The sequence below is a fragment of the Enterococcus sp. 4G2_DIV0659 genome, from assembly GCF_002140715.2.
GTDB lineage: Bacteria > Bacillota > Bacilli > Lactobacillales > Enterococcaceae > Enterococcus_L > Enterococcus_L mansonii.
This window is the reverse complement of sequence record NZ_NGLE02000001.1, coordinates 2260001-2317671: the sequence shown is the minus strand read 5'-3', so window position 1 is coordinate 2317671 and position 57671 is coordinate 2260001. Positions and strand designations below refer to the sequence as shown.

At 35.9% G+C, this 57671-nt stretch carries 51 protein-coding genes, 7 tRNA genes, 1 riboswitch and 1 other annotated feature (2 of these 60 running past the window's edge); of the genes, 12 read left to right on the top strand and 46 right to left on the bottom strand.

Going from position 1 to position 57671, the window contains the following annotated elements; translation table 11 throughout:
- From A5880_RS10765 to A5880_RS10755, 3 genes are all read left to right on the top strand, one after another.
- A protein-coding gene (locus A5880_RS10765) for an amino acid ABC transporter permease (protein ID WP_086329041.1) crosses the window boundary here: on the top strand, positions 1-178 show its 3' end. It extends 464 nt beyond the left edge of the window; 178 of the gene's 642 nt are visible here — the last part of the coding sequence; its start codon lies off the left edge, out of view; it ends in the stop codon at positions 176-178.
- Between the two features lie 307 nt (positions 179-485).
- Complete coding sequence (locus tag A5880_RS10760; RefSeq protein WP_086329040.1) at positions 486-1121, top strand: amino acid ABC transporter ATP-binding protein; 636 nt, start codon at positions 486-488, stop codon at positions 1119-1121.
- Positions 1122-1134: 13 nt separating this feature from the next.
- Entirely contained in the window at positions 1135-1953 is an 819-nt protein-coding gene (locus A5880_RS10755; RefSeq protein ID WP_086329039.1) for an amino acid ABC transporter substrate-binding protein, read from the top strand.
- A 107-nt stretch (positions 1954-2060) separates the two neighbouring features.
- Here the strand turns inward: A5880_RS10755 and wrbA are convergent, their stop codons facing one another.
- From wrbA to A5880_RS10685, 14 genes are all read right to left on the bottom strand, one after another.
- A complete protein-coding gene (gene wrbA, locus A5880_RS10750; protein ID WP_086329038.1) occupies positions 2061-2666 on the bottom strand; it encodes an NAD(P)H:quinone oxidoreductase type IV in 606 nt (201 codons plus the stop codon).
- 209 nt (positions 2667-2875) lie between these two features.
- A complete protein-coding gene (locus tag A5880_RS10745) occupies positions 2876-3187 on the bottom strand; it encodes a rhodanese-like domain-containing protein (protein WP_086329037.1) in 312 nt (103 codons plus the stop codon).
- 182 nt (positions 3188-3369) lie between these two features.
- Positions 3370-4839 carry a glycoside hydrolase family 1 protein gene (locus tag A5880_RS10740; RefSeq protein ID WP_086329036.1) on the bottom strand — a complete coding sequence of 490 codons (1470 nt, stop codon included), beginning with the start codon at positions 4837-4839 and terminating at the stop codon, positions 3370-3372.
- A 3-nt stretch (positions 4840-4842) separates the two neighbouring features.
- Positions 4843-5565, bottom strand: a complete 723-nt coding sequence (locus A5880_RS10735) for a glucosamine-6-phosphate deaminase (RefSeq protein WP_086329035.1) — start codon at positions 5563-5565, stop codon at positions 4843-4845.
- A 47-nt stretch (positions 5566-5612) separates the two neighbouring features.
- The gene (locus tag A5880_RS10730; RefSeq protein WP_086329034.1) at positions 5613-7517 is read right to left on the bottom strand and encodes a beta-glucoside-specific PTS transporter subunit IIABC; all 1905 of its coding nucleotides are present in this window, start codon (positions 7515-7517) and stop codon (positions 5613-5615) included.
- 40 nt (positions 7518-7557) lie between these two features.
- Positions 7558-8391 (bottom strand): PRD domain-containing protein, encoded by an 834-nt coding sequence (locus tag A5880_RS10725; protein WP_179190320.1) that lies wholly within the window; start codon positions 8389-8391, stop codon positions 7558-7560.
- 368 nt (positions 8392-8759) lie between these two features.
- Positions 8760-9080 carry a hypothetical protein gene (locus A5880_RS10720; protein WP_086329032.1) on the bottom strand — a complete coding sequence of 107 codons (321 nt, stop codon included), beginning with the start codon at positions 9078-9080 and terminating at the stop codon, positions 8760-8762.
- A gap of 24 nt (positions 9081-9104) precedes the next feature.
- Positions 9105-9761 (bottom strand): hypothetical protein, encoded by a 657-nt coding sequence (locus A5880_RS10715; RefSeq protein WP_086329031.1) that lies wholly within the window; start codon positions 9759-9761, stop codon positions 9105-9107.
- 62 nt (positions 9762-9823) lie between these two features.
- A complete protein-coding gene (locus tag A5880_RS10710; protein WP_086329030.1) occupies positions 9824-10363 on the bottom strand; it encodes a hypothetical protein in 540 nt (179 codons plus the stop codon).
- A 10-nt stretch (positions 10364-10373) separates the two neighbouring features.
- Positions 10374-13025 (bottom strand): fibronectin type III domain-containing protein, encoded by a 2652-nt coding sequence (locus A5880_RS10705; RefSeq protein ID WP_086329029.1) that lies wholly within the window; start codon positions 13023-13025, stop codon positions 10374-10376.
- Between the two features lie 632 nt (positions 13026-13657).
- Positions 13658-15265 (bottom strand): ribosomal protection-like ABC-F family protein, encoded by a 1608-nt coding sequence (abc-f, locus tag A5880_RS10700; protein WP_256924763.1) that lies wholly within the window; start codon positions 15263-15265, stop codon positions 13658-13660.
- Between the two features lie 422 nt (positions 15266-15687).
- Positions 15688-16110 (bottom strand): FosX/FosE/FosI family fosfomycin resistance hydrolase, encoded by a 423-nt coding sequence (gene fosX, locus A5880_RS10695; RefSeq protein WP_086329027.1) that lies wholly within the window; start codon positions 16108-16110, stop codon positions 15688-15690.
- Positions 16111-16178: 68 nt separating this feature from the next.
- On the bottom strand, positions 16179-18692 hold the full coding sequence (gene leuS / locus A5880_RS10690) for a leucine--tRNA ligase (RefSeq protein WP_086329026.1): 2514 nt from the start codon (positions 18690-18692) through the stop codon (positions 16179-16181).
- Between the two features lie 81 nt (positions 18693-18773).
- Positions 18774-19017: a binding site (T-box leader), on the bottom strand.
- A 49-nt stretch (positions 19018-19066) separates the two neighbouring features.
- Complete coding sequence (locus A5880_RS10685; protein WP_086329025.1) at positions 19067-21169, bottom strand: LysM peptidoglycan-binding domain-containing protein; 2103 nt, start codon at positions 21167-21169, stop codon at positions 19067-19069.
- Between the two features lie 310 nt (positions 21170-21479).
- On the opposite strand from A5880_RS10685, the gene A5880_RS10680 reads away from it, so the two are divergent.
- The 5 genes from A5880_RS10680 to mnmM all read left to right on the top strand — a co-directional run bounded on the left by A5880_RS10680 (position 21480) and on the right by mnmM (position 25495).
- A complete protein-coding gene (locus A5880_RS10680; RefSeq protein WP_086329024.1) occupies positions 21480-22136 on the top strand; it encodes a DUF1700 domain-containing protein in 657 nt (218 codons plus the stop codon).
- 1 nt (position 22137) lies between these two features.
- The gene (locus A5880_RS10675; RefSeq protein WP_086329023.1) at positions 22138-23160 is read left to right on the top strand and encodes a DUF4097 family beta strand repeat-containing protein; all 1023 of its coding nucleotides are present in this window, start codon (positions 22138-22140) and stop codon (positions 23158-23160) included.
- A 144-nt stretch (positions 23161-23304) separates the two neighbouring features.
- On the top strand, positions 23305-23955 hold the full coding sequence (locus A5880_RS10670) for a phosphatase PAP2 family protein (RefSeq protein ID WP_086329022.1): 651 nt from the start codon (positions 23305-23307) through the stop codon (positions 23953-23955).
- Between the two features lie 14 nt (positions 23956-23969).
- Positions 23970-24932, top strand: a complete 963-nt coding sequence (gene mnmL / locus A5880_RS10665) for a tRNA modification radical SAM protein MnmL/YtqA (protein ID WP_086329021.1) — start codon at positions 23970-23972, stop codon at positions 24930-24932.
- Positions 24932-25495 (top strand): tRNA 5-(aminomethyl)-2-thiouridylate-methyltransferase MnmM, encoded by a 564-nt coding sequence (mnmM, locus tag A5880_RS10660; RefSeq protein WP_086329020.1) that lies wholly within the window; start codon positions 24932-24934, stop codon positions 25493-25495. The genes mnmL and mnmM overlap by 1 nt, the downstream gene beginning before the upstream one ends.
- 36 nt (positions 25496-25531) lie before the next feature.
- On the opposite strand, the gene A5880_RS10655 is transcribed toward mnmM, so the two are convergent.
- Positions 25532-27301, bottom strand: coding sequence for an ABC transporter ATP-binding protein (locus tag A5880_RS10655; protein ID WP_086329019.1), 1770 nt, complete (start codon positions 27299-27301; stop codon positions 25532-25534).
- A complete protein-coding gene (locus A5880_RS10650) occupies positions 27294-29003 on the bottom strand; it encodes an ABC transporter ATP-binding protein (RefSeq protein ID WP_419469612.1) in 1710 nt (569 codons plus the stop codon). Before A5880_RS10650 ends, A5880_RS10655 begins: the two co-directional genes overlap by 8 nt.
- 235 nt (positions 29004-29238) lie before the next feature.
- Between A5880_RS10650 and A5880_RS10645 the strand changes: the two genes are divergently transcribed.
- Positions 29239-29886 carry a TetR/AcrR family transcriptional regulator C-terminal domain-containing protein gene (locus tag A5880_RS10645; RefSeq protein WP_086330283.1) on the top strand — a complete coding sequence of 216 codons (648 nt, stop codon included), beginning with the start codon at positions 29239-29241 and terminating at the stop codon, positions 29884-29886.
- A 64-nt stretch (positions 29887-29950) separates the two neighbouring features.
- Here the strand turns inward: A5880_RS10645 and A5880_RS10640 are convergent, their stop codons facing one another.
- The 11 genes from A5880_RS10640 to A5880_RS10590 all read right to left on the bottom strand — a co-directional run bounded on the left by A5880_RS10640 (position 29951) and on the right by A5880_RS10590 (position 43373).
- Positions 29951-30733: an alpha/beta hydrolase gene (locus tag A5880_RS10640; RefSeq protein WP_086329017.1), complete on the bottom strand. Its 783-nt coding sequence runs from the start codon at positions 30731-30733 to the stop codon at positions 29951-29953.
- A gap of 235 nt (positions 30734-30968) precedes the next feature.
- Entirely contained in the window at positions 30969-32426 is a 1458-nt protein-coding gene (locus A5880_RS10635) for an MDR family MFS transporter (protein ID WP_086329016.1), read from the bottom strand.
- A gap of 460 nt (positions 32427-32886) precedes the next feature.
- Entirely contained in the window at positions 32887-34074 is a 1188-nt protein-coding gene (gene metK / locus A5880_RS10630) for a methionine adenosyltransferase (RefSeq protein ID WP_086329015.1), read from the bottom strand.
- Positions 34072-34169: riboswitch (SMK box riboswitch) on the bottom strand. Its footprint overlaps the gene before it by 3 nt.
- Positions 34170-34306: 137 nt before the next feature.
- Entirely contained in the window at positions 34307-34984 is a 678-nt protein-coding gene (gene lepB / locus A5880_RS10625) for a signal peptidase I (protein WP_086329014.1), read from the bottom strand.
- A 19-nt stretch (positions 34985-35003) separates the two neighbouring features.
- A complete protein-coding gene (locus A5880_RS10620; RefSeq protein WP_086329013.1) occupies positions 35004-35672 on the bottom strand; it encodes a hypothetical protein in 669 nt (222 codons plus the stop codon).
- A gap of 28 nt (positions 35673-35700) precedes the next feature.
- On the bottom strand, positions 35701-36786 hold the full coding sequence (locus A5880_RS10615; protein ID WP_086329012.1) for a WxLIP family cell surface protein: 1086 nt from the start codon (positions 36784-36786) through the stop codon (positions 35701-35703).
- Positions 36787-36888: 102 nt separating this feature from the next.
- On the bottom strand, positions 36889-37707 hold the full coding sequence (locus tag A5880_RS10610) for a WxL domain-containing protein (protein WP_086329011.1): 819 nt from the start codon (positions 37705-37707) through the stop codon (positions 36889-36891).
- Positions 37708-37745: 38 nt separating this feature from the next.
- Positions 37746-38552 carry a WxL domain-containing protein gene (locus A5880_RS10605; RefSeq protein ID WP_086329010.1) on the bottom strand — a complete coding sequence of 269 codons (807 nt, stop codon included), beginning with the start codon at positions 38550-38552 and terminating at the stop codon, positions 37746-37748.
- Positions 38549-38908 carry an LPXTG cell wall anchor domain-containing protein gene (locus tag A5880_RS10600; RefSeq protein WP_086329009.1) on the bottom strand — a complete coding sequence of 120 codons (360 nt, stop codon included), beginning with the start codon at positions 38906-38908 and terminating at the stop codon, positions 38549-38551. Before A5880_RS10600 ends, A5880_RS10605 begins: the two co-directional genes overlap by 4 nt.
- A gap of 18 nt (positions 38909-38926) precedes the next feature.
- On the bottom strand, positions 38927-42343 hold the full coding sequence (locus A5880_RS10595; protein WP_086329008.1) for an isopeptide-forming domain-containing fimbrial protein: 3417 nt from the start codon (positions 42341-42343) through the stop codon (positions 38927-38929).
- A gap of 331 nt (positions 42344-42674) precedes the next feature.
- Complete coding sequence (locus tag A5880_RS10590) at positions 42675-43373, bottom strand: winged helix-turn-helix domain-containing protein (RefSeq protein ID WP_086329007.1); 699 nt, start codon at positions 43371-43373, stop codon at positions 42675-42677.
- 364 nt (positions 43374-43737) lie between these two features.
- On the opposite strand from A5880_RS10590, the gene A5880_RS10585 reads away from it, so the two are divergent.
- Complete coding sequence (locus A5880_RS10585; RefSeq protein ID WP_086329006.1) at positions 43738-44076, top strand: hypothetical protein; 339 nt, start codon at positions 43738-43740, stop codon at positions 44074-44076.
- A gap of 151 nt (positions 44077-44227) precedes the next feature.
- Here the strand turns inward: A5880_RS10585 and A5880_RS10580 are convergent, their stop codons facing one another.
- On the bottom strand, positions 44228-44659 hold the full coding sequence (locus A5880_RS10580) for a hypothetical protein (protein WP_086329005.1): 432 nt from the start codon (positions 44657-44659) through the stop codon (positions 44228-44230).
- Positions 44660-44989: 330 nt separating this feature from the next.
- Between A5880_RS10580 and A5880_RS10575 the strand changes: the two genes are divergently transcribed.
- Positions 44990-45430 carry a MerR family transcriptional regulator gene (locus A5880_RS10575; RefSeq protein ID WP_086329004.1) on the top strand — a complete coding sequence of 147 codons (441 nt, stop codon included), beginning with the start codon at positions 44990-44992 and terminating at the stop codon, positions 45428-45430.
- Between the two features lie 23 nt (positions 45431-45453).
- A complete protein-coding gene (locus tag A5880_RS10570) occupies positions 45454-46029 on the top strand; it encodes an NAD(P)H-dependent oxidoreductase (protein ID WP_086329003.1) in 576 nt (191 codons plus the stop codon).
- Positions 46030-46125: 96 nt separating this feature from the next.
- Here the strand turns inward: A5880_RS10570 and A5880_RS10565 are convergent, their stop codons facing one another.
- From A5880_RS10565 to A5880_RS10480, 18 genes are all read right to left on the bottom strand, one after another.
- Positions 46126-46551 (bottom strand): GNAT family N-acetyltransferase, encoded by a 426-nt coding sequence (locus A5880_RS10565; RefSeq protein ID WP_086329002.1) that lies wholly within the window; start codon positions 46549-46551, stop codon positions 46126-46128.
- Complete coding sequence (locus A5880_RS10560; protein ID WP_086329001.1) at positions 46548-47069, bottom strand: GrpB family protein; 522 nt, start codon at positions 47067-47069, stop codon at positions 46548-46550. Before A5880_RS10560 ends, A5880_RS10565 begins: the two co-directional genes overlap by 4 nt.
- A gap of 7 nt (positions 47070-47076) precedes the next feature.
- On the bottom strand, positions 47077-47766 hold the full coding sequence (locus A5880_RS10555; protein ID WP_086329000.1) for a DUF1003 domain-containing protein: 690 nt from the start codon (positions 47764-47766) through the stop codon (positions 47077-47079).
- Positions 47767-47877: 111 nt separating this feature from the next.
- Entirely contained in the window at positions 47878-49515 is a 1638-nt protein-coding gene (locus A5880_RS10550) for a peptide ABC transporter substrate-binding protein (protein ID WP_086328999.1), read from the bottom strand.
- 17 nt (positions 49516-49532) lie between these two features.
- Complete coding sequence (locus A5880_RS10545; RefSeq protein WP_086328998.1) at positions 49533-49856, bottom strand: cupin domain-containing protein; 324 nt, start codon at positions 49854-49856, stop codon at positions 49533-49535.
- Positions 49857-50039: 183 nt separating this feature from the next.
- On the bottom strand, positions 50040-50525 hold the full coding sequence (locus tag A5880_RS10540) for a nucleoside deaminase (protein WP_086328997.1): 486 nt from the start codon (positions 50523-50525) through the stop codon (positions 50040-50042).
- Positions 50526-50550: 25 nt separating this feature from the next.
- Positions 50551-51315 carry a tyrosine-protein phosphatase gene (locus A5880_RS10535; protein WP_086328996.1) on the bottom strand — a complete coding sequence of 255 codons (765 nt, stop codon included), beginning with the start codon at positions 51313-51315 and terminating at the stop codon, positions 50551-50553.
- Between the two features lie 138 nt (positions 51316-51453).
- Complete coding sequence (locus A5880_RS10530; protein WP_086328995.1) at positions 51454-52272, bottom strand: histidine phosphatase family protein; 819 nt, start codon at positions 52270-52272, stop codon at positions 51454-51456.
- 19 nt (positions 52273-52291) lie between these two features.
- Entirely contained in the window at positions 52292-53725 is a 1434-nt protein-coding gene (locus A5880_RS10525; protein ID WP_086328994.1) for a 6-phospho-beta-glucosidase, read from the bottom strand.
- Positions 53726-53803: 78 nt separating this feature from the next.
- Entirely contained in the window at positions 53804-55705 is a 1902-nt protein-coding gene (locus tag A5880_RS10520; protein WP_086328993.1) for a beta-glucoside-specific PTS transporter subunit IIABC, read from the bottom strand.
- A gap of 144 nt (positions 55706-55849) precedes the next feature.
- Positions 55850-56689, bottom strand: coding sequence for a BglG family transcription antiterminator LicT (gene licT, locus A5880_RS10515; protein WP_086328992.1), 840 nt, complete (start codon positions 56687-56689; stop codon positions 55850-55852).
- A gap of 255 nt (positions 56690-56944) precedes the next feature.
- A tRNA-Glu gene (locus A5880_RS10510) sits at positions 56945-57016 on the bottom strand.
- A gap of 12 nt (positions 57017-57028) precedes the next feature.
- Positions 57029-57102: transfer RNA gene (locus A5880_RS10505), tRNA-Ile, on the bottom strand.
- A gap of 12 nt (positions 57103-57114) precedes the next feature.
- A tRNA-Gly gene (locus tag A5880_RS10500) sits at positions 57115-57185 on the bottom strand.
- Between the two features lie 17 nt (positions 57186-57202).
- Positions 57203-57275 (bottom strand) — tRNA-Phe (locus tag A5880_RS10495).
- Between the two features lie 15 nt (positions 57276-57290).
- Positions 57291-57364 (bottom strand) — tRNA-Asp (locus A5880_RS10490).
- A gap of 47 nt (positions 57365-57411) precedes the next feature.
- A tRNA-Met gene (locus A5880_RS10485) sits at positions 57412-57485 on the bottom strand.
- A 145-nt stretch (positions 57486-57630) separates the two neighbouring features.
- A tRNA-Ser gene (locus tag A5880_RS10480) sits at positions 57631-57671 on the bottom strand (it continues 49 nt past the right edge of the window).

The window sequence follows — 57671 nt, the reverse complement described above, 5'->3', positions numbered from 1 at the left end:
CACTTCATTGATCTACGTGCTTGGCCTCGGTGATTTATTACGTGCAGGAAAAATCGCCATGAGCCGAGATGTTAGTTTACTTCCGCTCGTTTTAGTTGGAATAATCTATCTACTACTAACAGCCATTTTAACTTTAGCTTCAAAGAAATTAGAAAAACACTATCAATATTACAAATAGAATCTGTTATACACCTAATGAAGCTGAACAAACCCGTTTAGCTATTACGTTACATAGCTTCACGAGCTTGGCTCTCGGAAAAAAGATAAAATATGTACGAGGCATGAAACTCCTCTCCCATATTTTCCTATTTTTCTATCGTGCCAGAATGAGCTCGCTACGCTTTTCTATTATCTAGCTTCACGAGCTTGGCTCTCGGAAAAAAGATAAAATATGTACGAGGCATGAAACCCCTCTCCCATATTTTCCTATTTTTCTATCGTGCCAGAATGAGCTCGCTACGCTTTTAAATTTAGGAGGAATAGTCATGTTAGTTATTAAAGAGTTAATGAAAAGTTTTGATGGTCGACGAATTATTGATCAATTGAATTTAGAGATAAAAGATGGGGAAATTTTAACAATCGTTGGACCTTCTGGTGGTGGGAAAACGACTTTATTACGTTGTTTGGCTGGTTTAGAAACAATTGATTCTGGTGAATTAACGATGGATGGTGTCTCTTTCAATCCTGTTGAAATGGACAATGCCGATCAAGTGGTCGGAATTGTTTTTCAGGATTTTCAATTATTTCCTCATTTATCTGTATTAGACAATGTAACATTAGCACCGATTCTTGCCTTGAAACAAACTAAAACAGAAAGTGAAGCAGAAGCGATTGATTTGCTGACGAAATTTGGTCTTGGCGGTAAGGAATATCTGTATCCCTACCAATTATCTGGTGGTCAAAAACAACGAGTGGCTCTAGCTAGAGCTCTTGCAATGAAACCCAAAATTTTAGGGTACGATGAACCTACGAGTGCCCTTGATCCTGAACTTCGTCAACAAGTTGAAGAAGTCATTTTAACACTCAAGGCGCAAGGGATGACACAAATCGTTGTCACCCATGACATGAATTTTGCTGAAAATATTGCTGATAACATACTGAAAGTAACACCTGTTCAGTAGAAAGGATTCCTTTATGAAGAAAAAAAACTACCTAATACTAACGTTTACCACTCTATTTATTTTCCTTTCAATCGCAGGTTGCGGCAGAAAAAAAAGTGATACAGATCAATGGTCTCGTATCGCTTCTGAAAAACGAGTGATTGTCGGTCTTGATGACTCATTTGTACCGATGGGCTTTCAAAACAAAGCAGGTGAGATCATTGGATTTGATGTTGATTTGGCTCGAGCTGTTTTTTCTTTATATGATATCCAAGTGGATTTTCAACCGATTGATTGGTCAATGAAAGAAAATGAGTTACAAAACCAAACGATTGATTTAATTTGGAACGGTTACTCTAAAAGCTCTGAACGTGAAGAAAAAGTCTTATTCAGTGATGAATACATGAAAAATGAACAAGTGATTGTCTCTTTGAAAAAAAATAAAATCAGTAATTTTGCTGATATGAATGGCAAAATTTTAGGTGCTCAAAATGGTTCTTCCGGCTATACTAGCTTTGAAGAACAACCCGAAATTTTAAAAAATCACGTCAAAGATCAAAAAGCTATTTTATATGATGGGTTTAATGAGGCATTTATGGATTTGAAATCAGGACGAATCGACGGATTATTAATTGACCGTGTATATGCTAATTATTACCTATCTCATGAAGATAATTTAGCCGACTATTCAATCGTTAGCGGTGACTTTGAGAGTGAAGCTTTTGCGGTTGGCTTGAGAAAAACAGATGCTGAATTGGCAGAAAAAATTAATTCTGCATTTAAACAACTAAAAAAATCGGGCAAACTCGCCGAAATCTCTAAAAAATGGTTTGGAGAAGATGTGACGAAATAAAGATACACATAACTAACAAATAAACGGCTATTCACAAAAACTTGAAAAACAATTTTTGTGAATAGCCGTTTCTCTCTCTTAGTTCATCGCTTTTACAAGCAATATCCTTAATTTAAATATTTACTTGTCACATCTACCAAGCGTTTCGTTTGATCTTGAATCGCTGCTTTAACTTCTTCAGCTTTCAACATATTTCCTTCTCCGTCAATAGATGCACTTGTTCCATAAGGATTACCGCCAGCAGCAAAAGTTGATGGGTTTACATATCCTGCTGGTACGATGATTGCACCCCAGTGTTGCATTACTGTGTAAATACCTTGGATTACTTGCTCTTGTCCTCCATTAGGATTTTGAGCGGAAGAGAACGCTGTAACAAATTTATTGGCTAATTTACCTTGAGCCCAAAGACCACCTTGCAAGTCAAAAAATTGTTTTAATTGACTAGCCATCACACCAAAACGTGATGGAGAAGAGAAGATATATGCATCTGCCCAAAGTAAATCATCACTTGTAACTTCTGGAATATCAGCTGTTTCTTCCACATTTTTACGCCAAGCAGGATTAGAATCGATCGCCACATTTGGCGCTAATTCGTGTACTTTTCTTAAACGAACCTCTGCTCCATTTGCTTCTGCCGCTTCTTTTGCCCATTTTGCCATTTGTGTCCCTGTACCAGTTGAACTGTAATAAGCAATTAATAATTTTGTTGTCATGTTTTTTTCCTCCAATAGTTGTTTATGTCTTATCTATATCTAAATACTAACAAAAAGTAAGTGAATACTCAACAGATATGCTTACTAAAAATAAGTTTTTAAAAAAAGTGTGCCACAAAACGAAAAAACAGTTTTGTGACACACTATAAACATGGGTATCTTGAAGAAATAAACGTAATTTCTTCATCTTTTACTAGCACCCTACTTTTTTATCTATTCTTTTTTTCTTCCCCATCCCAAACGGACATTCCTTCTGAAACTGAAACAACATTATACCCATAATTCTCAAGAAAAGAACAGGCATGTTCAGAACGAACACCATGTTGACAGATCACATAATGGGGCTTCTCTCGATCTATCTCTGACATCGTTTCCGTTAATGTAGATAATGGATAATTTTTGGCCGTTACAATATGCCCTTGTGCAAACTCTTCCACTTCTCTCACATCAATGATCGAAACTGGCTCATTAACAGTTAACTCGATTAATTCTTTTAATTCCTTGATCGATACTCTTTTCATCTACTCTCTATTCCTCCTGAAGCTTTTGTGTGCCTCACTAGCAGTATACACTATCGGCATTTCCAACAACAGTTTTTTATATAGATTAGATGAAAATTAAGTATCCTTTCTTCTAAAATCAACTTTTAATAAACAACTTTAGATACAAATTATCACAAATGAATGTCAGTTGCTCACTCTTTTTACTTTTGTTCCATACCGTTTGCTGCAATTATATTTTTATACCAATAAAAAGACTGCTTTCTGGAACGTTCCAACGTGCCATTTCCTTCATCATCCATATCAACATAGATAAATCCGTACCGTTTTTTCATTTCACCAGTTCCAGCACTAACCAAATCAATACAGCCCCACGGTGTGTATCCAATAAGCTCTACGCCGTCTAACTCAATTGCATCTTTCATCGCAGCAATATGCTTACTGAAGTAATCAATCCGATAATCATCTTGAATCGATCCATCTGCTTCAACCTTATCCACTGCGCCAAAACCATTTTCCACAACAAATAAGGGAATATTATAGCGATCATATAGCTTGCATAAAGAAATTCTTAAACCTAATGGATCAACCGCCCAGCCCCAGTCTGATTCTTCTAAATAAGGATTTTTCACTGCAGGCATTTGATTGCCTCCAACATATTTGACTTCATCTGGATTAGAGGCCGAAACGGTCGACATATAGTAGCTAAAACCAATATAATCAACAGTTCCTTCTTTAAGAATCTCATCATCTCCTGCTTCTTTTTCGATAAAGATATTTTCGCGCTCATATTCTTTTAGTTTATGGGCTGGATAATAGCCTTTAACTTGAACATCCATATAAAATTCTTGCTCACGATTAAATTGAACTGCCGCCATCACATCTTCTGGTTTACAACTCATAGGATAACTTGGGATATAAGCGACCATCATACCAATAGTAAATTCTGGATTGATCTCATGCCCTAATTTCACTGCTTTAGCACTAGCTACAAATAAATGATGAACAGCTTGATATTTAGCTTGTTTATCATTGCGATGAATGCCGATTTGAGTCCAACTACGCAAGAAATTTATTTCATTGAATGTCATCCAGTATTTTACTTTGTTTTTATACCGTTTAAATAGCGTTTCACAAAAGAACAAGAAGTAATCAATAACTTTACGATTCGACCAACCATCTAATTCATCCGCTAAGTACATTGGAATGTCAAAATGATTAATCGTCACAACAGGTTCAATTCCGTAACTTAAAAGCTCATCAAATACCTTGTCATAAAAGTCTAAACCTTCTTCATTAATCTCCATTGTTCCTTTTGGACAAATTCTTGACCAAGCGATCGAAAGTCTGAAACACTTAAAGCCCATTTCAGCAAATAAAGCAATATCTTCTTTATAATGATGATAAAAATCTGTTGCTACGTGACTTGGGTAATACTTATCTGGATCAACATAACCAACTGCCCCTTCTGGTAACGCATCTCCTCTACCACAAGTTTCAACTTTCCCATCTTTTGTTTTATACGTAATCATTCTAGGAACTGTATGACTGCCTCCTGTGATTGCATCTAGTGTGCTTAATCCTTTGCCTCCTGAAAGATAGCCTCCTTCATATTGATTAGCGGCAGTTGCCCCACCCCATAAAAAATTTTCTGGGAATACTGAGTTACTCATCTATCATTTCTCCTTGTCTAATAATTTCGCGGCTGCTTCATCAATAATAACAGTTAAATGCGGATGCATTTTCAAAATAGAAGCAGGAATCTCCGCAGTGATTGCGCCTTCAACAAACGCTTTCATTACTTTCGCCTTCTTTTCTCCACTAGCAAAAAGAATCAAGTGTCTTGCGCTCATCACGCTCCTAGGTCCCATTGTAACATAAAAATCGGGTGTTTCAGCACGATCTTCAAAATGCGGAGCGATCCGTTCTTTCATCACTTCATCACAACGAACTTTTGTTGTAAAATCATCAAAGTTTGTTGTGCCAGGTAAGTTTCCACAATAATGACCATCCGCACCAATGCCTAATAAAATCACATCTAAACCACCTGCTTCAGTAATTCGTTTATCTTGTTCTTTATAATTTGTTTCATCTAAAATATGAATACGTTCTTCTGGAATGGCTGTCGGTGTAAAATACATTTCTCTTAAATCACTAATTGTCACACCTTCACGAGTGCCTGATTTATAAGGAATCTCATCAAAATTATAGTAATGAACGTTATCAAAATACTGTTTCCCTTTTACTTCTGGAATCAATTTTTCATACATTCCGATCGGTGTTGTCCCAGCTGTTATCGCTAAATTCACACGTTCATGACGTTGAAACATTTCACCAATCAACATTTGTGCCGAAACTTTGCTTAATTCATCATAATCTTTTACTATAATAACTTTCATTTTATTTCCTCCTTATTTATAAAAAAACTTTTCTATTCTAATAAAATTCATTCTGCAAGCAAATCAATCGTATCTCTATCATAGGATTGTTCAGGAATAATCGTAATGATTCCTTCCCCTTTTTTTACCTCTTTTTGATCATTGATCGCTAAAACCGATAAGTAGTCATCAGAATTAGTAATGATAACGATTACACTTATATCGTACCCTAATTCGCTGATTTTTTCACAGTCAAATTTAATCAATGGCGTTCCCTTTTGAACTTGTTGATCTTGTTCACACAGCAGTTCAAAATACTGACCAGCTAGCTTTACCGTATCCAATCCTACATGAATCAAAATTTCTACTCCCTCTTTTGATTTTAAACCAATCGCATGCTTCGTTTTAAATGCAATTGTCACAGTTCCTTCAACCGGAGAGACAATCGTATCTCCCATAGGCATGATCGCAATCCCTTTACCCACTATTTCCTTTGAAAACGTTTGATCCGAAACATCACCGATCGGATATACGGTACCGTAAACAGGTGCACCTATCGTTACTACATCATCATCATGGCTAACTAAATCATTTTCCGAACTAACCGCTTTTTCAGTTGTATCATCAATTGAAAGAACACTTTTCGCTAGTAAAAAAGTAAGAATAAATGTTGACATCACGGTTACGATCAAGCCAATCACAAAGCCTGCAGCTCCATCATTCAAAAATACTGGAATCGAAAGAACACTTGGCATCACAGGTGCCATTGATTTTGCTCCCAAGATTGCTCCCACAGCTCCACCAATGCCTCCGCCTAATGAAGCCCCAACAAAAGCAGCTTTATATTTGACTAAAACACCATATAACGCGGGCTCTGTAATGCCTAAATAACCAGAAACAGTCGAAGATAAAGCAACTTGTTTCATCTTCTTATTTGAAATCAAAAAATATACAGCGAATGCAGCCGTCGCTTGAGCCATAGTACTCATAAAATTCATTGGTCCCATTGTAGAATACCCGTAAGTTGCGATCTGTTGCTGAGTAATCGGACGAATCGCATGATGCATTCCCATCAATACTAACAATGGACGGCTGGCACCAATAACAAATCCTGATAATAATGGTGAGAAATTGATTAACGCTTCAATTCCTTGAGCAATATATTCACCTACATAAAAACCAATCGGTGCTAAAACAACTAACATCATTGGTACCATAAGAAGCAATGTCAGTAATGGCGTAAATATAACAGTAACTAGACTAGGCATTACTTTCTCAAAAAAACGATATACATGGCTCAATAACCAGACCGCTAAAATAATCGGTAATATCGAACTACTATAATTAACAATTGGAACAGGTAAGAAGCTTAAAAATTGAACATTTGTTAATTCTCCAGCAATTGCTGCATTAATTAACGTGGGATACATTAACACTCCTGCTAAACTTAATGCCATGTATTCATTCGTTTTAAATCTACGAGCACTGCTTACTGCTAGTAAAAATGGGAAAAAATAAAACATCCCATCGCCCGTCATATTTAAGACAAACATTGTACCACTCTCAGGATCAGCCCAACCCAAACTTGTTAACATAAACAAGAATCCTTTTAGCATCCCACCGCCAATGATGGGGGCTAAACTGGGAACTAAAATAGAAGATAATGCATTAATTAAACGATTAATCAGGGAATCTTTCTCCCCGCCAACCCCTTCCATACTATTATTATCTAAACGAGGAATCATTTTGATGATCTCTGCATAGACTTTGCTAACTTTCCCGCCAATGATTACTTGATATTGCCCTCCTTGTCGCTGAACGCCCATTATTCCATCCAACTCTTCTAGAGCTTTTGTCTGAGCTTTTGATTCATTTTTCAGATTGAACCGTAACCTTGTGACACAATGCGTTAAACTGCTAATATTTTCATCTCCGCCGACTAGTAAAATAATTTCTTTTGCTAAGTTGTACATATTTCCCCTCTTTTCTATATTTAATAGCCTAACTTTTTATTTATGAATGTAATAACCGAGCTAAATGGAGCGTTACATAGAGTTGTTCATCAAATGTAGCTTTTTTATTATAGCGTTCTTCTAGATACTGACTAATTCTTAGACTACATTTAAATTCTTTTGGATAGTTCTTTTTAACCGTCAAAACAATTTCCTCATTATCTAAAGATTTTGTTGTCTCTTGAGCATTTATACGCATCAAATAATACCGTAAATGATTCACAAAACGCTGGTAATTGATTGAATTTTCGTCTAATTCCACTTGAAAATAGTAACGAACTAATTGAGTAATATCGCTCATAGCTTCCAAATAGTCCATTGTTGTCTCCATTGCTTCCTGATCGAATTGATAATTCACAAAATGCATAGCAATAAACACAGCTTCCGCCTCTTCTAAATGAATTTTTTTCACTTCTTCAATCAATGCAATCGCTTTATGACCGATGGCGACTTCTTTTGGATAAAATTGTTTGATTTCCCATTCGATTGGACTACGAATATTCAGTTTTTCTTCGTATCGTTTAAAAGCAAACAATAGATGATCTAACAGACTAAACAGAATAACTGGATTTATCTTTTTACCTAACTCTTCTTCGCCTAACTTTACTATTTTTTCTATTAGTACTATCTCTTCAAAACTTGCCTCATTCAATAAAACAGCCATCTGCTTCACACTCATTTTTTCTGTAGGCAAGTAGATTTGTTGAACGAACTCTAAATCAACTAAATCATTAGGGTACGCCTGAAAACCCAACCCTTTACCAACAACAATCACCTCCATCTCTCCATCAATAGCCAAAATAACATTATTATTGATTCGCTTTTTTACAAACATCGATTCACCTCCTAAATATAAAAGCATAATGAGCTCGATAAACCTCGAATGAAAAATAAAAAAAGAAATATGAGTTCTTTACTACTATTTTTTATCTTTCTTTCGAGCGGCTAGCTGATAAAACTAAATAACATAACAAAAAACCATAATATAGCAAGCACGACAAAAAGCCTTTTGTCATCTTTGCTATATTATGGTTATGCCTGAAAAATCAGTAACAATTCCATTAACTATGCCAAATATACCACCCGAAGAAAACGCTGTCAATACTTTTTAAGAAGATATCTATGTGAAATCATCTTTACCCGCAAAAAAAGAAGTGAGGTAAAAGTGAAAAAACTTTTGCCTCATCTTCCTCTTTCTAGTAACTATTTTTTCTTATGTGCTTTCCACCGGTTAAGGATCAAATATATCAGTAATAACACTCCTCCATACAAGGAAAGTTTTTCAATGAGACTTCCGGTATTTGGAAATTTATTAAGTTCTATGTGTGTTTGTTTTGGTTGAGCTAATTTTATATCATTTTTCTGTTCTGACTCTTTTAAAGATTGTGTAGTCGAATTTTCTCCGCCAATTTGACCTTGTATTTCGATTTCAATGGCCTGAACTTGATCAAAAGTCTGCAGATAAAAACTAGTATAACCTACCAATAAAATCAATGTGACAACCCAACAACTAAATCGTTTCATTGTTTATCACAGCCTTTTATCAAACTATGGTGTTACACCAATTGTTGTACCGTCTTTTTGAATTGATGTGAACTTTAATGTCAATGTATAATTTTCTGCTGCAGCTGTTTCATTAACATCCGCTGGCAAGCTTGCAACAGTTTTTCCCGTATAATTGAATTTTGCTTCGTTTGCATACGCTGAAGCAGCATCTGTATCAATATTCAAACGACCATCTTTATTTGCTAATCTCATCCAAACAGGTGAGCTTGTCAAATCAACGATCCCATTGTTTTCTATTAAATTTGTTGCAGCAGGAGTAGCTACTAAGCCATTTCCTTTTGCTTTGATTGTTAGTGTATCAACATATTTGGGTGTTCCATCCATTTTATTCAACGTTACAGCAACACCGCGTCCTGAATTATTCACGATACTGTAATCAGCAGATTCAATGTTTTTATGCGCGCTAGCAGTTGTTGTATGGAAGGCTGTAGCTGTATCTACAGTTACATTGATCCATTCATCTGATCCTTCTGGAATCGTTGCATCTGGATCTGTATTATCTAATTTACCAATCGTTCCATTGATAATCACATCTGCACTGTTTTCTCCATCAATCGTTTGTGCAGATACATTCTGTGCAACTCCTGAAATACTTAATCCTAGCATCATCGTAGCAATTAAAAAATTTGTTTTTTTCATATTTGTCCCCTTCTATGTGTGAAATGATTTATTTTTAACAGAAAACCTGTTAAATAACTATGTCAATTGTTGATTCGAATAGTAATTCCCGCTTGTACTTGTCCACGTTTTTTGTTTGTTTTCGAATCATAAATATCAAATGTAGCTGTTGCCGCATGATCGCCTTTAGCGATTTTTTTCTCCAACATTGCTCCATTTATTTCATATCCTGGCTGAATCGCACCAGAAGAATATACTTCTTCATTATTACTATCCAAACGAATAACCACATTAATCGGATAGCCGTTTTCGATTGGGTTTTGAATATATAAACTGCCTTCACTATCAGCCGTTTCAAACACCGCTTCTGATTTGATCACCATATTGAATTTACTTTGATCTACAGCTTTTTGCTCGGTAGCTTTGATTTCTTTATCACTCATTTTTTTTGCACCTTTTGTCTCTGGCAAATAATCTCCTGAAACAACTTGAACAGGTTCTGTTTTTGTTGAATAATAATAATACAAACTGCCTGCAACTGCTGCAAATACTAGTAATAATAATAAAAGTAGTAAACGTTTCTTTTTCTTCTTGTCTTCATTTACTTGATCGTTTTTTTCCATTCAGTCCCTCTCATTCTTCATTTCTTTCAACTTTAAATGTCATTTTATAGGTTGGAAATTTTGCTGCTGCGTTTGGATTAAAATACTTTCCATTTAATCTTAGATGCTTTTTTTCGTCTGCTTTCAAAACACCAAGCGACAAAGGATTATTAGATAAGTCATTTGTTAAAAACAACGGATTCGCTTGATCGTTATCTACCAGCATCTGCAATGCTAGTTCGTCATGGTTTTGTTTTCCTGCAAGTGTATCTAATAATAAAAGCTGACTCGCATCTACATTCTCATTTGTCAAATTGTTAATTGAGATTTTTGTCGGTGTATTTCCCTTGTTAATCACTTGATACTCTGTAGAAGTGATTTCACCTTCTTTTGTAGTACCAATATCTTTGTTCTTTGTTTGGAAAGCCATTTCAATAGGCACTTCTACTTTGATAATTTCTGTCACCGTTTGAAATTCTGTTAATGGCGTCATTGCTAAAGTGACTTCCCCTCCTGAAACACCCATAACCTTCACTCGAACATAATAAGTTACGTCACCTTCAAGTCCTGTTAATTTCGTTGTAAAATATTGGTTTTTCTCTCCTGAAAGATCAGCAATTTGTGATTTTGTTTCATTCGCTGGGAAGGCTTTATTTTTACTATACTCTACCTTTACTTGTTGGTAGATTCCGCCATAATAGGATGATTGATCAGGAATTCCCAAATCTTCGCCATTCGTATAGTCTGTCCATTTCCCTGTATCACTTGCCAACTCACCGCTTACGATTGCTGAAGTTGTTGTGACATTGGCTTTCATTTTTTCCAACTGAGGTTTTGTAGCAAAGAGTGATACATCAGAAAATTCGCTCTCTCCTGCTTGATTGATGACAACCATTTGAGCCCAATAATTAGTGTTGGGATTCAAGCCATCCACAGTTACATGGTAATATGAATTAAGGCTTGTATTTTCTTGCTCTTCAAAGGAATCTAATGTAACAATGTGTTTTGCTTTTCTTAAATCATTTATATCTTGTTTATCAGTAAACAAGAAAAATTTCACTTCCAAAGCAGAACTTCCATTATTGACCGATGAGCCATAGAGGGAAACAGACATGTCATTATTTGCTGCAGCAATTAATGTTAACTGATCAGGAATATCAATAAACTCACTAAACACAATTTTTTGAGAATTTTTCAACGCCTGGATCTCTTGAGCAGAAAAAGGATTTATCGAATCTACCACATTCGTAAAGTTGGTTCCTTGAACGCTTAACTCCGAGGCTTCTTTAAAAATTTCTCTTGTTGGCGTAGTATTTGTTTTATTGGAAAACGTTTCTATTTTCTGTAAATAGTTGCTTGAAAAAGCTAAATTTTTCACACCAGTTCCACCATTTAACCCCAAAGTTCCAAGACTGTTACTAGAAAATGAGACTTTTTTCGACTTAGTCATATTAACAGCAAAGGAACTGCTGGTTGCTGTGGAAAATGCTGTGCCGCTTGCAACATCAATCGAAACATCTGCGTGCTCTCCAATATTCATACCACCTTTAGCTGTGTTTAAATTGATTGGCAAAGGCAATGTAAAATTCACTTGAGACTGCTCTTGAAAATCAAAGTTCACAGGTTGAGTAAGATTATTACCAAAAAAACGATTTTTTGTGCTAGTTGTAGCAAGCGTCACTTTGTCCAAATTGAAAATACCGTTTTTTTCTACAATATAACTTGGCGCAAATGTGCCATACATCACATTCCCATTCGTCTGAACATCTAATCTAGCATTTTCTCTTACTACGATTTGTGATGTTCTTGCATGGGGATTACCTGCTGCAATACCAGCCGACCAGATAAAAGCATCGGTTGTTCCGGAATGTTTAATTGAAGTTTGACCGCTTTGAATCTCAACATAATTGATTTCTGCCCATTCTTGGGAATATGTATTTGTCCCTCTTTGATCGATCGTATTTTGACCTCTCATGATGACGGATCCGTCTATGTTATAAATCATTTGTCCATTTGTTGAATAGTAATCGACGTTATCGAAAATAAATGTCATGTTCGCAGCTGTTATTCCCGTCACTACACCGTAAAATCCATCTGCACCAGACCCATCACTATTTCCAAATTGTGTATTGCGAATCTCAATAACTGCATTTGTTTCATTCACATAAAAACCGCTAGCTGCAACGCCTGCTTTATTGTATGTAATAATATGACCCCCACCGTCAATGATCACATTGTTTTTAAGTTTATATCCTGCTGAACCTAAATTTATATTATTTGTTAAACGAAATTTGAGCTTTTCGTTATCTTTTAAATACTCCATCAATGTTTCTGCAGAGTCCACTAACCAAAAACCTTCTGCATCTTGTCTATCATCTATTTTTAATATATTTTTATTATTTATTTCTACTTTATCTTGTTCATTCAATTCAATTTTATCAATATTTTCTGTTGTTTTTTCACTTTCTTCGCTCTCTTGTTCTTCGCTAGTAGCTGTTGATGAATCAGATAATTCAGCATCGGTCGTCTCTGTTGATTCTAGTATGGTTTCTTGTTCTGATGAACTAATAGATTCCGTAGTATCTTCTTCCAATTGCTTTATTTCCAAGGCATACGACCAATCATTTGGAAAAATCATCACGATGATCACACAGAGAAAAAGCAAACGAATATTTTTTTTCATGACAGGCCTCCCCTACTTTTTTATCAAATGCAAAAAACAATTTATCTATCTCTGTATTTTATTGTATTGTAATTCCCGATCAATTTCAATTTAATAACATTAGTTTTTTATTATTTATATATTTATTTTATAGTTCTAAGTAATTTTTTTTACTCTTTATATAAAAAAATCCACCGTAATAAAGTATTTTCAGCGTGCATCCAAAATATTAAGTTTTTCTTAAGGCAAGTCTTTTTCCTATGCTTTTTTTTAATTTTATGGCAAAGAAAATGATTTACTTACTTATATCATCCCTCTCTTTCAACAAAAAATAGCGTTACTGAGAATGAGACAACAGTGCCTAGCTCCGAAAAATAAGAAGGCATTCACGAAAATTATTTTTCAAATTTTTATTCATTTCAGCTTTTTTTTCGAAACCTTCAACGCTTAGTGCTTTAGCGCTTAAAATTTGATATGATCGAAACAGAGCGTAGTAGCTGCTTTTTCTCGCCGATTATTCAGGTTTCAAAGGTCAGAGATATAGCTTTTAGAGTTATATCTCTGACCCAGCAACCTGAAAATCAAATAAACGGTAGGAGCAAAATCAACTCCTTCGGAAATAACTACGTTAATTCTACTCCGAACTCTACATTTTATTTAACTATCTCTAAATAGTTCCCTGTTCTTTTCATAATGTGATGTTGTTCAACAATTAAAAAGCTATCAAACATTTTTTCTAAAAAAAATCGGTCATGAGAAACAACTAGCAGCGTTCCTTTAAACTCTGTTAACATTTCCTCAATCTCTTCCCTGGTTTCAATATCCAAATGATTAGTCGGTTCATCTAGAAGTAGAAAATTTACTTTCTTATGCATTAATTTCGCTAATTCTAAACGAATTTTTTCTCCACCACTTAAGAAACGAACTTGCTTCGTCACATCTTCTCTATAAAATGAATACTTCGCCAAAACACGTCTACTTTCTTGCTCAATTAAAGAACAAGCTTGGCTAAATTCTTGTAAAACAGTTTGTTTAGGGTGCTCATACTGAATGATTTGAGGTAAATAACCAATGTGTAAATTTGTTCCTCTTTTAATTTCACCGCTGTCAATTTGTTCTAGTTCTAAAACTAACTTTAACAACGTACTTTTCCCTACTCCATTCTCTCCTATAATCGCTGAGTGGTCTTTCCAAAAGAGAGAAAAACTTGCTTGTTCAAATAAAGGTTGCCCCTCATAACTTTTACTCACTTTTTCAAATTGAAGTACTTCTTTCCCTGAGCGATCAGTTTCTTTGAATGTTACTCTTCGTTTATTTGTTTCCTCTTTAGGTTTAGGGATTCTCTGGATTTTTTCTAATCTTTTTTCAAGTTCCTTAGCTTTTTTGAAAAATTTTTCATTATCCCCTTCATGTCCCCATTGCCTAAAACGGCGGATGGCTAGTTTTATTTTTTGAATTTCTTTTTGCTGCGCAGTAAAATCTTTTCTCAACTTCTCAAGTTGCTCTTCTTTTTGTTTTTTATAAGAAGAATAATTTCCTTTATATTCTAATAAATGGCCATCCTCTACTTCTACAATCTTTTCTACTGTACGATCTAAAAATAGACGATCATGGGAGACGATTAAATAGGCCATTTTTTCGTGTGATAAATATCCTTCAAGCCAAGCGATTCTTTTAGTATCCAAATGATTGGTCGGTTCATCCAATAATAAAAGGTCATTTTCTTGTAGTAAAATTCTTGCTAATGCGACAATCGTCTGCTCACCACCACTTAAGTCTAAAAGACTTTTCGATAGTAAATGATTGATTGATAAACCATTAGTTATCATTTCTAATCTATTCTCTACTTCATAACCGCCAGCTTGCAAAAATTCTTCCTGTTTTTGACCATATCGAAGCAGCACATTTTCTAAAAAACACTCTGGATCACTCATTTTCTTTTCTAAGTACGTTAGTTGTTTTTGAATTTCATTCGTCTGTACAAACGTTTCTAATAAATACTCTTTTACACATTGTTCTGTTGCTTTTGGTATCTGTGCCAGATAACCAATACGCCCGTTCTTTTTACAACTAATCGTTCCTGAATCAACGCTTTCTATTCCCATAATCATTTTTAAGAGCGTTGATTTTCCAGAACCATTTGTACCAATCAATCCAATTTTCTCTCCTTTATTTATTTGTAAATCTACTTCTTCAAAAAGTGGCATACTTCCGTAATTTTTTGATATTTTTTTTAATTGTAAAATCATTCTTTTCCTCATTTCTGCCATCCAAGCAGATTTATATAAATGAGTATTGTCATTTTCAGTTACTAGCTTGTCTTTAATTTTAAGGTACGCAAAAAAAGCTGAACATGAATCCTTGTCCAACCTTCATTATTTACACTAGCACAACATTTCCTATGTCCTCTATCATCGTTCTATCAAAAGACATGTAGTATAGAAATGTGTTATTTTATAACTAACTATTTTTAAGTAAATAAGCCTGAATGGTCTGTTTTATTCAATTAATTATCCATTTTTAGACACACTTGTCCCTTGGAATAAAAAATTGGAAATTATAACATGACAAAAAGCGAGATACGCCATCACATATGAAAAGCTAAACGTTATTTTTGACATGTTGACCATTGTACTTATTCACCACCTTTGCTGTTTTTTTCATTGTAACATGATACTTCAAATTACGCAAAATCAGGTTGTTTCTTTTCTTTCTGGTAATGCTCTAATCGTTCTTCTAACGTACCTGTATGCAATTCAAACAGGTGATTATCAAAATCATAGAAATAGATCGAATTGGCTTCACCTTTTGCACGTGTACGTCCTTTTTTTATCTCTAATCCTAGACCTTGAATTCTCTCCACATATGCATCGTACGCTTCTTCTTCTATTTTAAACGCAATATGATTATAGGTTTTCGTTGGTAATGATTCCCCCTCCATGATTGCTATCCATAAACCATCTAGCACGAAAAATTTTTCTTTCGCTAGTGAAAAAGTATCCGAACCGCTTGAATAAACTTCTTTAGCATTAAAAATTTTTTCAAAAAACAATGTGGCTTTCTGTAAATCATGAACGATAAACGTCATATGGCTAATTGTTTTCATTCATAACTCCTTTCTAAAGCAAAAAAGACAGCAATGCACCTGATGTCGCTGCTGTCTTTTTTCATTTGCTAATTTGCTACGATATTTACTAATTTTTCTGGAACAACAATCACTTTTCTTACTGTTTTTCCATCAATAAATGATTGAATTTCTTCTGTTGCTAAAGCTTTTTCTTCTAATTCGTCTTTGCTCAATCCACGAGCAACCTTAACTTTGGCTCTAACTTTTCCATTCACTTGGAAAACCACTTCAACTTCGTCTTCAACAAGTGCAGACTCATCAAATGTTGGCCAAGGAACATTCGTCAAGCTTTCTTCATTTCCTAAGATCGCCCACAGTTCTTCTCCAATATGAGGTGCAATCGGCGCTAACAATTGAACAAAACCTTCAATATATTCGTAAGGCAACACATCTACTTTATTTGCTTCATTAACAAATACCATTAATTGAGAAATTGCTGTATTAAAATGGAGATTTTCCATATCTTCAGTGACTTTTTTTACTGTTTGGTTGTAAACTTTGGTTAAGCGTCCATCGTTGACTGTCGTAATTCGATCACGCATTTTATCATTTTCATCTACAATTAATCGCCAAACACGGTCTAAGAATTTACGACTTCCTTCAAGACCATTTTCACTCCAAGCAATGGAAGCATCTAAAGGTCCCATGAACATTTCATACATTCTTAGTGTATCTGCACCATATTTTTCAATAACATCATCTGGATTTACAACATTCTTCAGAGATTTACTCATTTTCGCTGGTGCTTCTTCTAGTTCTTCGCCTGTTTCAGTACTTACCCAAGCGCCATCACGTTTTTCTACAAGATTAGTCGGAACCAGTACCCCTCGACTGTCACGGAAACTTTGACCTAAAATCATACCTTGATTGTACAGTTTTTGATACGGTTCTTTAGTTGGTACAACACCGATATCATATAAGAATTTATGCCAGAATCGAGCGTATAACAAGTGTAAAACTGCATGTTCTGCTCCACCAATATAAATATCCACTGGTAACCAGCGCTCTAATTTTTCGTAATTAGCAAGTTCGTTTTTGTTATGAGGGTCAATATAACGCAGGTGATACCATGAGCTTCCCGCCCATTGCGGCATTGTGTTGGTTTCCCGCTTCCCTTTTTTCCCTGTTTCAGGGTCAACAACATTGATCCATTCGGTAATATTGGCAAGTGGGGATTCTCCTGTACCACTTGGCTTGATGTCATCTGTTTTAGGTAGCGTCAATGGCAAGTCTTTTTCTGGAACTGTTGTGGTTGTGCCATCTTCCCAGTGAATCACAGGGATTGGTTCTCCCCAATAACGTTGACGTGAAAATAGCCAATCGCGAAGACGGTAACTAACTTCTTTTTTCCCTACGCCTTTTTCTTCTAACCAAACATTTATTTTAGAAATTGCCTCTTCTTTGTTCAATCCATTTAAAAAGTCAGAATTGATGTGCGATCCATCACCTGTGAAAGGAGCTTTTTCAACATCTCCGCCTTCTAAGACTGGAATAATTTCAATATTAAATGCTTTAGCAAATTCGTAATCTCTCTCGTCATGAGCGGGAACTGCCATAATTGCCCCTGTTCCATAAGAAGCTAAGACATAATCGGCGATCCAAATCGGAACTTCTGCTCCATTAACAGGGTTTATTGCATACGTACCTGTAAAGACACCTGTTTTTTCTTTCGCTAAATCCGTACGATTTAAATCAGATTTTTTAGAAGCGGCATCAATATAGGCTTCTACAGCTTCTTTTTGTTCTGGTGTAGTAATTTTTTTAACTAATTCTAGTTCTGGTGCTAAAACTGTATACGTCGCTCCAAATAACGTGTCTGGACGAGTAGTGAACACGGTAAAGGTTTCTTGTGTTCCAGCTACCTCAAAAGTCACATTCGCTCCTTCTGAACGACCAATCCAATTGCGTTGCATATCTTTAATATTTTCTGGCCAATCGACTAACTCTAGATCATCCAATAAACGATCTGCATATGCAGTGATTTTCAACATCCATTGGCGCATTGGTTTTCTGACAACGTCATAGCCGCCACGTTCACTTTTACCATCAATCACTTCTTCATTTGAAATAACAGTTCCTAGCTCGGGTACCCAGTTAACGGCAACTTCTGCTTCATAGGCTAATCCGTGTTCATATAATTTTGTAAAAATCCATTGTGTCCATTTATAATACTCTGGATCAGTTGTGTTAATCTCTCGATTCCAATCATAGCTAAAACCTAGTGAGTTGATTTGGCGTTTAAATGTTTCGATATTTTTTTTCGTGAATTCAGCTGGATCATTTCCTGTATCTAAAGCGTATTGTTCTGCGGGCAAACCAAATGCATCCCACCCCATTGGATGTAACACGCTATACCCTTGACTTCTTTTCATTCGAGACAAGATATCCGTTGCTGTATACCCTTCTGGATGCCCAACATGCAATCCTTGTCCAGATGGATAGGGAAACATATCTAGCGCATAAAATTTCTTTTTACTAGAGTCGTCGCGAGTAATAAAACTGTTATGCTTCGCCCAATATTTTTGCCATTTTTTTTCGATTTTCTTGTGATCGTAGCTCACTCTATTCTCCTCCTGTTTAACTAAGTTTTGTTATCATTGACTGTTGCTCTGCACTAAAAAACGTCCTACAGGAAATCGTTCCTATAGGACGTGTGACATGCAACGTGGTACCACCTAAATTTGCTTGTATAACTACAAGCCTCAACGCTGTAACGGTCGTCACCGATTTTACTTACTAAATAACGAGATGTATCTTGTTCATACTCTCAATCATTATTCAGTAAAATAACTCAAAGGCGAGTTCGAAAGCTTCTGTGCGTATTTTCACCATCCATACGCTCTCTAAAACATGGTTCTTTCTACTATTCCTTCTCACTGTTGTTCTATCTGTTGTGATATCATACTACCAAATTTCGGTGATAATATCAATCGTTTTATTTTACTTTCAATGATTGACCTACGTAGATAATATCTCCAGATAAGCCATTCCATTGCTTGATTTGTTGGATACTTGTTCCATATTTTTGAGCAAGCCCCCACAATGTATCGCCGCTTTTCACTTTATGGCTGCCATTAGTTTGGCTATTGCCTTGGTTGTTAGAAGACGCATTTGATCCTGTTGAACCACCTTGTCCCTTTTTGACAATCAATCGTTGACCTGGGTAAATAATATCGCCACTCAAACTGTTCCACTGGCGTAAATTCGCTACACTTGTCCCATGTGCGCTAGCTATCGCCCATAAAGAGTCGCCTGCTTTTACTGTATAATATCCAGTAGCCGCTCCAGAATTATTGGAACCACCTGTGCTTCCCGTTGAACCATTATTAGTGCTTCCTGCATTTCCAGAACCTGCATTCCCACCTTTTTTAACAATCAAACGTTGGCCTGGATAAATAATATCTCCATTTAGATTATTCCACTGACGTAAATTGGCAATACTTACACCATTTGCATTCGCTATTGCCCAAAGAGAATCGCCTGCTTTTACTGTATAGTATGTGCTTGCTGCCCCATTATTGTTAGAGCCTCCGGTGTTTCCTGTTGAACCGCCAGTATTTCCACCGGTATTTCCAGAACTCGTACCGCCGCCTTTTTTAACAATTAAACGTTGACCTGGGTAAATAATGTCTCCACTTAAATTGTTCCATTGACGTAAGTTCGCAATGCTTACACCGTTTGCATTCGCTATTGCCCATAACGAATCTCCAGCTTTTACTGTATAATAAGAATCTGTTGTTCCTGTATTATTAGAACCACCCGTATTACCTGTTGAACCGCCAGTATTTCCTCCAGTTCCTCCGCCAGTGTTTCCACCGGTATTTCCAGAACCTTTACCGACAATCAGTTTTTGTCCTACATAAATCATATCACTTGAAAGGTTGTTCCAACTTTTGATATTCGCAATAGACGTACCGTATTTAGAAGCCAATGCCCATAAGCTATCGCCTGCTTTTACAGTATGAATCACATCTTGGGCGTTTGTTCCCCCACCAGTGTTTGCTCCAGTATTCCCACCAGTATTGCCTCCACCAGTGTTTCCTCCGGTACTTCCACCTCCAGATGAAGGTGTGTCATATTGTGTCAATCCGTATGTTGCGATAATATTGTTTAGCTTGGGACCGTAATTAGGATCAGTTGCATAGCGACCTGTTAGCCAAGCCGTTGCATCTCGGTATGAATTGGTATTGCTTTTCCATGTACCAGAATAAAAATAAACACCTGCTTGGAAAGAAGTATTTTTTAAAACATAGGCATTATCATAAAAAGACTCTAAATGAGAAGGGTATTTTCTAAATGCTGCTGTTACCATAACATTCTGTCCATTAATCACTTCCCATGTTTTCATATAAACAGATTGTCCTTGGTAACTTCCTTTAATCCCAAATAAATTATGGTTTGGCGATGCAGCAAGCATGCTTCTTCCCCAGTCACTTTCTAAAATTGCTTGGGCGATCATTACAGAAGCGTATAAATCATTTTCAGCTGCCGCTGTTCGCGCATGCTCGGCAATCTCCGCTATAAAAGCACTGGGGCTGATACTTCTAGAGCGCATTGAAAATGAATCTAGTGCAGAACGCATCGAAAGATCTGGTGTTTTTACTTCTTCTTTTTCAGAAGTAGTAGAATCTGTTGTTGTCTCAGTTGTTTCAGGTACTTCTGTACTTTGTGTTGTTTCTGATGTATTTAATTCTGATGAACCTTGTGTTTCAGACGTATTCTCGCTAGAAGTCGTCTCTGACTCTGCTGTTGTCGTTTGAGTCTCTTGTGTCATCGAATCGTTAGTGTCAGCCGTTGTTGCTTGTTTTGGTTCGGCTTGTGTATGTGTAGGTACTTCTGTATCTGAGAAACTAATTTGAGCACTTTGCGTCTGGTCTTCTGAGGCTTCAGCAATTTTGGGCGCTGCAATGGGTGCTGCTATCGATGAAACAACAATTGCTGAGCTAAGTACTGTGGTTCCTTTTCGCAACTGTTCATTGGCCAGCTTGTTCTGTTCAGCTTTCCTCCGCTCTTTCCTCGATGTTTTATGCTTATACATATTATGTCCTCCAAATTTTCTAAAAAACTGTATCTTAGATTATATTATACCCTTTTTTCAAAGGAAATAGAAATATTTTTTAATTTATTTTCGTAGAACACACAACTTTTTTTGTAATATTTTTCTTTCTTTGTCGTTTTTTTTTAACTTAAAATAATGTTTAATCCTTCACTTTTTAATCCCTAGGTCTAAAGACCGATGTCTCTCTTTACCTTAGGCTGATTTTTCTCTGAAGCCCTTGTTATTATTTCCAAAAATATTTATAGTGGAGTAGAAGCAACAAGTACGTATTATGAAAAGAGGGGAAAAAATGAACAAAGAACACTTTTTAATTGAGTTAAAAATCTACTTAAAGCCTCTTTCTAACCAGCAACAAACATTTGTCTTAGATAAATATGACGCTATTTTTACTGAGCGATTAGCTGGTGGGGAGACCGAGGAACAAATCGCCAAAAGTTTAGGCAAACCGAGAAGTATTGCGGAAGAAATTTTGCAAGAATTTGACATCACTGTTCCTGAAAAAAAACTTGAACGAGATGGCTGGCAAGAAATCCAACCAACTGTCGACAGCAATTATTACTATGATGACTCATCTGAGCATCCTTATGACCCATCTTATCAATCTTATGAACGACCTAGACGCAGTACCTTTGCCCGTTTATGTCAAGTTTTCGGTATTCTTTCGCTGAACTTTTTACTTATGTTTTGGGTCATTTTTTCAATTATTATGTTTTTCTTTTCTGGGTGGTTAGCGGCCGTTTTATTCTTGCTTTCACCAATTCTAGGTGGTTTTTCCGTTATTGCTGGCTTAAATGATGGAACGATGTTTCAATTATTTGTTAGCATTTTTCTCTTTGGTGCTGGGATAATCGGATTACTCATTCTGACACCATTGACAAAAGCTTTCGCCAAAATCCTGCGTCGTTACGCACAATGGAATTTACGCGTTTTAAGAGGAGATATTTAATATGAAAAAAACAACAGCTTTCTTTTTAAGCGTGGCTATTATTTGTATGATCATTGGTGGCATTGGTAGTGCTACATTTTTTAGACGAGCCGAACAGTCAATGACTAAACAAACAATGAAAACTTATGATATAAAAGATAAAAAAAATACAAAAGAAATTCATCTTAACCTTTCTGGAAATGCAGATTTTTATATTTTAACTGAAAGTTCAAATAAAGTGGTTATGAACACTCGTAGTTCGAAACCAATTTCTATTGAGAGTTCTTTGGATGTTAAAGAAAAAAATGATCAATTAACTATCTCTGCAAATAGCAATCGTAAGAAAATGGAATTAGATGGATTAAAATTCGATATTTTTGACCGTGGTTCAGCAGTTAATTTAACAATTCCTGACACCGTTGAACGTCTAATCATTGATGGTAAATCAAGTGGTGATATTCATCTTTCAAATGTTACTACAAAAAAAATAGACGTGGCGATGAACAATGCTGATGTTAATGCAAATACGATCAACACAGAAAAACTAACTATTGAAACGCAAAATGGCGACATTCATGTAAAGAATGATATTCGTGCCGATGAAGCAACGTTTAAAACAGCTAATGGTGATATCCAAATCAACAATTTCACTTCATCTGACTGGTCAGTATATAGTTCTTCTGGCGATATTTCTTTATACACAGTGAAAGGAACTTCTAAAATAGAAACGGTCAATGGCGATATTGAAGCAAACAATTTAAAAGGAGACGTTTCAGTGAAAAGTGTTAATGGTCAATTTTCACTATCAGGTACTGACATGCCTAAAAAATTATCTGTGGAATCTCAACAGGGGGATATTCAGTTAAATACCGAAGAAATCTTATATGATGTCTCTATCAAAACGAAAACAACATTAGGCGATAGTACGATTTTTGGAAAAGAGCGTTCTTCATATAAAAAAGGGAAAGAAAAAAAATCATTTGAATTAAAAAGTAATTCAGGGGATATCTCAGTTGATGGTCCATCAGATGGTGACGATGATTAATTCCCCCATGCTTACATTTAAAGAGTTTGAAGGAGCCTCACTTTTTGAGTGGCTCTTCAAACTCTATTTTTTGTAGGAACAACAGATGTGTTCTCTATTATTTGATGCTATAATAAGTGAGACTTCTCTCAGAAAGGATTATTCATGAAAAATAAATTATATTATCAATTTGCAGGCAGCTGTTTTTTAGTTGTCTTTATGTTTTTAGGGTATGTGGTTCGTTTTTATCCAGCGTGGTTGCATCGTTTCGATCAAACAATCACAGAGATTGTCAGAACTCCGTATCCAACCGCAAACTCATTTTTTATTTGGTATACTAAATTCGCTGATCCTTTGACGATCGGTATTTTGGCGCTGGCTATCGCGTTCATCTTTTTTAGAGGCAAATATTATGCTGAAACACTTTGGCTCGTGATTAATACAGCTTTGATTGCTGGTGTAGCCAACCCTTTGATTAAATTGTTATTTATGCGCCAACGTCCAACACTTCAACATTTAGTTACTGAACATAGCTATAGTTTTCCAAGTGGGCATTCTACCGGAAGCTTGTTATTATACGGAACGATTATGTTTTTATTACCACAATTTATCAAACAAAAAAAGATTTGCCTATTTTTACAAATCGTATTAGGTGTCGTTATCGTCTTGATCGGTATCAGCCGAATTTATCTGGGTGTTCATTTCCCTAGTGATGTGCTAGGCGGATTTTGTTTCGGGTTAGCTTGGTTATTGATGACGTACCCTATTTATCTAGAAAAACGATTTATTTGGCGCTTTAAAAATAAACAAACATAGAAAGAAGAATCAAAATGGCTGAATTTCTTTATACAGAAGATCCCAACAAACGATATCATACATGGAATTATGCCTTACGCCAGCAATTTGGTGGAAAAATTTTCAAGGTGCCCTTAGATGGCGGATTTGATTGTCCTAATCGTGATGGAACCGTTGCAAAAGGCGGGTGTACGTTTTGTAGTGTTTCAGGTTCAGGGGATATGATTGTGGCTCCACAAGATCCTTTACCCATTCAATTTCAAAAAGAAGTACACATGATGCATAAAAAATGGCCTCAAGTCGACCAATACATTGTGTATTTCCAAAACTTCACTAATACTCATGCACCAGTTGAAGTCCTTCGACATCGCTTTGAACAAGTCGTTAATGAAAAAGGAGTTGTTGGCATTTCTATCGGGACACGACCAGATTGTCTTCCTGATGATGTTGTGGAGTATTTAGCAGAGTTGAATCAGCGTTATTACTTATGGGTAGAGTTAGGTTTACAGACAACTTATGAGCAGACAAGCAACACAATTAATAGAGCCCATGATTACCAAACCTATTTGGATGGTGTAGCCAAATTAAGAAAACATAATATTCGTGTCTGTACCCATCTTATTAACGGTTTACCTGGTGAAACATTAGAGATGATGAGGGAAAATGTACGCCGAACAATTCTTGATTCAGACATTCAAGGAATCAAACTTCATTTGCTTCATTTAATGACAAATACACGTATGTTAAGAGATTATCATGAAGGACGCTTACAATTAATGACCAAGGAAGATTATGTCAGTGTCATTTGTGATCAATTAGAAATGATTCCTCCTGAAATCGTGATTCATCGTTTAACCGGCGATGCACCTGCAGATTCTTTAGTTGGTCCTATGTGGAGTTTAAAAAAATGGGAAGTTTTAAATGCCATTGATAATGAAATGAAACGGCGCAATAGTGTCCAAGGAAAATACAATGTTCGAAAGGAATTGTTCGTCTAATGCTGCAAACAGCACTTCACTTTAGTCATACACTTTTGAAAGAAGTTATTCAAGAAGGCGACTCCGTCTTAGATGCTACGATGGGTAATGGCAACGATACAGCTTTTCTAGCGGATTTAGTTGGAGAAAGCGGTCGTGTTTATGCCTTTGATATTCAAGAACAAGCATTGATCAACACAGAAAAAAAATTAACGGAGTTGTCCTTACGCAAGCAAACAACTTTATTTCACCAAGGTCATGAAACAATTGAGACTGTGATTTCAAAAGAAACGGAGATCACTGCCGCTATTTTTAATTTAGGCTATCTTCCAAAAAGTAACAAGCAGATTATTACAAAACCCGCTACTACTAAACAAGCTTTGGACGCGTTGCTTTCTCGTTTAAAAGCGAAAGGTCGGATTATTTTGGTTGTGTATTATGGACATGTTGGCGGTGAATCGGAATTAGCCTTAGTAAGAGACTATTGTCAGGCGCTTTTACAGGAAGAGTATAATGTTCTGACTTATCAATTTATCAATCAAAAGAATAATCCGCCGATTTTGTTTTGTATTGAGAAGAAGTAAAAAAACAGGTTCAGCAATCGCCGAACCTGCTTTTTTTTATTCAAACACAAACTGATTATGATACAGTTCTGCATAGAAACCATCTTCTTTTAATAACTCATGATGATTTCCTTCTTCGATCACTTCACCATTTCTTAAAACAACGATACGATCCGCATTCAAAATAGTTTTCAATCGATGGGCAATAACAAAGCTTGTTCTGCCTTTAATTGCTTCATCCATTGCTTTTTGAATTTTCGCTTCTGTTACTGTATCTACATTACTTGTCGCTTCATCTAAAATCAATAATGAAGGATTTGTAATGATTGTTCTTGCAATACTGATCAATTGTTTTTGACCTGTACTGAAAATATTATTTTCTTCAGTGATTTCTGTGTCGTAACCCTTTTCTTGTTCCATAATGAATTCATGGATATTGGCTTGTTTAGCCGCCGCTATGATTTCATCTTCGCTGGCTTCTGGTTTCCCAAAAGCGATATTTGCTCGAATCGTGCCAGAGAATAAGACCGAATCTTGCAGTACGATTCCCACATGCGAACGTAAACTGTTTAATTCGATTTCACGAATATCAGTTCCATCAAATGTTACAGAACCACTATTAACATCATAAAAACGATTCAATAGGTTCATGATGGTTGTTTTACCAGAGCCGGTTGGTCCAACTAAGGCAACCATCTCCCCTTTGTTTACATTGATTGATACATCTTTTAAAATCGGTACTTCTGGATCATAGCCAAAGTCGACATGATCAAGTGTTACTGATTCTTTGATACCATCAATTTGTTTGCCGTCTTTGGGATTGATCTCATCAGGTTCATCAAACATTTCATTCAAGCGTCTAGCACCTGTTATTGCCAATTGAATCATGCTGTAGCCAGAAGAAATCTGCATCAATGGTTGATAGTATTGTTGTGAATATTGGACAAAGGTTACAACTAATCCTAAGGCAACTGTTTTTTCTAAATCTCCGTTTAATGCTAGCCAACCACCAAAGAAAATGACAATTGCTGTATTTACAAGAGACATTCCCTGCATCATTGGAAATAGCAAACCAGAATACACTTGTCCTTTAAACGTTGCTTTACGCACAGATTCATTGTGCTCTAAGAAACCATCAATTGTTTCTTCTTGCAAGCCATTAGTGATGATTACTCGTTGTCCACTGATTTTTTCATCCATATAACCATTTAACTTTCCAACTTCATCTTGCTGAATATCAACATATTTACGTGCCTTGCTGATCACCACTACTGCAATTAAAATAGCTACTGGCGTAGACGCAATGGTAGCCCATGCTAATTGGACATTTTGACGGAACATCATAATCAAGATTCCCACAAATAATGCAATATTTGTCATGACTTGCAATAAAGCTTGGTTCAAGCTATTTTGAATATTATCCAAATCACTTGTAAAACGACTTAGGATTTCGCCATCTTGGTGAGAATCAAAAAAGCGAATCGTTAATTTTTCTAATTTATTGAACAAACCAATACGCATCCGATTTGTTGATTTCCCTACGACTTGTGTAAACAAAATACTGTAAATAAAGTTTGCAGCACTTGTCAGCACATAAAAAATCAACAGCTTCCAGATAATATCCATAAATTTACTCTTATCATCTGTACCTTGCATCAAAGCTCCTACATAATTGGCTAACTCTTGAATGGCTTCCCCAACAAATTGAGGTGCTTTAACTTGTAAATATGTTGCAATGACAATCGTCACAAAAATAAACAAGAAAGAAAGTTTGTAGCGTTTTAAATAATGAAAAAAGAATTTACTTGCTCTTATTAAATCAGTCATTATTTTCATCCTTTCCTTTTTGTGTTTCGTAAATCTCTTGATAGATTGGGTTTGTTTTGGCTAATTCTTCGTGGGTTCCTTCGCCGACTAAGTGTCCTTTATCTAACACTAAAATGCGGTCTGCATGAACAACAGACGAAATTTTCTGTGCAATCACGATCGTAGTTGTTTCTTTTAAATCTCTGTCTAAAGCCTCTCTGACTAAACGTTCAGAGCGAGCATCTAAAGCACTCGTACTGTCATCTAAGATCAAAATCTTAGGATCACCAATCACGCCTCGAGAAATAGACAAGCGTTGTTTTTGTCCACCAGAAAAGTTATTGCTTCGCTCAGCAACAGGCGCTTCGTATTGCAAAGCTAATTTTTCAATAAATTCTTTTGCCTGTGCGATTTCAGTTGCCCGACTCATCTCTTCTTCACTTGCGTCTTTTTTACCTTGACGTAAATTTTGTGAGATTGTACCAGAGAAAAGAATCGCTTTTTGCAAAACGAACGAAACAGATTTACGCAAGCTTTGTTCATTGACTTCTTTTAGATCAACACCACCGACTGTTACTTTCCCTTTTGAAGGGTCAAATAATCGAGGGATTAATTGGGCCAATGTTGATTTCCCAGCACCTGTAGCACCTACAATCCCAATCATTTCACCAGGTTTGACAGAAAATGAAATATCTTTAAGGGTATCTGTATCATCTCCAGGATAACGGAAACTAACATGCTCAAACACTACACTACCATCTAAATTTTGTTCGGGTACATCTTTATACGTAAGTGCTGGCACTGTATCCATCACTTCTTTGATCCGTTTAATTGACACAGCCGCACGAGATGTCATCATCATCATCATTCCTCCGATAATGATTGCCATCATGATTTGCATCAAATAATTCATGAATGAAGCAATTCCGCCAATTACAGTCGGATCATCTTTCACTAAATTACTCACCAAGAAAATCGATCCCACAACGGCTAAATTAGCTGCCAACATAAATGATGGAATCATAACAGAAAAAAGTGTACCTACAATCAAGTTATGCTTTGTTAACTCTTCACTTACTTTAGTAAAACGATCTAATTCATTTTTTTCCTGAACAAACGATTTAACCACTCGAATACCTAAAAGATTCTCTTTTGCTAATCCATTCACTTTATCAATCAATTTTTGAATTAGCATAAAATGCTTACCCATTTGAGAAAAAGAAAGTGCGGTGATAATAAATACAGCTATCACTAGTAAAACAATGACCCACCACAATTGAGGCAACGTCATCATCGCCAAAATAAAGCTACCAATAAAAAGAATTGGAATTCTAAATAATGATTGTAAGGCAATCATTATTACATTTTGAATCTGAGTCACATCATTGGTTAAACGAACGACGAGATTTCCTGCTGAAAATTCTTCGATATTTCCAAACGAAAAAGTTTGAATTTTTCTAAATGTCGCTTCACGAATATCAGCACTCACACCTTGTGCTACTTTTGCAGAATAAATTGTATTGAATACTCCTGCGACCAATCCTATCCCTGCAATTCCAATTAAATATAACCCTAATTCTTTCATTTGACTTTTATCTTCGTTAATAATTGCTTCAAGTACTTTTTGTAATAATTTAGGTTGCCACAATGCCGACATAACCATGATAACAACTGTAATCAATGCTATGGTAACTTCCAACTTGTACTTTTTGACATGCTCCATAATAATACTCACTTTATCCCAACTTTCTTTGTAGAATTAGCCTTTTGATACGTTATGCAACTTTCAACGATTATTTAGTGTTATGATATGAGTATAAATGAAACAACAAGACACGTTTATCGTCGTTGACTTCACCAATTTAACACTGTAAAATTAGGCTGCATAACAATTTACCATTTTTAAGAGATAAATTCAAGGAGTTAGTCTCTATTTTTATATAAAAAGGATGAGAAATTTGGAAGAAAAATTGTCAAAAGAAAAAATCATTCAGGCCGCTTTTGATTTATTAGAAGACAATCCTGAATTGGATAAATTATCGATGCGCAAAGTTGCTAAAAAATTAGCAGTTCAAGCCCCTGCCATTTACTGGCACGTTGAAAATAAACAAGCTTTACTACAAAGCATGGCAGAAGAAATCGAAAATCATTTCATTCCTCCTCAAAAACAAGAAAATTGGAAAGAAACGATTCATGCCTATATGGAGAATTATTATGAACTGTTCCAGCAATATCCCTGCGCCATTGAAATCGAGATTCATACGGTTCCTGCCTATCCTTCCCGTTTGCGGAATCTTGACGACATGCTTGGAATTTTACATGAAGCTGGCTTTTCGATTGAGCAAAGTTATACAACGATAACCTCTTTGCAACATTTATTATTTGGCATGTTAATGGATTCAACAGAAGAGAAAAAGCTGTATAACAGAGTGATTGATGGCGATGATTATTTAAAGCGACAAGTGATTTTAATGAAGCAGTATGTTCAAGAACATAAATTAACAAATATCAATAATAGCATTCAATATCGGCACAAAGAAAAACAAAAGGACTTTTTTATGAAAACGTTACGGATATTTTTAAACGGTTTAGATTCTTTTGCATAGTTGATAAGCTAGGCCAATGAAAAAGAAGAGGTGCTTGTTCCAACCTCTTCTTTTTCGTTTATTTTTATAAAGGTAGCCACATCAACACTCGTTGAATCCAAGTATCCCAGAATAACCAATCATGATTGCCTGGACCTGTCTCAAAAGTATGCTCTATATTATGTGTTGTTAACGCCACATCCATTTTTTGGTTTGCATATAAAAGTAAATCATCCTCACCACAACAAAGAAAGATATTCGGTGCTGTTTTCTGATTCTTCACTAATTGTTCTAAAAGAAACATCGGGTCATTTATCGAGCCTTGGACATTTTCTAATGCTCCAAAAATCCCTTCCCAGTATTTTTCCCCTCTAATTCCTAGCAAATCTTCCGTTCTTCCAGCAAGATCAACGGCTCCTGATAATGAAGCCACAGCCCCATAATTTTCTGGTTTTGCCAACCCTAGTTTTAAGGCGCCATATCCTCCCATTGAAAGACCGACAGCAAATGTCTTCTCTCGTTTAATCGTTAATTGTGGAAATAATTCATGGCAAATAACAGGAAGTTCTTCTGAAACAAACGTCCAATAATTCATATCATAGGTTGTATCCGTATACCAGCCAAGGTCAGTAGATGGCATAATAACAGCTAAACCTAAATCAGCAACATAACGCTCAATTGATGTACGGCGCTCCCACACGCTATGATTCCCGCCCATTCCGTGCAATAAGTACATAACAGGCACATCATTTAGTGCTCCTTTGGTATCTGTTCCAATTTTTTTATTTGTCCGCTGGGGCAAAATGACATTAAGCATTACTTCCATTTCTAGTACATTTGAATATATATTCGCTTGTAAAAAAGCCATACATTATCCCTCGATTTCGTTTTCTATTATTGTAGCATTAATTTTAGTTTTTTCGACAAAAAAATACCCGTTCTTAACGAACGGGCGGAGGAGGAGTTAAAAATGAAAAAGTGTTTTTCTGTAAGTTGTTTTTTCTTGGTATGTTTATATACTACAAAGTAAATATGAATTTTTCATGTCAAAACAACGTTCACTTTCGTTCTTTTTTATAAAGAATTTTTAGCTCCTCTACTATTTAAACTTTCTTTTTTACCGATGCATTTAATATAATTGCAGCGATGATCAAACCAATTCCGACCAAATAAACGTTATGAAGACCTGCATATAACATTCCACGTAAAGGTTTCAATAAATCTGCTGGAATTGTATTAGCAGTATGTGGATTCACCAATTGATTCATTACATCCGGGTCAACTTTTAATGAACTTTGCGCCAATTCAGAAGTTGTTACCGCATTGATGATGACACCAAAAATCGATACCATCAAGGTTTGCCCAATTGTTCTAGCCAATGTATTAAAGGACGTTGCTACCCCCATTTCAGAAGGATCTACGCTACTTTGGGCATTGACTGTCGTTGTTGTAATCGTAATCCCAAAACCAACACCTAAAACAGATGAGATAGCAAAAAACCAAACAAATGAAATAGACGCTGGAACCAACACTAGAAAAATACCGCCAAGTAAAGTAATGCTTAATCCAATAGTCAGTACTTTTTTGGTAGAATGTTTTTCCATCAAATGACTGGCGACAAATGAACCGAACATCCATAAAATAGACATCGGAGCCAATACGAGTCCCCCGATTCCAGCACTTTTACCGAGGACACCTTGCATCCACATTGGGATATAGACTTCAACACCCATCAAAAAGCCACTGATCAAAGCCGCCACAATATTTACAAGAACAAATGTGGAATTTTTGAATAATTTCAAATCAATAACAGGATCTTGTGCTCTTTTTTCAACAACGATAAAACCGATAAAAAAGAGTACAGATGCGCCTAAACATAGCAATACATTTAAGTCAAAGCCAACATCACCGATTAATTGGAAACCTAGCAATAACGTTAATAACACAAGCATCAACAGAAAACTGCCTAAGATATCCATTGGTACTTTTGTTTTCTCTCTTTTTGGTTCCACTAAAAAGTATGCAATTAACCCCATTAATACAAGTCCAATCGGTACATTGATGAAGAAAATCCAATGCCAACCAACAGTATCTACAATAAACCCACCAGCAAGCGGACCAAAAATACTAGCAATTCCCCATGCAGCACTATTTAATCCTAGCATCTTTGCACGTTTATCAATTGAATAAATATCAGCTAAGATGGTTAAAGCAACAGGCATGATCGCACCTGCTCCGATCCCTTGAATTGCTCTAGCGATAATTAAAGTAATCATATTTTGTGCTAATCCACAAAGGGAAGAACCAATAATAAATATAATAATTCCAATCATAAAGATCGGCTTACGACCGATTTTATCTGCTAATTTCCCATAAATAGGTGTTAACATTGCATTGGTTAATAAATAAATTGAAAAGACCCAGTTCATAATTTCCATGCCATGTAATGAGCCAACAATTGTCGGCATTGCTGTTGAAACAATCGTTCCTTCTATTGCTGTCATAAACGTTGCAACAAATACGCTAATCGTTACAAGTTTGACGTTTGTTTTTCTTTCCATATATCTCCATCCTTTTGATTCGTTTTACTTAAATGAATGTTACTTATGATTATTTCACAGAATTTTATTGGTTTTGGTGTTTTTGCTTTAGTAATGAAAAAGGCTAGATTTTTTTAATCAGCTTATCTTTACGTGTGACTATACTTTTTGCTGTTTTGTTTTTTGATTGGTATTTCTTTGATACTTAGTTCGTTTCTTGTTCTCCAGTTGATGTTTTAAGGTTTATGGCGGATGGTGATTTGCTAGTACGGCCGCTATCCCTTGAATTCTTTGGCACTGAATTACTTAGTTGCGGTTTCTCCAATTGATGCTTTTGGTTTATGCAGTGGGTGATTCTCTAGTAAGGATACTTCGCTCTCTTCGGTCGCCAAGTACTGTTCATCATCCACTCTGGCTGAGCCAGTCGTGGTGATTCACAGCAAAACGGCGCCACTAATTTTCATTAGTAGCGCCGCCTCGTTTACTCCATCAAACTTTTCTTGATTGCATCGACTTTGTCTGTCTGCTCCCAAGGTAGTTCAATGTCTGTACGACCAAAATGACCATATGCTGCCGTCTGTTTGTAGATTGGACGACGTAAGTCAAGCATTTTTATAATTCCTGCTGGACGCAGGTCAAAGTTTTCTCTCACTGCTTCAATCAATTTACTTTCTGGTACATCACTTGTCCCAAAGGTGTTAATTGAAATAGACACAGGTTGTGCCACACCAATTGCATAAGCTAGTTGAACTTCAACTTTTTCTGCTAATTCTGCTGCAACGATGTTTTTTGCAATATAACGCGCTGCATAGCTAGCTGAACGATCGACTTTCGTCGCATCTTTTCCAGAAAAAGCGCCGCCGCCATGACGTGCATAACCGCCATAAGTATCTACAATAATTTTCCGTCCAGTTAAACCAGCATCCCCTTGAGGACCACCGATGACAAAACGACCTGTCGGATTAATAAAATATTTTGTCTCTTCATCTAATAATTCGGCTGGGATCACTTCATCAATAACTAATTTCTTCACGTCTTTTTGAATTTGTTCCAGCGTAGTCTCTTCATCGTGTTGTGTACTAATTACTACAGTATCTACACGTTGTGGTTTGCCTTGTTCGTCATACTCCACAGTTACTTGAGATTTCGCGTCAGGACGTAAGTAAGTCAGTGTCTCATCCTTACGTAATTGTGCCAAACGATTTACAAGCTTGTGACTCAAGGAAATCGGTAATGGCATAAGTTCTGGTGTTTCATTGACCGCAAAGCCAAACATCAAGCCTTGGTCGCCAGCGCCTATATCATCTTTTGTGTCTTTTTCACCACGTGTTTCTAATGCCTCATTCACACCTTGAGCAATATCTGGTGATTGTTCATCAATTGCGACAAGGACTGCAACAGTATCTCCGTCAAAACCATATTTCGCACGTGTATACCCTATGTCTTTAAGGGTTTGTCGAACGATTTTTTGAATATCTACATAAGCAGTTGTAGAAATCTCTCCAAAAACTAAAACCAAACCAGTTGTTACACTTGTTTCACAAGCCACTCGGGCTGTTGGATCTTGTTCTAAAATCGCATCTAGTATTGCGTCACTCACTTGGTCGGCAACTTTGTCCGGATGTCCTTCTGAAACGGATTCTGATGTAAATAAATGTCTTTCTGTCATCATGTATTCCCCCTAGTTATATTCGGTTACAAGGCATCTTTGTCAACACAAACTAATCGTATCTCAACAAATCCTTTCGGGAACTTGTAACGTTTATTAGTATAACAGATTATCGTGGAAAAGACTTGATATTTGTCAAAAAAACAAGAAGAAAATTGAAAAAATAAGACATAGCAATTCTGCCTGCCTTATTTTAATAAATGTTCATAAAATATGCGCCAATATTAGAATACTAAAAAGCCTGAATTAAATGTAATGGTAATATTCTCATTTTGACTACACCAATAATAGCCTTTCGGTCAACGAATCCATAACTTCTGCTATCTATCGAATACGGACGATTATCTCCCAAAAGTAAATAGCTATCTTCAGGAATCACTGACTTTTCCGTTAATTTGAAAAGCGAAAAATCCTCCGTAAAAAAACGGCCATTTTCCTGCGATAGTTGTTTTTCTTCGTCTATAAAGGTTTCCTTTTGGTCTTGTCTATCAATTTGAAGCTGATCATTTTTATAGATTATTTTTTGTCCAGGCATACCAATAATACGACGAATTTGTTTTTCCTTTGTTCCTGGTAATTGAACATAAACTAACTCAAATTTTTTAAGTTTCCCTAACTTATCAACATAAACGCGATCGCCCTCTCTTAATGTTGGAACCATTGAATACCCCTCTACTTTCGGAAGGGAAAATAAAAAGAGTGACAAAAGAAATAGCACCAGCCCAGTAATAATGATCGCTCCAAAAAAATCAATTATCAAGCGTTTTTGTTTGTTTCTTCTTTTTTTTGCCACTAATTTGGCTTTTTTTGACGCAGCCAACTGCTTCTTCTTTTTTACTTGGTTTGTTTTTGTACTAACATGTTCTTGCTTGGGGCGTTTCTTTTTTCCTGTACGTTTTTGTGATTCCATAATAAATCACCTCAAGTGTTTACTTTTTATTATCCAAAGCAGCTTCATTGACATTGTACAGTTTGAATACTTGTTGTTCATACGTTTGGACTTTACCGACATCCTTTTGATACTCTTTGGCTAAATCAGGATTATTATAAATTTGAGTGTAATTTCTCATAACATTTGTTCCTAGTTCTTTCATCGCATTGTAGTAGCGGTTTAATGTTAGCTGTCCTTCTTGGGTATTTACTGTACTGGCTTTTTTTGTTCCATAGCTTGCCATACTGTTCGCAAGGTAACGCAAGTTTGATTCGGTCTTTTCTTGTTTTTCTGATGCCTTACCAGCATTAGTTAATTCTTGTGTAAAATCCTCTAAAAGATAGTAACCTTTAGCGATTGAATCAGAATCATCCGTCGTTAAATGCATTGCTTGATAATAAGAAGCGTAAAAAGCTCCTCCTCCAAACAACACTCCTACTAACAAACAAATAATAGCAGTTGTTCGCTGGTGTTTCTTTTGCTTATTTAATCGCTTTTTGATCATCCGTAATTTTTTCTTCTTTTTCTTTGTTTTAGCTCTTTTTTTATTTAAGCGTTTCATTTGTTTGCCTGTTTGAAGTGTCAGAAATAGAAAAAGAATGAAGAATAAACAAGCAAGGACTGCCAACACTAATCCTATAGTAAAAAACCAATCTAATGCCGTCATGCTTTTTCCCTCCATTTATATTCAAGCATTAGTTATGTGTGCCAGAATCATTTTTCTTTTTGCGACGCAATCCTTTTCTAACGGTTTCTCTTTTCTTGCGAATCATGCGAATAATAAGGAATACTCCTACTATCACAATAAACAAACCGACAGCAACACCAATAATCAATAACCAATTAATTCCTTTTTCTTGAACTAATCCAACATCTCCTCGGTTAAATTTATCTGCTTCTTCTGCTGTGATTTCAAAAGCTTCTGTCCATTCCCATTTTTGACTGCCTGATGTTGCTAAAACATGAGCACGATATTTCCCTGGAACCATTTTTTCTCCTTGCATGCTTACAGGGAAAGTCATATTAGAATTAGGAGCCATTCGCATAGTTGATTTTTTTGTTTCATAGAGTACTGCATCCTTTTTATCAGACATAATTTGGACTTCCATTGATAGGTTGTCTAAAAAATTGGCTTTGCTATTGGATACATCTACGTATACAACATTTCGAGCATTTGACTGTCCGGCATTTACTTTATTTAACTTTAATTCTGGCACTACTTTGGTGTCTGTCTCTTGTAAAACCATTGCGATAATATACGCATATTTATTGATAACATTTGCACCGTCTTGTGTTTTTTGACTATCATCATCTGCTTTTTTCAATTGAATGCCGCCAACGATCAAACCGTCATAAGAGGATTTTGGCATGTTAATTTCTATGTCTACATTTTTTTCAGCATTTGGTGGTAAAATGACTTTGTCTGGAGCTTTAACAATATCAACAAAATCATATTTTAATGACGCATCCTTTTTTAAATTGACTGGCCCATACTCTAGAACACCATTCATATTTGTTTTTGCACTATTTAAACTGGTTTCTACAGTTATTTCTTTATCGCTTGGGTTTTTCAGTAATACTTGTACTTTTTGTTTTTGGCCAGGGGTCATTTTCAAATCAAAATAACCTGCGTCTTTATGTTGATTTTCGGGAAATTTAATTTCATAAACAAATCCAGTTGCACCGCCTGCTTCTTGTGCAAAGCTATCGGCAGACTTGTTGCTAAATATGATGATCGAGATCAGAATGGTTGTTACTATGTACACTATTTTTTTTTTCATAAAATGTCCTTCTCCCTAAGATATACAAGACGACTGATCCCTGATTAGGAACCAGTGTCTTGAGTATTTACTTTTTTTGTGTCGACTAAATGCTGCTTTTGATTACTCAGCAGGAGTAACTGGTGCTGGAGTATATTCGATTGACCAAGTAATGTCTGCAATATATTTACCTTTGACAATGCTTTGCCCTGCTGGAACTGTTAATTCAACAGAATCACCTGCCAAGCCTGTAGAAGCTTCTCCCAGACCATTTTTTGTGTCAGCAGCAGATGTACCAAACTCAGTATAGAATGTACCTAAGCCTTGAGCACCTGTTGATTCAGCAGTATTGTTATCATACACAAGTTTGCTTGTCCCATCTTGAGTTAAAACAAATGCTTCTGGACGTGCTGCTGGCCAGTTAGCTGCTGGCATATTTGAGTTTAAGAACCCATTTGCATAAGAAATTGTTGCATTTTCTAATTTGTTAGATCCATTAGTGAATTGTTTTGTCATCGCTGCTTTAATTTGATATTTGTGGTCATTTCCTGCACGTTTATCCGTCCATTGTACATAGTTTCCACGCGTTACAGTTGTTCCATCAGTTAATGTTAACGTAACTGGGTTTGCTTTAGTTTTCGTTGCTGTTGGTGATACACCAATTTTTTGGTTAGGGAAAATCAAATTAGATACAACATCGATAGTAATTGGTCCACCATCAGGATTAATAGTAATATCTGGATTTTCACCTGGATCAACTTTTGTTCCATCTGGATTTTCTGGATCACCAGGTTCATTTTTCCCATTGTCTTCTTCGTACGTTACTTCACCTTTACCTACTAATGGTTTCGCTTCTGTTTCAGCGTTTGCTGCAATTGGTGCTAACGCTCCTAGTGTGATTGCTGTTACTAATGCTACTGAACATAATGTTTTGATTTTCATGTGTGTTTCCTCCTAGTTTTTATGTGTGTGTTTGTGTGTTAAGGTAACTCAGCTAATATCCAAGTTAACTCGGTTTGATACTGTACTGGATGGATAGTGACTGTATCCGGCACAGATAGAAAAATGGCTTTATTTCCGTAGACTTGCTGATTTTCAAACTGTTCGTCTAAAATCGGCTGATTTTTTTCGTCTACTTTTGGAAAAAGAGTTGGTGTCTGTTCATGTTTATTTTCATCAGATGCTCCGAACGAAATAATCCAAGACCCTTTTCCTTGTCCTTGATCAGCAGACGCTACAGGAAATGTTATTTCTTGTGCATTTAATTGAATAATATCTTTACTGAGTTGAGGGGCTTTTTCTTGCGTGTAAGCAGAATTTGCCCAAGCTTTATCAAAAGATAAGACAGCGCCTCTCAATTCTTTTTCCTTCTCTTCTTGAATCACATCGTTTTTAAATTGGTATTCCTGACGAACTTGGAGTGTCCAACCAGAGCGCTCCGCTCTAGAATCCGTGATTTGTAAAAAGTTTCCTCTAGCACTAGGTCCATTGTGGAACAATTGAGCGTTAACATAGAAATTACGATTTGCTTCCGTAATCTTATTTTTGCCAAAATTTAAGGTCGGTGCAAAATCAAATCTAAGTTCTCCATCTGTTGAGGCTCCTGGACCTGGATTAACTGGTTTTTCTGGATTTTCTGGATCAACTGGTTCTTTAGGATACTCTCCAGTATATTCAACGGCACCATGTCCAGTCACAGAATGTTCCTCTGCAAACACCAAGTCTTTTGATTCCATCGTTACTAAAAATAGCATAGCGGCAGCTAACATTACCGGTTTTCTGTTCATTTTTCTGCCCCCTGTTTCTTTTTAGATTTCTTAAAGAAAAGAAACAATGCAAGAACAATGAGAACAATTCCAATTACGCCAACTGATCCTTTAATCATTTCCCCAGTGGAAGGATATCTTCCTATAGGTTTCACAATTTTTGATTCTGTTTGGCTGGTGGAAGTAGGGTCTGTGCTTGTTGATTCTATTGTTGGTTCAGTTGAATCCTCATAGAATGTAATGATTCCTTCAGTTGCTACTTGTCCTCCATTTTGGTTTTCAGCTGCATGCACAGATAGAGAAACTTGTGTCACTACCACCAAACCTAGAATAGAAGATAGCAAAATAAGCAAGATAGATAATCGTTTTTTATTCATCCTTTTCTCTCCTAAAAGTTATGGTTTGGTCGGTGGCGGACCTGCGACTAACTCCCATATGATAGTAGCTTCATATTTTCCTGCGTCTATAGATTGACCAGCGTCCACGCTTAATTTGAATCCATCGCCTTCTGGTGACCATGTGCCACTAATATTATAGGGTTCATTGCTATCATTTTTGCGTGATAGGATGGGTTGTGAGGCACCCATTAGAGTTAGCTCATCTTTTTGATGAACATATCTAATGGCTCTTGGTATAAAAGTACTCGGATCATCTACTTTCGCTAATTCTTTTTCTAAGCGAGCATTTAATGTCCACGTTTCTTGAACGGCACGTCCATCTTTCACAATTAAATCTCCACCTTCATAAGAAGGATTATCGATTTTTGTTCCTTTGGGGTTAAATTTCGTTGTCCCAAAATTGATTGTTTTTGGTGCTGAAACAAGTTCTAAAATACCAAAAACACTCCCACCAGGATTATCAACATTCGCATTTTTTGAAAATATATCATGTGCACGTTGTGGATCGTCAGCACCTTCTATAAACTCCCCTGATTCTCTAGGAGAAAAACCTGTTGCGATACCAACATTGTTGATCACTTTACCAACAGCTGCTTGTTGAACTTCTGTTTTAAACGTTACAGTGGCTTTTTCCCCAGGTTTTAAGTCACCAACGTTTACTGTTAATAAACGAGTATTTGGCTCATAAGTAAATTCATTTACTTCTGCTGGCACGTCATTGATCGTGACTTGTGCTGTTGTAGGATCAAATGATAACTCTTCTGGAATCTTATCTTTGAGTGTCACTGTCTTCCAAACCGCATCTAGATTCACATTTTTTCCATTAGTAGCTGTTAATGTGTATGTTAAGATATCACCAACTTGAGTCGTTTTACCCCCTGTGGAAATAACTGTTTTTTCCATTAATGGGTTGTCTGGAATCACATCTTCAACAATATATTTTGTTGCTGCTTTAAATGTTGCATCTCGATAGTTTAATCCGGACACCGGGTTGATATTGCCGTTTTCATTATTTGTAGGTGGTGCTACTGGGTCAAGTGTTGCTGTTATTTTCCCAGCATTATCTTCTAAAAAGATTTGCACGGTTTCACCGACATCTAAATACCTAGGCAAATTGTAAGCCCAACTACCATCATCACGCACGGTCCCTACCGCTGCTTGACGGACACCGTTAACCTCTACATAAATTTTTGCCTTTGGTTCTGCATCTTTACCAAGCAATTGCTTCATTCCATTATTCACTTTTCCACCATTAACTACGGCTGGTTCTGGCGGTGTGACATCTAAAACAGTCGTAGTTGGATCTGTGTCAGAAACCCAAGGGCCTCTAATCGCATGTGCTTTTATTTCCTTATTAGTAATGTTGAATTTCGTGTCTGTTTTTACCGCATACCCTTGATTATCTGTAGGTACTGTATATGTTGCTCCATACGTATCTGTATACGTTACTTGTGCTTGTCCAGCGGCTGCGTAAACTGGTTGTAAAATAACATTGCCATCTTCATCAAAATTATCGGTTGGTGTCATGCCAATTTTAACTCTTGCTTTGTAAGTCTTATCTGCATCTGTTACAGGAACCCATTCAACTTCTGGATTTGCATTCATACCGGCAATACGACGATATTGTGTCGCAACAAAGGTTCCTAAGCCAGGTTCTGTTGTTGTTACGTTTGCGGCTCCACCATTTGCCTTTGCTGAAAATTTTTCAACTTTCGCATAGGTTTGCTGAGACGGTCCCATCAATTCTGATCTCAAGGTCCATAAATCAATGTCGGAATCATTGATAGTAACAACGTTCGTTGCAACATTTCCTGTAGAAATCGCAGGGCTATTGCTGGTTGTACCTGTATTTTTATTTCGGATATCAAACCCTTTAGGTGAATTCATTGTAAAGGTTCGATTCGCCCCCCCTGTTATATCAACAATTGGACTCGTCGTAGAACCAACAATATAAATGCTCCCGCCAGGTTCTAACTGAAATGCTGTATCATTTGCATTAAATTGCATTACTGACCCATTACCACGACTAAGCAAGTTTACTGTTGCATCTTTTTTTACTACTAAAGACGAGCTAGCGTCATCAAATCGTACAGAATTTCCTTGCATATTCGAGTTATAGACTGACCCTTCACCAATCGTCATCGTACGATAATGTTGAAAAATAGCTGGGTAAGAAGCTCCTGTTGTCTCATTTTTTAAAGAAACTAATGCGTTTTTACCAACCGTGAATTCCATACTTTTGCTGGTAGACGCTGTATTCGTGGAATTTTCCACAAACCACACAGCAGAGTAATTTGCGTAAGTAACCGTTCCTCGCCACTGCGCCTTGTCTTCAATAATCATCCCGCCAGCATAATAATTTTCTTCCGTTGTCGTTAGATTCATATATCCGTACATTTGGATCATCGATTGATACGCGCGAATAAAGCGCCCAACACGATTACCATTTACAGGCTCTGTTGTGATATTCCCAGTTCTAAAAGTCCAACCAGCAACATTGGCAGTTCCGTTGCTACCGTTTACAAATGCATACCTACCAGCAGAAGAAAGACCATTGTTTAAGTTTTGTTGCGCAACCATATCATGAATATGGAAAAATCCAATGCCATCTGTGGGACTATTAATTTCAAAACTTCTGGCATTTAAATGCAACTGATGACCTGCTCCGTCAATTTCAATTGATGTTCTACGATTATTCATTGCTTGATTGCTAGGGTTAGAAATATCTGCTTCTAAGACAATCTTTGTAACAGTAGCATCGTTATAAGCCGTACGAAGCTCATCCCAAGTGCTCACATATTTTACATTTACTTCTGGATTGAACCCAATCGCAGTATTCGCAGCTTGGTTTGCTTGCTCTATTTCTTCAGTTGTAGGACCAGGTTGCCCAAGATCACCAGGATAATTACCTGTAAGAAATGGTTTTGCAGAAACTGAAAAAGGGGAAATAGTTGTTTCTTCAGAATTCTTACTCATAGAAAAATTGATTTTATCAGACGCCAGTTCTTTGTTTGACATATTCTTTAAAATAATTTTTCCTTCCGTTGCTTGATCCCATCGTTCGACATAAAAATTAATTTCTACAGGCTGGTTGTGACTATCAACAACAAGCATTTTTTCTGTTGAACGCATCGTCTCTTTTACTGTAATTTTTCCTTGGCTAACACCTTTTTGAAGAGCATCTGTTGTTTCTTCATGTAATCCTTCAAAAGAAAGAGTAAATTCTTCGGATCCTTTTTCAGTGATTTTCAGTGTCACAGGAATTTTCCCTTCTGAATTTTCAACCCCTATTTTAATAGAATACATGTCATTGGACGCTTTCAACGGGGTTATATTACGATAAACAATTGCCGTAAAAACACCTGTCAACAAAACAAGCATCAACATAAAATAAGACTTTTTTCCGATTTTCATATTCTTTCAACTCCTTCCTTGCTATTTTTTTAGTGCGTCTGCCTTAAAAGAACACACAATTTATTTCTATTTTTCTTGCCAATCGCTTTATTTTTTGATACATTCACATTGCAGGGGAAAATTAGCGCTGATTATTTGTTCTTTAATCCATGGAGAATCCCATTCTCTATTTTGGATGTTAACAAATCGGCACTGATTTTCTCTATTTTTGTTTATGTTCAACAATTGGCTAGAAAAAGAGAAAACATACATTCCTCGTTCGTTGTCACCGTCATCGTCCTCACTCTCGTTCAGATCAACCGCCATGACAGAGTTTATTAAACAGTTACATTTACAACATCAATTGATATCCTTTTGAACGAACAGTTCTAATATATCTAGGATGTGCGGCATCTTCTTCAATTTTTTGTCTTAAATGAAAAATCAAATTAGATACCCGATATTGTTTGTTCTTACTTTCATCTTTCCAAACATTTTTATAAATTTCTTCGTATGAAACAGCAACTCCTGGCTGCGTTTGTAAAAATTCCATCGTTTTAAATTCTAACTTCGTCAAATTGATTTCTTTCCCATTTAAGACAACGCTAAAGTTGCATGCTCGCAATTGCAAATCGGATGAATCCATTGGCTTTTTTGTTTTCTTTAGGTTATTTGTCATGACCGAATATGTTCGATCATATCTGTTAAATGCGTTCGTCATCAAAAGTTTATATTCTTCTGGATCTGTCTCCGTGTCGAATATACCATCTGCACCAAGCCGCAAATAAACAATGTGATTCATTTTGTTTGCTCTTTCTGAAATTATCCAAATAAACATATCCTGTTTTTTCTTTAAATCAATAATCATTTCGCAAATAACACCAATATTTTGTATATGCTGTTCATAGATGACAATACCGTGATAGTTCTCTATTTTATCATCGCTTTCATATCTACTACTTAGATGTATGCTTAGTTGCTCACTTTTTAATAGGTCTGCATATTTTTTTTCATCCGCCCCATCAAGCAAAACAAATCCTACATTGTACATGCTGCCGTTCCCCTTTATAAAGTAATCAGCTTATCAGCTGCAAGTATTATTCTAAACTAATCTACATCACTTTTACACCAAAAACATATTTTTTAGATATATTTACCATATATTATTCGAATAAAATTAATTTTAATCTATTTTTTTTATTAAGTCTACCAAATCCCAGTCTTTTATTTATCATATTTTTAAATAAAAATATAAATTTTTGAGAATTATGTGTATTTTATATCTTTTTTCAAATATTATTTTCTTTATTTACTTTCTATAAATAGAATACATTCAGGAGAAATGGCTCTTTATCATTAAATAAGTGGATTCATACAGTTATGTTATAATAAATAAAAAAAGGAGCAGGCTTGGGATGAACAGAAGAAAAAAAATAGAAGAATTGAAGCACAGCTTTAGCGATGAGAAAAAGTTTGTTGACACTGGGTATTATCGAATTCGAACGCTGGATGAACAATCGATTGAAATGGCTTATTTAGTTGCGGGATCGTGCGGTGAGACAATTGTTCATCCCCAAATTACAATTTTATTTGATGAACATAAAACAATCGGTATTACGTTGATTGATATGCTAGCTTCTCCACCTAAATTTTTACATCGAGATCTTACAAATGAGCAAGAAATTGATTTAGAACTAGATGCTTTAATTGAAAAATTCTCTCATGCAGCTATAATTATAAAAAAACAAAATTAGGCCAAAAAGGGTATGAGAAAAAAGTAAACATCACTTTTTTCCTCATACCCAAACTGCGAATAGTAGTCATCTTTTTATATAAAAAAATAATTTCATCTTTAACAAACAAATACGTCGATGTTAAAACAATGTATTTATCTTATTAAATTATTTACATTTTATGCACGCTATGTGCGCTTTGAATGCCGCCACAAGCCTCTTTACAAGCTTGATTGATTAGTCTAAATGAACTTTCAGTGCCATTCAAACCACGTTTATATTTGATTTCATCAATCACTTCACACTTATCGTTTAACGCTTCAAGCCAAAAATAGATCCCCTCTTTATAAGCATCCAAACCTTCAAGCAGGATTCTTGTTGCTTCTTTTTCGCCATAATGAACTAAGTTTTTTCTAAAACTAGCTTCTTCTACAAAGAACCGATTAACATTGTTTCGGCAAAATAAATATGTATCTTTACCTCTTCTGTTAATGGCTTGGCTACAGCTGTTCTCTTGTACTTCCTTAGAAATGGCATTAAAAATCTCATTGTAGACTTCAACACGTTGCATTACTGACAAAATCATATCTGTATAACTAAACATAATGCTCTCTCCTCCCATAACTAAGCAGCTAAAACCGCTGACTTATGTTCATTATAGTATCTCTCAATCTCTTATATCAAGTAATATGCTATTAAATTGAAGTTTTTTTGTCATTTTTTTCATTCCTATCTCTATTTTTTTTGAACTTTAAAACAAAAAAAACAAGCCAATCCCTAGTATTTGCAAGGAAAACAGAGCTTTTTAATAAAAAAAAAGAACTATTTTTTATTTTACATAAAAGATTAAAATCATTACCACCTAATTTTAACTATAAATTGTGATTGACATTGGAGTATACTCCAATGTTAAGATGATTTTGAGGTGATATTTATGGAATCTACATGGACAATCAAAGAGATTGCTCAACGCGTTCATTTGAGTGAAGACACAATTAGATATTATGAAAAAGAGAAGTTACTTTTTCCAAAACGAGATATCAATAATTATCGTATATACGGTGAAAATGAATTTGCGCGTTTAAAATATATTTCGGTCATGAAATATGCACATTTTTCTTTAAAAGAGATGAAAGAACTACTTAAGTTATTTGATCAACCTGTTTCTTTAGAATGCGATCAACGTAGTCGGAAATTGTTGGCAGATAAAATCCTATCATTAGAAACAGCTATCCGCCATTATCAAATGATTATTGAATCAATGAACTCTTTGCCCATTCCTGAAACTTACGAAGAATGCGAGAGCAACTTCGAACAAATGAAAACTGAATTATTGTTGTTTACCGATACAATCTTTAAAGATTTACATCATTAAATTTATTTTAGGAGTGAGTATAAATGAACGTGTTGATTATCTATGCATACCCAAATGTAACAGGATATACCCATGCTATTTTGACAAGTATTCAAGAAGGTACAAAACAAAAGAACACCGTGGATATTATTGATTTATATAAAGAAAACTTCGATCCTGTATTGGTATTCAATGAGACCAAAAAAAGACGAAATATGAAATTTGAAGAAGAAACGGCGATTTACCGTGAAAAGATTTTATGGGCGGATCACATCATTTTTATTTTCCCTATTTGGTGGGGTGGAATGCCGGCAATTTTGAAAGGATTTATTGATAAAGTTTTCAGTAAAGGCTTTGCTTACGATTATAAAGGGCATTTACCGATTGGTCTTTTAAAAAATACATCTGCTTGGATTATTACAACTGAAGATGCGCCAAAATGGTATAAAACCTTTTTCCAGCAAGATTACGGCACTGTTTTAAAAAAGCAAGTTCTACATATGTCAGGTATTAAGAACGTCAAACATTATTCATTATCTTCATTGAAAAATCGAAGCGACAAACAGCGAGCAGCTTTTTTACAAAAAATGTTTGAAAGAAGTACTAGCTTAGCTAATTAAGTTAGCTGTATTGAAAAGACAAAAGTTTTTATTTATTCAAATTTAGGATGGGATTGGGGCATAACTTCACAAGTCATAACCCAACCTCATCCTAGATCATTTTCTTAAGTGTAAAATTGGATACGCTCTACTAGCTTCATCCACTTCACTACGATCGTATACGGTAAAGCCCATTACTTGATAAAATGCTTTTGCAGATTTATTTTGTTCATTCACATCAACAAATTGAATAGTCTGTTCATTGAATAAATCAGTAAGAATTTGTCTACCGTACCCTTGTCCAATAAATGCAGGATCTAAAAAAAGCATTTCTATTTTATTCCCATCAACTCCAGAAAAACCAATCATTTTTTCTTGGTCAAACCAAAGTTGAACATCCAAGTTTGGAAAATACGTAGGCAATTCTTGTTTGATTGCTTCAAAATCTTCTATTCGTAAAAAATCATGTGTTTGTTTCACTGATTTGCTCCAGATTTCTACTAAAGAGTTGTATTCTTTTTTTGTTGCTTTCCTATGCTTCATAAGTCCTCTCTTTTCCAACTGATAGATTTCCGATCAATTTCTTTGATAAAAGCATCTTTGCCCTCGATGTAAGATTGAATATCATAGGGAAATTTTTTCGCTAGTTTCACTTTTAATTGGCTGTACTCTTGTGCCTCTTTTGAATGGTGGTTCAAATAATCTCTAAAGTTTAGGTGACGCTCAATTTCTGGATTTCCTTTTTGAAAAACGTGAACATGGTGACTTCTGTACGTTGCTCCTTTTATAAAAAAGCGGCGTTTTGAAATCCCATTTTCACCTAAACATTCATAGCCTAATCGTTGCATTGCAGGTTGATAATGAGCCACTTTTTCAATATCATTTACCACCACTAAAATATCCAATATTGGTTTTGCATAGATACCTTCGATTGCGGTACTGCCAATATGATGAATAGCTATTAATTCGTCTGTGAAAACTGCGTCAAGTTGTTCTTTCATTTGTTTAAACTGATCTTTCCACTCTTTTTTGGCACCTACCACTTCAACTTTTCTTTCCATTCTTGTTTCATTCCTTTTTACTTAGTTCATTGATTTGTTCTTGCAATTCCCCTAATAATTCAATCTGCATATTTTGCATTTGAACTAAATGTTGCCATTGGCTGTTAATCAAATAATCCATTTTTTCATGAAGTAAATTAACTTCTATTTCAGCTTTTAGATTGACTTGATAGTCATTTGCAGCTTGTTTTCGGTCTCTCTCTTCTTGTCTATTCTGACTCATCATAATAACCGGTGCTTGAATAGCCGCCAAGCAGGATAAAGCTAAATTAAGTAAAATATACGGATATGGATCAAATGGTTTGAAAAAAATCATTGTGGAATTGACCGCAATCCATGTAACTAAAATAGCAATAAAAATGAAAATAAATGGCCAGCTTCCACCGAATTTAGCAATCCCATCCGCTGTTTTTTGTCCTGTTGTCAAGTTTTGCTCTGCAGAAGAATCTAGCTTATCGGTAATCGTGGTGTTCTTTTTAATACTCTGCATAATCGTTTCATTTAATTGTTCCATTTTTCCGGAATCGCTTGAAATCAGTTCTTTGATATACTCTAAACGATAATTCAGTAAGTCAGGAAACGCCACCTTCGAATCTTCAGTAAGGTCTGGGCGTAGTTTAAGAATATACAAACGAATTTCTTCTTCAACATTCTTCAAAATAACTCCACTTGCTTGTTTTTGATGTTTATTTGTCATTGTCTTCTACTCCTTTTTTCTATATATCTATATGATACAATGTTCTAGCTCTTCGGGATATTGATTTGATTAAAAAAGCCTTTCTTTTTGAAAGACTTTCTAAAAATAAGATTATTCAGTTTCTTTATACATATTTTTCAGTGTTAATGGTGCCGCAAAAGTATGGTAACTCACACCTTTGACTTGAGGATTTTGTAAAACAGATTGTTGGTTTTGACTAATGATAATCATTCCAGCAGTGTTTTCAATTCCTTCTTTTTCAGCAGCAATCAAGGCGTCCCAACGTCTTTGTAAATCTGTAGCATATTTTTTAGACGCTTCATCTAATAACAAATCATACGTAGGATTAGCATAATTTCGATCATTTCCTGAACGAAGCATCCCTAGAGTCGATATTGGATCTTGATAATCAGGCGTCCAATAAATCAAGAACATATCATAATCACTTTCACGACTTAAATTTAGTGCCGTTTCCGTTGGCAATGCGGACAGATTGATTTTTAAGCCAGAAAATAGTTTTTCTAAACTTCCTTGTAGACTTTCACCCATTTTTCTATAGGAACCGTCGTCTGTAACCATTAAATCCAGGGTAATTTTTTCTCCCAACTCTTTTTTAGCTAGTTCCCAATACTTTAAGGCTTCTTCTTTATTATAGCTCATCAGATTGCCTGCTTCTTCACGAAAGTCTATACCTGTTTTTGGATTACTTACAAATCCTTCTGTAATAGCACCGTATAATGGTTTTGAACCATCAGCAATCACATTGTTTACTAAATTTTCTTTATCGATCCCTAGTGCTAAGGCTTTTCTTAAATGCTCATTTTTTAGCGGTGTATCCTTGCCTTTGCGTTTTTGATTTAAACGAATGTAGTTCATCGTTGCACTCGGATAGGAATGATAGTCTGGGTTACTTTGATTTTGTTTGGCTAATTCTCCTGTGATTGTCGCAATATCCAACTGTCCATCTTCAAAAAGGTTTAGCGCTGTAGATGCTTCTTTGACAACTTCATAATGAATGTTTTCTGATTTTACATTTTGGCGATCCCAATACTTTTCATTTTTCTTTAAGTCCCATCTTAAGTCTGTTTGTTTCCAATTTTCCACGATAAACGGGCCATTATAAACGGTTTTTTCACCTGTTGTGCCATAATCTTTACCAAATTTCTCTACAGCTTTTTGATTTTGCGGGAAAAATGTTGGAAACGCTAAAACAGAGGGAAAATATGGTTTTGCTTCTTTTAGTTTTACTTCTAATGTATGATCATCGATCGCTTTTACTCCTAATTCATCCACTGTTTTTTGTCCAGCCGAAATTTCTTCTGCATTTAAAATAGTATCTACCACTAAAAAGCTATAGACAAAACCATTTTTAGGATCAATCATTTTTTTCCATGCATATTCAAAATCTTTAGCGGTAACTGGATCATCGTTACTCCAAATAGCCTCTTTTCGTAATGTAATTGTGTACGTTTTACCGTCCTCAGAGATAGAAGGCATTTCCTTGGCTACGGCTGGAATTAATTGATCTTTGTCATCTAGTGCATACAATCCTTCAAATGCTGCAGTTTGAACGATAGCATCTGGAAAATCTAACATAACCGATGTATCCAATGTCGTTAATTCCGATGGAGACATTAGATTTAATGGTTGTGATTCTTTAACTGTTCTCTCTTTTTTTTCACTAGAGCATCCCGAAACAATCATCAGAATTAACGTTAATCCAATGATTGATGTAATTGTTTTTTTCATACATTTCTCCTCTATATTCATTTTTTAATGCGCTCAACCAATACCCAAACAACCACTGCTGGTTCATCTCCATCATTATAGTTGATATGACCTTCGCCAGCTTCGATCAGTTGTGCATCACCCGGCATTCCCACAAGATCTTGTCCGTCTTCTAAAATCGTATGTGCTTTTCCCGAAACCACATACGAATACTCATCTTGCTCATGTCTGGCAAATCCTTCGAGCGGTCTTTTTTCACCTGGTTGTAAAATAACTACACCCATCTGAACATTTTCATTTGGCTGGTTTTCAGCATCAAAAAACACAGTCATTTCTTGAGGTAGTGATGGTTTAATGATCATTATTCGTTCCCAACTCCTTTTGTATTTTTATGGTTATTTTTTCTATTATTCACTTATCTCATTAAAATGTCAATATTTTATCGGAAAATTCTGAATTTTTAAAAAAAGAAGATTGGAACATAACTCAGCGAGCCACATCCCAATCATTTCAAAGCTTAATAAAGCTGTCTTGCCTTATCCTTTTTAGTTATTCCAGTATCCTTGATGAACAGTGGCCGCGGCTTGTTCAACTTCTGGAAACGGTCCTAAAACTTGAATCTCTTTTTGCCCATGTTTTAATATTTCCTTTGAAGGTAAATTAAATGTTGGATTCTGTTTATTATCACCTGTTAGTTCCAGTAGACGTTTTTCAGTCATGGCATACACAATTGTTCCTATATTTGCCCAATAAATCGCTCCTGTACACATTGCACATGGTTCAGCGGTAGTATAGAGGGTACATTCCCATAAAAATTCTTTGCTGTATTTTTCTGACGCTTTCGCTGCTAAAGTCGTTTCCGCATGTCCTGTACAAATATGTTCAGTGATTTCAATATTTTCCTGCTCTAAAAGAACAGTTCCTTCTTTGCCTACTAATAGAGCGCCAAAAGGAGTATTTCCATGTTCACGAGCCTGTTGAGAGAGTTCAACGCAGCGATTTAATAAATCAATATGTTGGTTTCTATTCATATGAATCCTTTCTTACCCCTGCTATCTAATCTACTAAAAAGCGTTGATTGATGATTTCTTTGGTTCCTTTATCAATACCAATTGCTTGTTTTAAATATGCACTGATGTCGCCATATTGTTTTTCAACTGTTTGATAAAAATTGTCTAAATAACTTTTATCTACATTTAGAGCAACCTGTAGCGCTTCTAAATTAGAAGCTTCTAACTGTTGCGCATTTTTCGCTTGTTCTAAAATCCATGCATTTTCTTTTTGTCTTAGTTTGTTGGTTAGTAAATAGTCTGTGTAAATAGCTTCTCTGGGTGTATTTAACGTCTCCAATAATAAAAGTGCTGCAATTCCTGTTCGATCTTTTCCAGCAAAACAGTGGAATAGCAAGCTCTCTTGGTTTTCTAAATTTAAAACATGCTCGAAAAACTGTGTATATCCTTTTTGAGCTACACTGTTTAATGCGATATCTGAATAAAGCTTTTCCATATAAGAGGCTGATTTTTCAGGTGAGCCGATTTTAACAAAATCCCCAATTGAAGCTCCTTCATCTTGAATATCTTCTAATATATCAATATGAATGTATTCAGCTTCAGGTACAGGTTTATCTGGTCTTTCTTCTACTTCAGCTTCACTTCTCAAATCAATGATTTTGCCTAAACGATAATTTGTTGCTAAACGTTGTTCATCTTCTTTGGTTAAATTAGATAGTTCTCCCGATCGTAAGAAAACGTTCTTCTTGATTTCTTTTCCTTCTTGATTTTTGATGCCGCCAATGTCACGGAAATTTGTAATAGTTAGCATAATTTATCCCTTTTCCTTCTTTTTGTTCTTATTATACACAAAAAATGAGTAGAATTGTTTCAAAAGCTGATGAAAAAATGTAAAACCCAAAACAAAACTAAAAACCAGTTTTGTTTTGGGCTCTGCTGGTCTGTTTACTTACTTTTGTCCAGCTTCAACATAGCTTAAGTCATTAACTTTATCTAATGTGTACTTGCCATCTTTGTACTTCACTGTACAAACACTAGCATTTTTCAATCCGCCTTCTGGGATTTTATACTCTTCAAACAGTGTCGCTAACAAAGCTGAAATACTCAATCCATGTGAGGCGATCAGTATATTTCCACTACCTTCATTGTTTATTTCTTTTTCAATGATATCTTCTATACCAGCTTTAAGACGCGTTGTTATCGTTTTATAATCTTCAGCTGGCCAATTGATTTTTGCTTCTTCAACATTTTTTGCATCTAATTTCGCCACACTATTAGCAAATGATTCTGGCGTCATATTTTTTAAAAATTCTTCCAATGTTATCCCTTGATCATCTGCAATATCTTGCCACATTGTATGATTCAAATCGCCTTCATATGTGCCAAAATTGAATTCCCTTAAACGTTCATCCGTAATCACTTTTAAATCAGAAGATTTTTTATTTTCTTTGATAATTAAATTGGCGGTTTGAATCGCTCGTCCGCTGTCACTACTATACGCATTTTGAAAATCAATATCTTTCAAGCCGACTCCAGCAGCTGTTACAACTTCTTCTCCAGCTTTTGTTAAAACTGCATCAGACCATCCCTGTACACGATCAGTTGTATTCAACATTGTTTTCCCATGTCTAACAATATATAAGGTTAATTCTTTAGATGCTTCTTTTGACGAATCAGATTCTGATTTATTTTTATTACTATCACCACACCCTGTCGCAACAAACAAACTTAAGCTTAGTACCCCAAGAAACTTAACTAACTTCTTCATTAATTTTTCCTCCTAAAAATTAATTGTTCGTCAAATCTTCCCCATTTGTGGCAATGACTTTTTTATACCAGTCAAATGATTTTTTCTTCGAACGTTTCAATGTACCGTTCCCTTCATTGTCACGATCCACGTAGATAAAGCCGTAGCGTTTTTTCATTTCACCTGTTCCAGCTGACACTAAATCGATACAGCCCCATGTTGTATAGCCTAGTAAATCTACACCATCCAGTTCTACGGCATCTTTCATCGCTTGGATATGAGCCGCTAAATACTCAATACGATAATCATCGATTACATTGCCGTGTTCATCTGGTGTATCCACTGCTCCTAAGCCGTTTTCCACGATGAATAATGGTTTTTGGTAACGGTCATATAAGTCGTTCATTGTTGTACGCAAACCTAATGGATCGATTTGCCAGCCCCATTCGCTTGCTTCTAAATAGGGGTTTTTCACTGAAGCAAAGATATTCCCTGCGGTTTGTTCATTGATGGCTGGGTCCGTTGATTGCACACGTGAAGAGTAATAAGAGAACGAGATAAAATCAACAGTATGCTCTTTTAGTAACTCTAAATCGCCGTCTTCAATCGGTAAGTCAATTCCTTGGCGTTCTAGTTCTTTCAACGCATAGGCTGGGTATTCCCCGCGAGATTGAACATCAATGAAGAAAAAGTTCTCGCGATCAGCTTTCCGTGCTGCCCAAACGTCTTCTGGCTTACACGTATACGCATAGTTTGTCCCTGCTGCTAACATACAGCCCACTTGGTTTTCTGGATCTACTTCATGAGCGATTTTAGTCGCGATGGCACTGGCCAATAATTCGTGGTGTGCCGCTTGGTATTTGACTTGTTCTTTGTTTTCGCCTTCTTCAAAATAAAGTCCAGCACCCATAAATGGTGCGTGTAAAATCATATTGATTTCATTGAAGGTCAACCAATATTTTACTAGTCCTTTATAGCGATTGAAGATTACGTTACATAGATTTTCATAGAATCCGACTAATTCACGACTGCGCCATGCCCCATATTTTTCCACCAGGTGCATCGGACAATCAAAGTGAGTGATCGTTACAAGAGGCTCTATATTGTATTTACGACATTCTTTGAACAAATCTTCATAGAACTTCAAGCCTTCTTCATTCGGCTCTGTTTCGTCTCCTAGAGGGAAAATACGACTCCAAGCGATAGATAGACGGTAGGTTTTAAAGCCCATTTCGCCAAATAAAGTGATGTCTTCTTTATAACGATGATACATGTCGATTGCGTTTTGAGCTGGGTAAAAATGTTCGTCATCAAAATCAAACATTTTCATCTCCCCTGTGATTACTGGAAAACGATCTGGTCCAACAGGAGCTAAATCGACGTTTGCTAACCCACGTCCTCCTTCGTTATATCCACCTTCACATTGATTGGCCGCTGTTGCGCCGCCCCATAAAAAGTCTTTTCTAAATGCCATAGTCAAATTCCACCCTTTATTCTAAATTTTGAAAGTGGAACAAAACATTTGCTGTTTTACTCCACTTCATTTTTTACTTTATGCTAAACCTGTAATTAATGTATCATTTGACGTTACTTCGCGATCTTGTGTTTCCACAATGTCTAAATAATCGGCAGTATTTGTTACAATAATAGGTGTTTCCACGCTATAACCTGCTGCTTTAATTGCATCAATATCAAATGTCACTAAAACTTGTCCTTTTTTTACTTTGTCTCCTTGAGCAACTTTGCCTTCAAATCCTTGTCCTTCCAGCTGAACGGTGTCCATACCAATATGAATCAATAACTCCATTCCTTGATCTGAAATCAATCCAATAGCATGTAACGTTGGAAACAGTGTCATTACCGTACCATCAAAGGGCGCTCTAACTACACCTTCAGTTGGCTCAATTAAAACACCTTTACCTAATGCACCTTGAGCAAACGCTTGATCACTCGCTTTACTTAGTGGTAAAACATTCCCTTTAACAGGACTTAGAACCGCTTCTTTTATCGCTTTTTGTGCTTTATCTTTTTTGGTGTCTTCTTCAACAACTTCATTATCTTTCCAGAAGAAGAAAGTTAATCCGAAGCCTACTACAACTGCAATTAGAATTGCTACAAATGAGTGCATCATTCCGCTTGCATCATCACCATTGATAAAGTTTAAAACACCGAAAATACCTAAGCCACCCATTGTATAAGAAGTTACACCATTAAACATTAAATACAATCCGCCGATTGCGCCTCCAACCATTGAGAAGATAAACGGTGTTTTTTTAGGTAATGTAATTCCGTAAATCGCTGGTTCTGTTACACCAAAAATTCCTGAGATAATTGCTGGTGGACATAACGCTTTGACTTTTTTATCTTTTAATTTGAAGAACATTGCCATAACAACAGCCGTTTGTGCAAAACTAGCTGCAAATGAACCTACCAATACCTGACTCGCTCCTTCTTGAGTAATTTGCATAATAGCAAGTGGTACAACACTCCAATGTAAGCCAAAAATAACCAATACTTGCCAGAAGAAACCAAGGATAACTCCATATAATGCTGGTGAAAAGCCCATTAGTGATTGGAATCCAGCACTTAATAAATCTGTTAACATGCTAATGATTGGACCAATTACTAGAAAACCGATTGGTAATGAAATCAATAATACAAAAAATGGTACTAAGAACGTTTGAACAACTTCAGGAATAATTCTTTTAGAAAACTTTTGAACCTGTGCTGCAAAAGCCACAATAAATATGATTGGCACAACACTACTTGTATAACCAGCACCAACCCATGGAATGCCTAAAAATGTATCATATGCAGGTAAACCTAATAAACTATATGGAGCTGCTGCACCTGCACCAGCAGTTTTTTCAAAAGCTGCTTGTAATGCACTGCCCTGTACTGTTGGATAACAAAGAGCCGCTCCGATAACAATCCCTACCATTGGATTTAAATTGAATTTTCTTGCAGCTGTGTAACCTAGAATCACTGGCATGAAATAAAAAATTGCATCGCCAATACCATTTAGCATCGTATAAGTCCCAGAAGTAGCTGAATATAATTTCAAGAAAACAAGTAATGCATTTAACCCTTTTACCATACCTGCAGCTGCCAAAGCCCCCAAAAATGGTTGGAAACATCCACTTAAAATATCGATTAAACGATTAAATAGATTTCCTCCAGACGATTCTTGTTCTGTATCTGATGAAATCCCAGCGATACTTACAACCTCTTCATAAACAGCAGGTACATGATTTCCAATGACCACTTGGTATTGTCCACCGCTTTTCATTACAGTAACAACGCCATCCATGTTTTTCAGTATATCGTCATTTGCCTTTGATTCGTCTTTTAACTTAAAACGTAAGCGTGTAATACAATGTGTCAAACTATTGATATTTTCTTTCCCACCAACGTTGTTTACAATTTTCTGTGCTAAATCATGATATTTTCCCATTTTTTGTTCCTCCAAAGTTTAGTTTTGTTAATACAATACATTTGAAGGTTTAGCCAACTTAATGTCACTATCCAAAAGGTTATTTTCCCTTATTTCCCTATCCACCTTTCTCTATTTCCTTATAATGAAGATTAAATAATCTTACTAGCTATTTGTTTGTACCACCCGTGCAATATGGATGATCAAGTACATTTTCTCTTCCTTGGTAACTGTATAATGATAATTTTCAGCTAAGAAATTAGCAATTTTATTTACACAATTGTAAGCATTCAAATATTTTTTTTTGATTACTTCATACAATTCTCCATCTTCTTCATCATGAAATTCTTTATGATTCAACAAACGATAAGCAAAAAATTTTAAATGCGTACTAAATCGATAAAAATAAACAGATTCTTCATTAAAAGTGATTTTAAAATGATATTTAACTATATTGGTAATTTCCTGCATCATCTTTGTTAACTCATAAACATTTCCTAATTCTTCATCCATTTCGGCATTAACTATGTGTAACGCAATAAATCCTGCTTCGTCCTCTGGTAACTGCACGTCAAATTTTTGTTTGACCATTTCTAACGCTTTGACACCAATCAGGTACTCGTCTGAAAAAAAACGCTTTATATCCCAGAGTAGAAAATTTTTCACTTCAATTCCCTGCTTTATTCTTTCAAGTGCTGTGTGAAGATGATCCGTCAGAGAAATAAAGATTGTATCATTTAATTTTCGCCCTAACTTCGTTTTAGCATATTTAATTATTTCATCCGATAATTGCATTACTTCTAAAGGTAGTTCACCTAATAATTCTTGAAATTTTACTGAAGTATCTTCATTTGCCAGGCGAAAAATTTGATCGATTTGTTCATTTGAAATATAGTCCCCAATTTTTCTTTTGAAAGCAATACCACGCCCCATAACAATCTGTTCTTGTCCATTTTCATCCAACGTAATCACAACATTATTATTCAAAATTTTTTGAATAATCATTTTTTCACTCCCTTCGCTTAGATACTCCTTTAGTATTGATAAAAAGAAAAACCCAACCTTTCCAAAAAAGAAGACACTCCTCCTCTTTGAAAAAATTAGGTTTAGCTTGTATTTAAACAATCACTATCCACTTTATTTACTTGTTTTGTACAACTATAGAATAGCTTATTATAAAACAAATGTCAACGTTTTCATAAAATATAACTTTGAAGATAACAAAAAAACATTTAGCTTTTTGCTAAATGTTTTCATAGATGACCCGTACGGGAATCGAACCCGTGTTACCGCCGTGAAAGGGCGGTGTCTTAACCGCTTGACCAACGGGCCTTTTAAAAATTATGGGCCTAAATGGACTCGAACCATCGACCTCACGCTTATCAGGCGTGCGCTCTAACCAGCTGAGCTATAGGCCCTTAAAGAAAAAAAGCGGGTGACGAGAATCGAACTCGCGACAACAGCTTGGAAGGCTGTGGTTTTACCACTAAACTACACCCGCATGTTTCTTCTTTGAAATGGCGCAAGACAGAATCGAACTGCCGACACACGGAGCTTCAATCCGTTGCTCTACCAACTGAGCTACTGCGCCAAAAATTAATGATAACGGTCTGGACGGGACTCGAACCCGCGACCTCCTGCGTGACAGGCAGGCATTCTAACCAGCTGAACTACCAAACCATTCGTTATTGTGTTGCGTCACTAATAACTTTTTGCTTTTAAAGCAATTGCGGGGGCAGGATTTGAACCTACGACCTTCGGGTTATGAGCCCGACGAGCTACCTGACTGCTCCACCCCGCGATAATTGTATAACTATGTATACTTAAAAGGTGTCTCTATGATTCTTTTGGCGATGCGGCTGTTTTCTTTTAAATAAGAAACTTCGCTCACTTTGTTCGCCAAGTACTGTTCGTCATCAGTGCTAAAGCACTGTGACTCTCAGCAAAGGAGGATAAGGGATTCGAACCCTTGCACGGTTTTACCCGC

Excerpts from the sequence above, each read along its gene's own strand:
- A5880_RS10760 (WP_086329040.1), top strand. The coding sequence starts at position 486 with ATGTTAGTTATTAAAGAGTTAATGAAAAGTTTTGATGGTCGACGAATT.
- A5880_RS10755 (WP_086329039.1), top strand. The coding sequence starts at position 1,135 with ATGAAGAAAAAAAACTACCTAATACTAACGTTTACCACTCTATTTATT.
- wrbA (WP_086329038.1), bottom strand. The coding sequence starts at position 2,666 with ATGACAACAAAATTATTAATTGCTTATTACAGTTCAACTGGTACAGGG.
- A5880_RS10745 (WP_086329037.1), bottom strand. The coding sequence starts at position 3,187 with ATGAAAAGAGTATCGATCAAGGAATTAAAAGAATTAATCGAGTTAACT.
- A5880_RS10740 (WP_086329036.1), bottom strand. The coding sequence starts at position 4,839 with ATGAGTAACTCAGTATTCCCAGAAAATTTTTTATGGGGTGGGGCAACT.
- A5880_RS10735 (WP_086329035.1), bottom strand. The coding sequence starts at position 5,565 with ATGAAAGTTATTATAGTAAAAGATTATGATGAATTAAGCAAAGTTTCG.
- A5880_RS10730 (WP_086329034.1), bottom strand. The coding sequence starts at position 7,517 with ATGTACAACTTAGCAAAAGAAATTATTTTACTAGTCGGCGGAGATGAA.
- A5880_RS10725 (WP_179190320.1), bottom strand. The coding sequence starts at position 8,391 with ATGTTTGTAAAAAAGCGAATCAATAATAATGTTATTTTGGCTATTGAT.
- A5880_RS10720 (WP_086329032.1), bottom strand. The coding sequence starts at position 9,080 with ATGAAACGATTTAGTTGTTGGGTTGTCACATTGATTTTATTGGTAGGT.
- A5880_RS10715 (WP_086329031.1), bottom strand. The coding sequence starts at position 9,761 with ATGAAAAAAACAAATTTTTTAATTGCTACGATGATGCTAGGATTAAGT.
- A5880_RS10710 (WP_086329030.1), bottom strand. The coding sequence starts at position 10,363 with ATGGAAAAAAACGATCAAGTAAATGAAGACAAGAAGAAAAAGAAACGT.
- A5880_RS10705 (WP_086329029.1), bottom strand. The coding sequence starts at position 13,025 with ATGAAAAAAAATATTCGTTTGCTTTTTCTCTGTGTGATCATCGTGATG.
- abc-f (WP_256924763.1), bottom strand. The coding sequence starts at position 15,265 with ATGAGGAAAAGAATGATTTTACAATTAAAAAAAATATCAAAAAATTAC.
- fosX (WP_086329027.1), bottom strand. The coding sequence starts at position 16,110 with ATGAAAACAATTAGCCATATGACGTTTATCGTTCATGATTTACAGAAA.
- A5880_RS10685 (WP_086329025.1), bottom strand. The coding sequence starts at position 21,169 with ATGTATAAGCATAAAACATCGAGGAAAGAGCGGAGGAAAGCTGAACAG.
- A5880_RS10680 (WP_086329024.1), top strand. The coding sequence starts at position 21,480 with ATGAACAAAGAACACTTTTTAATTGAGTTAAAAATCTACTTAAAGCCT.
- A5880_RS10675 (WP_086329023.1), top strand. The coding sequence starts at position 22,138 with ATGAAAAAAACAACAGCTTTCTTTTTAAGCGTGGCTATTATTTGTATG.
- A5880_RS10670 (WP_086329022.1), top strand. The coding sequence starts at position 23,305 with ATGAAAAATAAATTATATTATCAATTTGCAGGCAGCTGTTTTTTAGTT.
- mnmL (WP_086329021.1), top strand. The coding sequence starts at position 23,970 with ATGGCTGAATTTCTTTATACAGAAGATCCCAACAAACGATATCATACA.
- mnmM (WP_086329020.1), top strand. The coding sequence starts at position 24,932 with ATGCTGCAAACAGCACTTCACTTTAGTCATACACTTTTGAAAGAAGTT.
- A5880_RS10655 (WP_086329019.1), bottom strand. The coding sequence starts at position 27,301 with ATGACTGATTTAATAAGAGCAAGTAAATTCTTTTTTCATTATTTAAAA.
- A5880_RS10650 (WP_419469612.1), bottom strand. The coding sequence starts at position 29,003 with ATGGAGCATGTCAAAAAGTACAAGTTGGAAGTTACCATAGCATTGATT.
- A5880_RS10640 (WP_086329017.1), bottom strand. The coding sequence starts at position 30,733 with ATGGCTTTTTTACAAGCGAATATATATTCAAATGTACTAGAAATGGAA.
- A5880_RS10635 (WP_086329016.1), bottom strand. The coding sequence starts at position 32,426 with ATGGAAAGAAAAACAAACGTCAAACTTGTAACGATTAGCGTATTTGTT.
- metK (WP_086329015.1), bottom strand. The coding sequence starts at position 34,074 with ATGACAGAAAGACATTTATTTACATCAGAATCCGTTTCAGAAGGACAT.
- lepB (WP_086329014.1), bottom strand. The coding sequence starts at position 34,984 with ATGGAATCACAAAAACGTACAGGAAAAAAGAAACGCCCCAAGCAAGAA.
- A5880_RS10620 (WP_086329013.1), bottom strand. The coding sequence starts at position 35,672 with ATGACGGCATTAGATTGGTTTTTTACTATAGGATTAGTGTTGGCAGTC.
- A5880_RS10615 (WP_086329012.1), bottom strand. The coding sequence starts at position 36,786 with ATGAAAAAAAAAATAGTGTACATAGTAACAACCATTCTGATCTCGATC.
- A5880_RS10610 (WP_086329011.1), bottom strand. The coding sequence starts at position 37,707 with ATGAAAATCAAAACATTATGTTCAGTAGCATTAGTAACAGCAATCACA.
- A5880_RS10605 (WP_086329010.1), bottom strand. The coding sequence starts at position 38,552 with ATGAACAGAAAACCGGTAATGTTAGCTGCCGCTATGCTATTTTTAGTA.
- A5880_RS10600 (WP_086329009.1), bottom strand. The coding sequence starts at position 38,908 with ATGAATAAAAAACGATTATCTATCTTGCTTATTTTGCTATCTTCTATT.
- A5880_RS10595 (WP_086329008.1), bottom strand. The coding sequence starts at position 42,343 with ATGAAAATCGGAAAAAAGTCTTATTTTATGTTGATGCTTGTTTTGTTG.
- A5880_RS10590 (WP_086329007.1), bottom strand. The coding sequence starts at position 43,373 with ATGTACAATGTAGGATTTGTTTTGCTTGATGGGGCGGATGAAAAAAAA.
- A5880_RS10585 (WP_086329006.1), top strand. The coding sequence starts at position 43,738 with ATGAACAGAAGAAAAAAAATAGAAGAATTGAAGCACAGCTTTAGCGAT.
- A5880_RS10580 (WP_086329005.1), bottom strand. The coding sequence starts at position 44,659 with ATGTTTAGTTATACAGATATGATTTTGTCAGTAATGCAACGTGTTGAA.
- A5880_RS10575 (WP_086329004.1), top strand. The coding sequence starts at position 44,990 with ATGGAATCTACATGGACAATCAAAGAGATTGCTCAACGCGTTCATTTG.
- A5880_RS10570 (WP_086329003.1), top strand. The coding sequence starts at position 45,454 with ATGAACGTGTTGATTATCTATGCATACCCAAATGTAACAGGATATACC.
- A5880_RS10565 (WP_086329002.1), bottom strand. The coding sequence starts at position 46,551 with ATGAAGCATAGGAAAGCAACAAAAAAAGAATACAACTCTTTAGTAGAA.
- A5880_RS10560 (WP_086329001.1), bottom strand. The coding sequence starts at position 47,069 with ATGGAAAGAAAAGTTGAAGTGGTAGGTGCCAAAAAAGAGTGGAAAGAT.
- A5880_RS10555 (WP_086329000.1), bottom strand. The coding sequence starts at position 47,766 with ATGACAAATAAACATCAAAAACAAGCAAGTGGAGTTATTTTGAAGAAT.
- A5880_RS10550 (WP_086328999.1), bottom strand. The coding sequence starts at position 49,515 with ATGAAAAAAACAATTACATCAATCATTGGATTAACGTTAATTCTGATG.
- A5880_RS10545 (WP_086328998.1), bottom strand. The coding sequence starts at position 49,856 with ATGATCATTAAACCATCACTACCTCAAGAAATGACTGTGTTTTTTGAT.
- A5880_RS10540 (WP_086328997.1), bottom strand. The coding sequence starts at position 50,525 with ATGAATAGAAACCAACATATTGATTTATTAAATCGCTGCGTTGAACTC.
- A5880_RS10535 (WP_086328996.1), bottom strand. The coding sequence starts at position 51,315 with ATGCTAACTATTACAAATTTCCGTGACATTGGCGGCATCAAAAATCAA.
- A5880_RS10530 (WP_086328995.1), bottom strand. The coding sequence starts at position 52,272 with ATGAAGAAGTTAGTTAAGTTTCTTGGGGTACTAAGCTTAAGTTTGTTT.
- A5880_RS10525 (WP_086328994.1), bottom strand. The coding sequence starts at position 53,725 with ATGGCATTTAGAAAAGACTTTTTATGGGGCGGCGCAACAGCGGCCAAT.
- A5880_RS10520 (WP_086328993.1), bottom strand. The coding sequence starts at position 55,705 with ATGGGAAAATATCATGATTTAGCACAGAAAATTGTAAACAACGTTGGT.
- licT (WP_086328992.1), bottom strand. The coding sequence starts at position 56,689 with ATGATTATTCAAAAAATTTTGAATAATAATGTTGTGATTACGTTGGAT.